Raw genomic sequence first — 42,171 nt, 5'->3', positions numbered from 1 at the left:
CTATTAAAAAAAGGTCAACCAGTAAAAACTGGCTAACCTTATAATACGAAAGCACCTGTTAGTGGAATAAAAAAAATAGGTTAATGCCAATAAATGTTGTTGTTAATTTTGCAAACAAAATAAATACCTTTTTTATCCTTTTTTTGACAAACCAATGGCCAACTGCTTTATTTTTATATAATCCTTTTTATCAACTAAACATTTTTTTTGAAGAAATATAATCCATTCTTCTCCCAGCCTCTCTAATTCAACTATTCTTCTTATTAACCCTTTCTGAAACAAATACATACCCATCGTCAATCTGATTCTGCTCAACATTTTTTAAATAACCTTTTAAATTTCTCAAGGAAGTTGTTCCCGCACATCTTAAGAAAATATGATTTATTGACTCGACGTGCTTCTTCAACTATCCTCCCCCTTTAGTCTTCAAGAGAATCAACAATACCCTTTACCAGATTGATTTTAATAAAAAGTAATAATTTTACACTTTTATACTGGAACATACGTTCTATTTATGTTATTCTTATAAAAACAAATAAAAAAATCAAATCGCTGCAAAAGATTTGACCGTAATTATAATTAAAGGTCGGTTGTATCCGCGGGCCTTACACGGTTGTACCGCTGAGCCGAGCCATTTGCTAACGTTCAGGGTGCCGGTGATTAAGACAGCTCCGAACTTCAGCTAAAGCACCCGTTCGTTCATTAAGAACCGGTAATTTATAACAATTACAGCTATTAATCAATCATTACTCCCCATCCATCTGTTTGCCCGCCATAAGGTTTACTTAGTCCATTTAGTCGTTTTTGTATGGATATCCACGCTCCTCTTAATATCAAAACATATGTCAACTGGTGCTTTAATAAATTGTTGATACTCAATAACAGGCATTTCCCAATCTCCTTATATAAGCACTTTCTAACCATCATTATAGCTCGTTATAGCAAATATTACCTAGCCCTTATTCCATTATCCCGCCCTGTTTGTTCCATAAGAAAAAGCTGCCTTAAGACAGCTTTTCGAATAAATCTTTCGTCCATCCTCACTTTTTCAAAACGGGGATCCATATTTCACTTCTAAATGTTGGTGAGGTTATATCTTTATTTTCGTTCCAAAGGATTTCCGGTCCTTCCCTTTGTTCATAGTTAGAGGATGGAAACCATTCGGAATAAATACGTCCCCATACATTTTGCAATGTTTCAGGAAAGGGACCTACCGCTTCGAATACTGCCCATGTAGATGCATCAACTTCAAGCTGTGTTAAGTTATCTGGACATTCCCTCGTTGTCGCTGCGCCGATATAATGGTCAAGCTCCCCTTTTTCCTCCAACCGGCCTTCGGAAAAATTCGCAGATGCACTAAGCAGCCCCAATGGCTCGACATTCGATAGGTTTTTAAGTTCATTTATCGTTTTCTCGTCTAAACTTTTCCACATAGATGCAATCTCTGGATTAACCCCGTTAAAAATGATTGGTACTCTTTTTTTAATTCCAATAATGTGAAATGCCTCTTTTTCTTCAATTCGATAGTTCATTTCACTGCCTCCTTTGATGGATAATTGGAAGGACATCGGTGGATAGGCTTTAAGTGAATGGCCGTTACTTCTCGCTTCTGATGGTGTGATACCATGCAAATGTTGAAACGCTCTTGCAAAAGAGTCAGGTGAGCTGTACCCGTACTTTATCGCTATATCAATGACCTTTATGTTGTTACCCTTTAGCTCAAACGCTGCAAGTGTAAGTCGTCTTCGGCGGATATACTCGGATAGTGAAATACCTGCAAGGAAGGAAAACATCCTTTTAAAATGATATTCCGAGCAATAAGCTAGCCTTGCAACTTCTTTAAAGTCAATTTCGTTCGTAAGATTTTCTTCAATGAATTTAATGGCACCATTCATATTTTTTAGCAAATCCATTCAATGACCTCCTTATATCAAAAGAATAGCAGGAATTTAAACGAATCATCCGACATTCTGTGCACGATTATGCAGGGTCTAATCCCTTTCGCACCCGTTAATGAAAATATGCTTATTGTTAAAATGGAGATTTACGGACTTTTTGCATAAATAGCTCTGGATTATCGATCTGATTAAAACCGAATTTTTTATATAATGAATGTGCATCATTAGTTGCTAGCATAAACCTGCGAACCCCTTCCAGTTCAGAATGGTTGGTGATGACATCCATTAACCATTTTGATAATCCTAATTTACGATAGTCAGGTAATATAAACACATCGCAAAGGTATGCATGTGTTGCTAAATCTGTTATTACCCTTGCAAATCCAACTTGTTCACTACCTTCATTACCTAATTCACCTTTATAAACCCCAAAACATAAGGTCGTATTTTCAATTGACTTTATTACTGTTTCCTTTGGTATTCCCTTTGACCAGTAAGCTTCTTGATTCAAAAAATTATGTATTAAATCTACATCCAAATACTTTTTATTAGTAGAAATCGCAAAACCTTTAATATTCATTTTTACATCCCCCTAAAACTTTTTTAATTTTCTGTAATTATATCAAACCACTGATTTTAATCTTTTGAACTAGCTTGCCACGTTAGTCTAAATGATTATAAGCTGTCTTAAATATAACTTGACCTTCAGCTGACGCCCAGTTAATTAAGTAAGTGTGTAAGGGATTCTTGGAAGAATTTTAATTACAACAAGTATATCTAAGTAATTCTGAACAAATATTATACATGTTGCAATTCTAAGGAGGTGGCTAAAATGAACGCACAACGAGCAGAAGAAATTGCTTCTTCACCAAATATGGTTAATGTAACCTATAATGAGGAAAGTATCTACATTGAGCATGTGGATGAACAAAATGGAATAGCTACAATCCATCCCCTTGATGATCCAAATAAAAAACAAAGTGTTTCTGTAACCAGCTTACAGGAACAGTAATTCCCTCGATTCAATAATAAACCTCCACTTTCGGGTGGTGGTTTATTGTTCGATTAAGTTCATTGAACAAGCACCACCTCTTCCATAGCACAGATCCATCTAGAAGCGTAACAAAAAAAGCCAACATCAATTGTTGACTTGAATTACTAATTAAGTTAACAACCTGCCATTTCAAAAAAACGAATTCCTATCGCAAAGCAATCTTTTACTAACAGAGATAAAACTTTTAATAGTATTACTTATATATTTCATTTTCCAATATAATCACTTTTTCCCCATTCGCTGCTTTCCCTATTTGTTTCGTATTTTCGACCAACCGAAAAATATTATCACAGCATTGTTTGGCACCTATAAGCAATAATGGTACACCTATAAAATCAATTTTTAATGCTCTTGATAAATATCCCCCTATAGACATAGCAATAGGTACAGTTGGGGATGTATTGGAGAATACTATTTTTTCGTTAAAATGAAATTTTTCTTCTAGTAGTAAAGTCAATTCTTTTAATGCTGGAACCACAAGTTTGTCTCTTTTATGTCCAATTGTATAAACTGAGTTGCCCTCTTCATCGGTCCCGCGAAAAATTAGCTTTCCAGCATCTTCTTTCGTAAATTTATTAAAATATTTTACATTTAATATTTCTTCCGAAGTTAATTTTCTTTCCGATTGAGGTAATTGTTTTAAATGATATGCGGCAGCCAAAGATGTGGTATGTGTGCCCCCATAATCATTATAGATATACATCATGAAATCATCCCTAATAGTTTTATTTAACACTATTATGGTCATATACTCCATTTCCAATTCGGTTGCGGTATCTTTATAAGAATATTCCTGTCCTGGGATTATAGAGGCCTAAATCATAAAAATAAGAGTACACCTATTTGTCATGAATGATAAGTGCACTCTATTATTGTTTTAATTATTTATAAGCTCCCCTTTAGTTTCCGGGGTATGTATAAGCAACAACGCCTCTGATTCCATGCGGAGATTTTTTTAGTAAAAATGACGAAGCCTCTCTATCCTTGAGATGAGACATAAAATTTAGTAGCTCATCATCGATTGCTTCTTTTTTAATCGAGGCAGGCAATACTGTGTTCCTGACATCAGCGACCGTTTTAAGGTCAAAGGATTCTATTGCTTCCCCTTCTTGGTTCATGATTGAGAGAATTCCATCATTACTCGTTTTTAGACTAGGTTCATCACTAATTAAATGAGTATAGTATAAGTCTTCGTTCAGCATGTAGGAATAAGAGTAGTCCGCTGAATAAAGTTTGCTTTTTTTATCAATTTTGCCTGATTTAAAGTTTTCAAAGCCATAGTTGAATAAATGCTCAGTATCAGAGTAGGCAACCTTGTCTGAAGGAGCTTTCAGAGTGACGGCAATCAAGTCCTGTTCTCCCCTAGTGGCAGTAGAAATCAGGGTGTAACCGGATTTACTGACGAAACCGGTTTTCCCGCCGGTTATTCCCTTATAGGGAAGTTCGCCTTTTAACATTTTATGATGGGTAACTAGAGTTGTGTCCCATGTTTCCACTTCCCATGGTAACTCCTTCTTTCCAAAATACTCACGGAAAGTTTCATTTTTCATTGCATATTGGGTAATTTTCGCAAGGTCACTGGCTGTCGTTACATGGTCTTTGTCAAATAATCCATGGGGGTTCGTAAAATGAGTATCGGTGACGTTTACTTCTTTTCTTAAAAACTCATTCAAATCTTCCATGAACAGTTTTTCACTACCAGACATATGCTCGGCAATTGCGATGGCTGCATCATTTCCGGAGTTGATTAGCATTCCTGCAATTAATTTGGAAAGCTCTATTTCCTCCCCAGGTTCAATAAATACCGAAGAACCATCTGCCTCCGCTGCTTTTTTGCTTATCGTCACCAGTTCGTCCTGATCCCCGTGTTCTATAGCATATATAGCAGTGGCAACTTTCGTTAGACTGGCTGGATACATACTTTTATCCATATTTTTTTCGTATAATACATTCCCACTTTTCGCATCAATAATGATCCCTGCTTCACTATTGAGAGGTAAGTCAGATTCTGCACTTACAGTCGTAGAGGCGAAGGGGATTAAAGCCAAGATGAAGATGAAGAAAAACTTTTTCATATGCCTCTCCTTTAATGATAGTAAAATTCTATATAGTCATAATAAAATAAATCTGAAAGTTAAAAGATGTTTTATTGAAAGTGAAATACAAAAGTAATTCCCCTTTAATAATTTTGGAAACATTTCGGTTAATGGCCTTCATTTTCTTTCCTGAAATAACTTTATAAGGGTCGTAACCCTTTTAGTGGAGCATCCATTTAATCACCCTTTTAATAGATTTTTTTGTAGAACATCAAATATCTTGGTAATTTCTTTTCATGAAAAAAACCCTTCAAACTGAAGGGTTCAGACTTTAGACAAACTCTAACAAAACGAGTTTGACTGCAGTTTTTTTAATTAAAAAGCGTTCCAGATGATTTCAGAAATCCGCTCCCTTTCCGCCGACTGTCTGCCAAGCCTCCTCGCCTCAAGCGGCTGCGGTGTCTCGGCTAGCCAGTAATTCGGCAGGAGTGTCGCAAATTTCTTCAATCCAATAAGGATTACAGTAAAAAAACATTAAGGATAATCTAGTCTTATTTTTAGGTAAAACCCCTTTTGTCTACTAACTCAACCCTTCAAACTGAAGGGTTATTTACTTTATAGGTGTTAAGATTCTGTTATGTTTTCATTTTCATTCCTAATAACATACATTCCACTTTTACAATCGGCTTTCTTGATAATATAAATATAATAGTTACAGATATGACTAATAAAACATAATATTGGCCACTTTCTTTGATCCAATCATAAATAAATGAGTTATAAACATATTCCAGAATAAACATATGAAAAAGATAAATAACTAATGTAATGGATCCTAATTCAGTAAAAAATGTATGCTTTTTAGGAACAATACAAAGAAAACAATAAGTTGCCGCTCCCATGATTAAATAAACGATCAACTTATATATAAAACCGAGGGCAATGGAACCTTCCATTAATTCCTTATAACCTAAACGACCATAAAACCATTCCCTCCAAGTAATTTCACCATAGAAGTAAATACCGGTAAAGATTAACCCTAGTACAACCCAGCCGATTAGGGCATTACTTTTCTTTTTAACCCATTCAAAATGATCTTTTTCTAAAAAATGTCCAATTAAAAAGAAAGGAAAGAAAAAGAACGTTCTCGACAAACTTAACCATTCATTAACTTCACCCATGTAACCAATTATTAGAGATACAATTATCGAAAAAATGATTCCATATTTCCTGGAGGAAAATATAAATAATAATATATTCCAACAGAATAAGCTTATTAAGAACCATAAGGCCCACCTTGGAGTCAAAATGGTGAATTCAATTGGTTCATCAAATAACTTCTGATAATAGAAGGTATAAATCACCTGGAATAGTATATAGGGAATTAATATTTTCTTTATTAGCACCCAGAGGTCCTTTTTACTTTTTATCTTTCTTGAAAAATAGCCGGATACTAAAATAAAAGCTGGCATATGGAATGAAAAAACAAACAAATAAATAGTTAAAATCCATTCGTTTTCTTCTACCATTCGAGCTAATGTGTGTCCCAAAACCACTAGTACGATTAAAACAGCTTTCGCATTATCAAAATAAGGATCACGTTTCATTAAATCCTACCTCCTCTAAAGAAACTGCTCGTTATATCTCCTAATCCTTAATTATGCTTTGAATTTAAAAAACCGGCTTTCCTCTAAAAAAGGATTGCCGGCTTTTTTACTAAAGGAAATTCATTGGAGTATCTACCATATCATAGCTTGTTTACAGTATAGTTAATGGAAAATAACAGTTTGATAACAGAGACTTAAACCAGGGGTCTAACCGCCAATCGCGGCCTTCTTATGGCACACGCACCAGTTTAGTGACTTGCCGAAACGAACAATCACTTCCAAAATTTCGTAACTCCAAGCAGTTCCATACGTTTTCGCCTTACCAAAACGGGTAGTGTATTATAGAAGCATGAGTATGATAAACGTCTCTCTATAGGAGGAATGTTCATGAATCCGGTCATTTTATTTGATGGTGAATGCAACTTTTGCGATTCGAGTGTCCAGTTCATCATAAAGCGGGACCCGCAGGGGCTTTTTCATTACGCTTCACTTCAAAGTGAGGCGGGACAAGAGTTGCTGAAGAAGTATGATGTTCCTGCAGATATAGATAGCATGGTGCTGATCGAAAGGGATAAGGCCTACTATAAATCGTCTGCAGCCTTGAGGATTTGCCGCCGCTTACAAGGGGCCTGGAAATTACTTTACGGTTTCATCATCGTTCCAAGCTTCATCCGGAACTTCGTTTATGATTTCATTGCCAGGAATCGTTACAAATGGTTCGGAAAGAAAGAAGAAAGCTGTATGCTGCCGTCGCCAAGTGTTCGAAAGCGATTTTTATAAAAAAGACCTCATCAACAAGCAAAAAGGACTTCAAGTATTCGAGGTCCTTTTTGTTTATTATATTAGAAATGGTCTAAAAAAGGACGATCGGCAATCATTGCTTTTCGTCCTTTCATTGTGTAAATGTGGAGTATCTCCATAAATGGTTGGCCGTTGGATGCGCCATCATTTCGAGCCCTTTGTTTTCCGCTAGGTGCAAGGGTTCCCAGTTCTGTTCATCTGCCTCCTTTAGGTAGACTTCGTGATGCGGTGCCTGATCATGATACCCGGCTATATTGATTTCGCCATTTCGGTAAAAGGTCCCGATCACTTTATAATCAACGGCAGGAGAAATGATGATTGGGTTGCCTACAGAGTGTGTCAGCTGAATCGTTGTTTTCTCATGATTTGATAATACATGCTTCACTACAATGTCTACATCTGAGGCCACTCCTGCTTCGAGGAAATCCCCATCATGATTGTAGGCCTCGCTTTTCCCGACTGCTTTGGTAAATCCAATCTCGGCTTCACTTTCCTTTTCGTGAATGTACACATCGACCCTAGTCCTGTATCGGGGTGATCCAGGATCAAACCCGCGGTTGTCTCCTTTAAAATAGGGAACCTTTGAGGCAAGATTGGGGTTTTTTAGCCACTCTTCCGGTAGAAAGGTGGAATAGCGCAGCTGCCAATTTCTTTTCTTTTTACCTTCCACATCGTTTTCAACTGACTGCAAAAGCTGTTTTACAGGTCCTATCTTTTTCGTATTCGTTATTTCCTCGATCGCTGCCTGTGCTTGGGATGATCCTTTTTTTACGGCTCCGACAATACTCGCTACAAGGGATTTCACGGCATAGGACTCCTGCTCTGAACGCGGAAGGGGCCGCTTTGCTTTAATGGTATATGTGTATTCCTGATCCTCACTAATACTCCGATCACTGAAGGAACATCCTCCCACTTTCCCAATATCCACGCCGTTTCGGTAAACCCGATACTCTTTTATTCCCTTGATGGGCTCCCATTCCAGGCTGGCTTGGCCTTTTGCGACAATCGTGGTGAATACCAAATCCAAAAGGATATTATCCTCTTTTTTATTCTCGGCGGTCGTTGATGTCTGTATTTTCATCCTGTTCACTGACTGTTCCTTTTCATTCAAGCTATCTATCGAGTACGTATAGATGGTTCCTGGAGTCAGTCCCCGATCTGCCATCCTTGGCTCCGGGCCGCTGTAAATCAGATCTTTCCCCCTAAATACCCGATAGAAACCACCTTCATCAGGCCAAATAAGCTTAATGAAATCTTCTTTCCGTTCGATCTTACACATCATTGAAGCCGTTTTGAATACCGCTTGATGCTTCCTCTTATTCGAAATGAGATAAGCGATGCCCGCAAGACCAAGAGCAAGCAATGAATGCCGTGCAGTGAATGTAACTCCGCCTACTTTTAAACGGGGAAATGAATAATGGACGATCAACTTCTTCATCACCTCTTTCTTTTCTAGGTGTTATTTCTTTACCCACTTTAATTTCCAAGCACACTTTGTAATGTGCTGTGAAGGTTATTTCCATTGGGATGGCATAAAAAAACCGAGGGAATGTTTACTTCCCTCGGTCATTTATGAGTTTCCTGGATTATATTTTAACGGCGGCTTTTTTCCCCGCCTTTGCGCCCTGCTTCTTCACGGCTCATTTTTCAATCATCGGACCCATCACGTTGATCGGCTCGAGCCTCTCCGCCTTTTTTGCCAATTTCCTGATAGAATTCCTTATCATGATTTTCGGAAGTGGCCTCTCCGCCTTTTTGACCAATCTCTTGGAAAAATTCCTTATCATGATTTTCGGATGTTGCTTCTCCGCCTTTTTGGCCAATCTCTTGATAGAATTCCTTATCATGATTTTCGGATGTTGCTTCTCCGCCTTTTTTGCCAATTTCCTGATAGATTTCCTTATCATGATTTTTAGCTGTTGTTTCTCCACCTTTACGGCCTGCTTCTTCACGACTCATTTTATCATTGTTGTTAGTCATTAAAATTCCTCCTTATTGTTTGGATTTTTGATGAACTAGCTACAGTTTTATGTATACCCGATGGTTGTGATATAAAACTAGAATCCATTAAAACTTTTCCATTAAAAAGGAAAAGCATCATGAATGATATCACTCATGATGCTTCCCGCTTATCCTTAACCTGACTTGGGAATCCCTTCTCGCAGGCGATTTGGCAGCTCCACAAGGGTTTCATTCAAAGTATCCAATTTCGTTTCAATCCTATGAAGCAAATAAAGGGTAACAATGATCGGGAACCCAATATCACTGACAAATGGCAGGATTTGATCCACTTTTATTCACCTCACTTCCAGGGTGTCCAACAAGATGACCTTCCCGTCCGTCAGATAAGTTCCACTTCCTCGACATTCCGCTCGACAAGGCGTGCCGCCTTCAAATCGACGAAATCCCCGGAAGATGTAACGAACACGTTCCCCGCAATGATTTTTTCCATTGCCAGTTTAACCGTATTTACCTCGACCGGCTCCTTCGGATTATCAACGGAAACCGTCGCTGACTTTCCTTCCTCCGTAACGAAAATCAATTCCAGTACTTTAGCCATTTCAAATCACCTCCCCCTCGTACGACATCTCTCCAAAACCGTTTAGCCAATCAATGAATACGTATCCACCCGGGTCACTTCACCCATTGGATAATTCTGCACACTTGCGATTGCAACAGCTGTCGAAAACAACTGATCCGCCGTCGCCTCGACCTTGATGTTCGAAAATGCCCTCCGCTTGAAAATGAGAGACCCTTTTTCATTTAACCCCGTCTCAAAATCGATCCGCAACGTACTTAATACTGGAATCTGACTTGCCATATCACTCACCCCCTTTCACACTCTATATAAACTTTTTCAGGGTGAAAGTAGCATGGCCTTGAAATTTTTCAAGGAAACGAATAAAAAGCTCCCCATCATTTGGGCAGCTCTATAAACTATTTTTCAGGAAAATCCTTTAAATCAATATCCACATTCTTACCGAAATTTTAATTCCTTCTGGCCATTATCTATTGTCTTCTTCTCTCACTAAAAAATCTTTCTCAATTATTGGCGGTTTTTCTACAAAATTAATTCTTCTCATTATTTGTTGTATTACTCTCGGAAAAAAGTAAGCTCCAAAGAAAGCACAGATAAAAGCCTGTGACCAAGTTTTTAACCATGTAGATAAGAATATATGATCATAACCACTATTTATTGAGACTAATATAAATGAAATAAAAATGGACATACTAAAAGCCATAATAAATGCATAAATAATATTTCTGTATTTAACGTTAATACTCATTATTTTTCTACTTCAACTCCTGACCTAATAATAACTATATTTTATTTCTTCCATTTACATTAGTAAAACCAATTTTTATAATAGTTTTATTAGAATTACTAATGCAAGGAGGTTAGTGGGGTTGAATACGTATTATGCTTTTATCAAAACCATAGAAACAGGCAGCTTCACAAAAGCTGCTGAAGAACTTGGCTATACTCAGTCCGCCATTAGCCAAATGGTGCATTCATTAGAGGAAGAACTCTCCACCACTCTTATTTTACGTTCCCGAAAGGGCGTTACACTGACACCAGATGGCGAGGAATTTTTGCCATATATCAGGAAGGTTTGTAATTCACATAGGGAACTGACTGAAAAGCATAAAGAGATGGAGGGACTGCAAAGCGGCTTTATTCGAATTGGCACCTTTTCCAGTGTTACATGTCATTGGATACCGGGATTGATCAAAGATTTCAAGGAACTTTACCCAACTGTTCATTTCGAATTACATCAAGGAAATTATACGGAAATCTCGAATTGGATTAAAGAAGGAAGCGTAGACTTTGGCTTTGTGAATTCAAATGTTTCGGATCTAACTACGATACCCTTGCAGGAAGATGAAATGCTGGCTGTAATGCCAGTAAACCATCCTTTAGCATCATCCACAAAAGTATCATTGAAACAGTTGCTGAAAGATCCTTATATTCTGTTGGATGAGGGAGTTATAAATGAACCATTAATAGGTTTTAAACAGTACAATTTTGAACCTGATACACAATACCGAGTATTTGATCCCTATGCGATTATGTCCATGATTGAACAAGAGCTTGGCATTTCGATTTTACCGAAACTTCTCTTAAATAAATGTCCCTATAATATTGTTACGAAAGCTATCTCTCCTTCTATTATTCGAACAATTACTTTGGCGTATAAGGATAAAAGGGTGTTGCCAATAGCAAGCAGGTATTTTATTGACTTTATTATTGAAAGGTATAGGGAAGCTTAAAATAATACCAATTCATTGTTGCAGCAATTCTTGAGACCCGTTGCTTGTTTCATAAAATAAATCCAAATACCGTTTTTGCCATTCAGCTTATTTTCCCTTTGAATTATTTTTTTATAACTGACATTTTTGATGGGAAGATAAATTGCATTTGGCTTTAAATGGCACGTCATGTTCGCCTTTTCTGGGAAATAATAATCACGAAAGGATGTGGATGTTGATGTCATTAGAATGGTTTGACAGAGTTAGCGGGGAATTGCAGGATCATCTTCAATCAATTTGTGAGAAATACGACCGTAATGGCAGTATGATCGTGGAGCGCGGGTCGAAGCATCCACGGATCGAGTTTTATACAGAGCTTGATGACAATGAGAGGGATTATTTTTCTACGCTGTTTTTTGATCCGTATAATGAAGAATTTTATATGGAATCGTTTGAGCCGGATTTAGGTCAGATCAGTAAGGTCATCCTTGCAGACATTGAAGATATCGTCGATGCTGTCCACGAGAGCTTCCATAACTATTTGGAAGAGGATGATGCCGATTACGAATATGCTATGGATATGGATGATGAAAATGATGATTTGTATGATCCAGACGGCGAAGAATCCGATATATACGAAATCGATGTAGATTGGGAAACGCCTGAAGTGACCGCCTATATTCAGGATAATGAAGTGGAGGTCACCTATCAATTCGGTATCGTTCAGGAAACAGGTGATGGTGTGCTGAAACGGATCAACCGGATTCGGACAGCGGATGATGACCTGATAAAGGATGAAACGAATTTCATTTTCAGCAAGGAAGAAGCAAGTACGATCATCGCCATGATCGCCAGTCATATGGATTCACTTAGTGAAATGGAATAAAAAAACCAACAAAACCTTGTCCATGATCATCATGGACAAGGTTTTATCATATAATAATCAGTTCATATACCTCTGATAATTGCGTGACCCGTTCCGTATCACTCGCTTCCTTTGCATGCTTGATTTCCTGAGGAAGAATATGGTTAAGGAGGCTGGCTTCTTTACCGGATAGCTTATTGACGAGTTCTTCTTCAGAATGAAAATGTCCGCATTTAATTTTATTATAAATTTCCTGCGCTGCAGGATATTGGTCCGTATAGTTAGATAATATCTCACGTAAGTAACCAATCGTACGATCCATCAAACCATCCCTTTCGAATGTTAGATTTTTGCTTACATGTTATACCTTCCCCCATTTTTTGATGATAAATTCCTAAAAAAAAGATATCCAAGTCAATGGATACCTCTAATCAGTCTTCCTCCCAAAACAAATCATCCAATGTACGTGATAATGCTTTACAAATACCGACACACAAACTTAATGAGGGATTATACTTTCCGGCTTCAATCAATCCTATCGTTTGCCTGGAAACGCCAACAATTTTGGCCAGTTCATCTTGTGACAGGTCCTTTTCTACTCTCGCAAGCTTCAGTTTTATATTTTTCAAGGGAAGGCACCTACAATTTCTTATTATCTTCGCTATTTTTCATTCCGATTTTCTTCGCCAGCAAGTATATACCACCAAAAAACAAAAGTAAAATCGGCAAATAGATCATAACGGATACAAACGATACCAATACAAAATACCATACGCCCTGGGAACTGCCATCCGCATAGGATACAGCACTATTCACCCCCATGATTATAGCGATGATAAGTGCTAAAGCAACCGAACCAAGAATCGTCTTCCTGCTCATCGGTGTTTTGCTTGTACGGTCATGTATTTCCACTTCATCCCAGAATACACCTAAGAAAATGGAACGAGCTAAGTAATACAGTCCTCCTGCAACAATGATCACGAATTCCAGATATAGCTCCCCGCTGCCTGCACCATATTTATATAGTTTGAAAAGTACACTCACCAGGCAAATGGCCAAGATGACGTGATACATTTCTTTATAAATTTTATTTCTTACATGCTCAACCCGCTCATCCGTGATCTTTTTCGTTCGTCTAAATAAATCCATCATCGATCGACCTCCATTTAATTCCATTACTTACTCTTATTATATGATTTATTTTACTTTTTGCAACATATATATTACATTTTATAATTTATAAATGGCAATACGCATAATAAAAGGTATCCACACGTCAAGTATGGATACCTTTTTAAGATTTTACTCGTAAGTTTTGGGGATTTACTCGTGAATTTCAAGCATTTACTCGTGAGTTTTGGGGTTTTACTCGTGAATTTCAAGGTTTTACTCGTGAATTCATCATTATAAATATCCCTTCAATACTTATTTAACAGCAAATACAAAAACTCCATTTTTTAAAAATGGAGTTACTCTCTTTTTATCTACATATGAATTTTAAGCCTATCATCATGCTTTTCAATTACCCTTCATTAAGATGATAGCAAAGTTGAACAACGCCAGAGGAAAATCTTTTTGTATCAACCAGTTTTAGATTCAATCTCTCCTTCATGTCAATAAACAAAGGTTTTCCTTCCCCTAAAACAACAGGGTGAACAGATAACCTAAATTCATCAACCAGCCCAAATCTTATAAAAGTTGTAATAAGACTTGCCCCGCCATAAAGCCAGATGTCTTTACCAGGCTTTTTCTTTAATTTATTTACTTCTTCAACAATATTATCATTTATGATTGTTACTTTATCATCAGTGCTTTTTTTTGTTTTGGAAAACATGAATTTTTCTTTGCCATGAACTAAATTCCACATTTCTTTTTCAGTATCAGATACCTCATTTTCTGGAGTATATTGTCCCCATAAATCATAGCTTTTTCTCCCATAAAAAATAGTATCAATTTGATTTAAGAAATCAATGAACCCCATTTCAGAGTCCATAATGCACCAGTCCACTTCCCCTTTCGGCCCTTCAATAAATCCATCTAAAGTAACTGCTAAATCTAAAACTATTCTTCTTGGTCTTTCGTTAATGGCCATACTTTTAGCTCCTTTGTCTTATAGAATTTCCCTTGTTATAACATCATAAGGTTTCGACCGCTCAGCGAGACACTTGCCCTTGACCGATGCCGGACATATACCTGCTGCTTTTAAGCTTCATACAAAAGTTTCTTCCGTTTCGCTTACATGTAGTTTTATATTACAGCTTCTATCATAGTATTAAAAGATTGTATTAAAAACTAAGGAGACTCGCGATGAAAGCAATGGTAAGCACAAAATACGGTTCACCCGATGTACTGGAACTCCAAGAGGTGGCAAAACCAACGCCCAAGGACAACGAAATCCTGGTAAAGGTCCACGCGGCAACAGTGGCTTCAGGAGACATAAGAGTCCGGAGTTTCAATAGCCCCCTCTTATTATGGCTGCCGATGCGAATCTTCCTGGGGCTTAGAAAACCGCGAAAATCAATACTCGGAGTGGAGCTGGCCGGGGAAATAGAGGAAACGGGCAGGGATGTGAAAAAATTCAAAAAAGGCGACCAGATTTTTGCTATGACTGGAATGAATTTTGGAGCTCATGCCGAATACACATGCTTACCTGAAGACGGCCAAATAGCTATAAAGCCTGCCAATGTGACCTATGAGGAAGCCGCCGCCATTTCTTTTGGGGGAACGACAGCCCTGCATTTTTTCAGAAAAGCCAATATCCAGGACGGGCAAAAAGTCCTCATCTACGGAGCATCCGGTTCAGTAGGCACTTCAGCCGTACAGCTAGCCAAATACTTTGGAACAGAAGTTACCGGAGTATGCAGTGCCGCTAATTTTGAATTGGTGAAATCATTGGGAGCAGATGAGGTAATTGATTATACGGAGGAGGATTTCACGGAAAGACAAGAGCGATATGACATCATCTTTGATGCAGTCGGGAAAAGCTCGAAAGCCACTTGCAAGAAAGCACTGACCCCGAACGGGCGATACGTGTCCGTCGAAGGACAAGGAATAGCTAAGGTACTTACGGAAGACTTATTACTTCTCAAGAAGCTTATCGAAACTGAAAAAATAAAATCGGTCATAGATAAATGCTACCCGCTGGAACAGATTCCCGAGGCTCATAGATATGTAGAACAAGGACATAAAAAGGGAAATGTAGTCATAACTGTTCCTCGATAAACCCTGACATAATATTAAACAGGTATTAACTAGCCTCATGAACATGAAAAATCCCCCCTTGGACATTTGGATCTGAAGGGGTATTCTTTTTTTCTAACAAATGTTCCAGTTTGATTTCAGAAACCCGCTCCCTTTCCGCCGACTGTCTGCCAAGCCTCATCAAAGCAAGCGTCTGTGGGGTCTCCGCTAGCCAGTTATTCGGCAGGAGTGTCGCAAATTTCTTCCATCCAATGAGGGGGTTATAAAAAAACTATTAAGAAAACCATAGTCTTGTAATCATGAATCCGGATGAGCCATTTCGACCCCCTCCAGACTATAGCCAAATTAGAATAAAAGTAGTTTGCCTATAGTTTTTTTATTTGAAAAACGCTCCAGTTGATTGGAGCGGGTGTTCGAGACTCCTGCGGGAAAAGCGTGTCCAAGGGAGACCCCACAGGCGACCGCCCGCGGAAAGCGAGTGCCTTACGTTCCAATCAACGTTTTTAACGAACCGCTCCTCTTAAATCCGAACATTAAATTATATTTATAATTTAATGTTCACTTTTTTGTTGATTATCTATCATTTGTTTGTTATATTAGAAAAGTAATAATCGTAATTTACTCGTATATGCTCGGAAATATGGTCTGAGCGTTTCTACCTGGTTCCCAGTGAAAGAACTAGACTACGAGTTAAAGTATTCGGCTGCCCGCTTTCTTGAGCAGCTAATGATTTAGCATTATAATCATTTTGCTTAATCACCTTTACTTTGACTATCGTAGGTCTAGAAGGCAGTAATCATTCTGCCGTTCTGGACCTTTTTCTTTGACCGCAACTGCGAGTGTATCAAACAATCGAATAAATATGTTTTAAGGAGAAATTATATGAGAAAAAACATGTTCAAAAAGTACACTATATTAGGAATCACTACATTACTTTTCGTGTCGGTGATTGCAGCATGCAGTTCTGCTTCCAAAAATGAAACGGTCGAAAAAAAGACTCAAAGGCCTATCATGATTCAAGGTCCAATGCCAATCGAAGCTGAAAATTTCGCGAAAAGGTTAAAAAATGTTAAAGAAGAAAAATCAGGAGATTTTGTATTTTACATTGGAACTTTAGACAATTATCCTGTAATCGTTGCAAAAACAGGTAAAGGGATGGAAAACACAGCTGCCGCTACAGCATTGGCCATTGAAAAATATAACCCTATTGCCATCATCAATCAAGGAACATCAGGCGGACATGATCCAAGCCTAAACGTTTTTGATATTGTTTTAGGAAAAAGAACGGTAAACCTAGGTTCATTAAAAACAGCAGATAAAACTGAAAACCAAGGAATTGATCCAACCATTTGGAAACCGATGGACCTAATGGCTTCTGAAGGAAGTGCAGGAGAAGATCCTAACGCTGAAAAACCACGCTTCTACGAGGGAGATAAGGATTTACTCGCAGCTGCTCATGCAGTTAAAGATACTTACACAAAAGGTAAAGTTGTCGATGGTACTATCGGTTCTGCAGACGTTTGGAATAATGAAGTGGATCGGATTAAGTGGTTCCATACGAAATATGGTACATCTGTTGAAGAAATGGAAGGAGCTGCGGCAGCACAAATCGCCAAAGCTTACGATGTTCCCTTCTTAGGTATACGAGTACTATCCAATAATAAAACGAACGGCGGTAAATATAACCCTAATACAGCAGCAGCCAATCAAGAATATGTTTATGAAGTAGTCAAAAAATATATCTCTACGATGCCAAGCAAATAAGGCAGGGCCCGGGCATATAAAAGAATGAGAATCTTTTTGGTCAACTATCCCTATAATGAAATAAGAAGAGCACATATTATATACGATAATATGTGCTCTTCTTTTATTCGCGGAAGACTGTGCCCGATTCTTCCTCCTTACAAAATAATAAGCTGAGGTTATTCAACGTGTAAAGTCTAGCGGTAAAAATGAATAAATCACTGTAGTTATTTTCAACGTACTCTTCAATGATGCCCATCCCTTTCCTGAATCTATCAACTAATAAATGCGTGTAGTTTTCATCCCAGGTAAACCTGTTGATTCGTTTAAGTTCATCTGCCAATACTTGAAACTTAAACTCCTCAACAAGAAGCTTCAATTGATACAATTTATCTCTATTTAAACAAAAGCAATTGTTTTCATTTTCATGATTTTCCCGGACGAATGTAATGAAACCATTTATATTATCAGCCAGCATATTCGCTATTTGCATCTCGAAGTTCATTTCTAACATCTCCTCAATGTCTAAAAATCTATATGAAGAGTGTATGTTTTGAAATGATATTTTAACACCAGCAATTCTTTTTTAGAGATAGATTTCCTTATTTCGCCTGCGCATTTCCTTCTATGATAGATTTACACAAAAAAAATTGCCCCCTTTCTTTCCAAGGGGACAATCTCACTTTTTCGTTATCACATCGAATCCAGAACCAAAGAGATAAGCAGGCCGGCTGCGGTGAATATCCCCGTCATCGGTCCTCCGTCTTCATATGCTTCAGGCATCATCGTCGAGGCAATCATGGCGATGATTCCGCCGCCTGCAAATGCTGCCATCGCTGCCAGGACATAGTCGGGGGCATGATCGAGGAATAGAAAGCCCGACATCGAGGATAGTGCTGAAATGAGCAATACGGAAAACCACATCAGCATGATTTTCTTCTTCGAATAATCACTTTTGAGCATACCAGTTGTACTTGAGAGCCCCTCCGGAATATTACTGATGAAGATGGCAATGACCAATAACCAGCTTACAGAACCACCGCTTATTAAGCTTGCGCCAATCATGATCGACTCCGGTATGGAATCCATCACCGTCCCGATGAAAATGGCTAGGCCCGCTTCCTTCGAAGAGCTATTATTGGACCGTTTCCTTTTATCCGCACCTTTTTTGGAAATAAGAAAATCCAAGGCGGTAAATACGGCGGCCCCTGTTATGAATCCGATCGCCGTCGCCCAGATTCCTCCATCACTCACCGAATCAGCAATCAGCTCATATGCCGCTGCACCAATCAATACACCCGTACCAAAAGCCATAATATAGCCAATGATGTTTTTCTTTATCGGAATGAAGATGGCAGCTAATGCGCCAAGCAGGACAGCAGAACCCGAAACCCCTCCCCAAAAGACCGCATTCCACATAGAATTCCCCCATTTCCTTTTTATAGGATAGTGTACCCGGGTAGATGTTGGGGTAAACAAGGGGCCGCTTTTTGCAAATTCCAGCAAAAAAAAGCAGTTATATTCGCTGCCATAGTTTTTGTGTATAGAATAGTAGAGTCGTCATGATTATCCGAGCCTTCGCTGCCTTATATGACTGATATTTGCGGTTTTCCTTCTTCTCTTTCACTAACCTTTTCAATTTTATCGACAAACATTTGAAAAACCTTTCTCTTTTCTTCCAGCTCTTTTATTGATTCTTTCAATTCGTTCAATTTTTGTTCAAAAGGTTTATGATAGAGCTCACGGATGTTTCGAATAATTTCATCATTTATAGTGGATTGTACAACTTGTTTGGTAATATTGAATTTATAGGAATAAACCTGAAGATCACGCTTTACTTCTTCATACTCTTTTTCTATCCCATTTAACACATCACTGATTTCTTCATTCCATTCTACTAAAGCCTTTTTCACATGTTCCTCCACCTTTATTCCCCCTCTTTAACTAACAAAAAATCCATCTTGATAAAAACTTATTTTATCAAAAGTTCATTTCGGTTTCTTTTCGGCTAAGTTACTTAACATATTAGTTTCATTAAAAACAGATAACAGCGAGTTACGAAACACTTTTGAAAAATCACATAGAATGAAACATGACAACTATAACCTATGGAGGTGTTCAGACTGATTCATACAGTTAAACCAGGTGAAACACTGACACAGATATCCAGGGACTACCGGAAACCGCTATCGGCAATCATCAATGCTAACCCGACCATCAATCCAAATGTCATTTATCCTGGTCAACCCATCATGATCCCTGGTTTTCCCCCTCCTGATACCATTCCATTTCAGATCGATGTGTCCGTTAACAATCGTAATCTGAAGCTGCTAAAAAATGGAGTACTGCAAAAACAATATCCGATTGCTGTTGGAAGAATGCTTTTCGGTACACCAGTAGGACAATTCATCATCATTAATAAATCCCCAAACCCCGGAGGCCCATTCGGTACAATGTGGATGAGTTTATCAAAAGAACACTATGGCATTCATGGAACGAATGATCCCAGCTCGATCGGTAAAGCCGTCTCAAAAGGCTGTATTCGCATGCATAATCGGGACGTGGAGGAATTATCAAGGATCGTTCCAATCGGGACACCGGTTACTATTCATCCTTAATGTGTTTAGGGAAACCTGGACACTTTTTTTAGTCTTTGGATTCCCTTATCTATAATCTGGACCGATTGTTGAAGATTTTGAAGTAGCATGTTTAGTTAAATTCCCAATGCATATTTCCTTCGCGTTGCCTACTACTTAGACTACACAGCATTCCCTTGGTATTGAGCAGATAATAAATAATTTGCAGATTATACTTCGATATTTTCATCATGGTAGTTATTACTGATTTAGTAATACACGATAAAAAAACCTTATCTAAATTAGATAAGGTTTTTTTGTGAATATTTAGACAGTAGTATAAGCTTTACTCGAAATCTTTAAACCAAGTGATTCTAGGTCATTATTTATATGTTGTTTAGAGAGTTTTGAGGTACCTGGAACCCAGTCAGCTTTAGACTCTAAAGCGTCTAAACCATGGTTAATCACCTTTAAAGATAGTTCATTGTCCGAACTTACCTTTTTTAATTTTCGTTTACCCACTTGTCCTTCAATGGCTGGCTTTAACATTTGTTCCATAATACTCAACCCCTTCCACATCAAATTAGAGTTTGCAAAATCTCCTCGATAAGCATATTTATTCGGTAATATTATCTTACCACCAAAATATTGGTAATTCAAATTTATTCTGTAATCTTCTACTAAACATTCCTTCAGGTAATAAACTTTATCCTTTGGTAATAAAGTTTCAAAATTCGGAATTCTATAAGATAAATTTTCTAAATAGCCAGATTCCAGAAACCATATATATTGGTTTCTAATAAATTCGTTCTCTGTTTTACCCATGATATTAAGGTGATCATACATTCTCCACTGTAGTATATGACCGTATTCATGCATAAGTGTTTGAGCACACCTTTCATTAGGTACTAATAGCTTATAACCTTCGACCACAGTGTTATGAAACTCAGTATCTAATAAACCGCTAATTAACAATTTTTCAACCTGTATTCGGAAGATTTCTTTTTCAACTTCTATAGTTTGAGGTGTATTCTCAGGCAAAAGAACTATCCATTCCTCATCAGAATGTTTTGGTCTTACCATTAAGGCAGTAGTATTTAGCCCATCAAACTTATCATTCTTAAACCTAAAAAAAAGATTGAATATTTTTGCTTCTCTAACTCTAGCGCCTTTTTCACTAGCTTTCTTTATTCCTCCATTAATTTCAAAGGTAGGTCTTCTAACCAAATTTGTGGTGTAATACTGAGTATCTTCATCTGTCAATTCTATTAACATATTAGTAGTCTTAATGATATTCTTAGCAAGAGCTTTATCTGTTTCAATTTCGCCAAGTTCTATCTCTTCCAGGTCAATTTCAACCTCTTCCAAACCGAGATTCATCTCATCAAAATTATAATCATCGCTTACTATATGAGCTTTTAACTTTACTATGTTCATACCCTTTTTCCCCTTAAAATAATCTTTCGGAAAGCATACATTTTTTAATAGTGAGCTTAATAAATTTAATACATTAAAGGATAGAAACTGAAGGATTCTTTTGAGTACACATAAAAAAATCTATATAATTCCCTATTTCCTTACTAAGCTTGATGTTTTTCTCTCTTCAAGTTACTTATCTTCTTACTTCTTTCTCTTTTTGGACAATGATCACATAGAAACCCATATGTATATTTTCACTCAAGGTATTGCGGCAACTTACTTAATAATCCTTGACTACTTCTCAAGGAAGTCGATTCTTTTGTAAGCTACCTTAATAATATCTTCTTTACTTATCTTGTTTTTAACTCAAAATTAAAATGGTTCTTAATATGAATTTAATAGAGTAGTTGCGATGGATAGCGAAAAACCTTCTTCCCCTCCTGAACGTCCAGCATGACATATACTCATTTAATCCATGGAATAATTTTACTTAACTAGATTTTAGCATATTTCCCATCATAATTTTTAAAGATTTTAAAATAAAGGATGTAACGTTATGAAAGAGGTTAATAATAAAGTTATCCAATTTAGGGATGAAAAAAAGGTACCAAGAGTAGGTGGCAACTAAAGGATGTTGGTGAGTTTATACCCAGGTTCTCAAAGTTTATAAATTTTAAATTGCCCCCTTAAACTAGATTGTTTTTGTAATATTAGGAAACATCATTTGTTGAAAACAAAGCACAAAATTTCCTAATAAAAACTCTGCCTTTCTTTTAAATAGTTCTTTATTACTCAAAAAAAAGGCAGGGATCTCCCCTGCCATTTCTATCAATTCATATTTATCGGCCAATAATAAAACACTAGTGTTACCATGATGATCATGACGCCGCTGATCATTAAATAGGTTGGGTATCTGCGGGTGATGTTCATTTCTTTTTGCTCGTCTATTTCAATTGGGGTTTGAAGGATATTGGCTTGAAACTCCCTTTCTTCGTTGGTGATCGTTCCATACTTGGAGCCAATGATAAGTGCGCCTATGCTTAAGATTAAACCGATGATTACAGGATTGAGATAAACGGGAAGGCTAATTCCGAACATGCCGAGGCTTTCTCCGAGAATCACTCCAACGAAGCCGAATACGATACTCCAAAAGGCTCCTTCTTTCGTTACCTTCTTTGAAAATACGCTTGATATGGCAATCGGTCCCCATGATGCCGCAAATAATGTTGCCGCAAAGTAGCCGATCCACATGACAGCAGGCGGCTGGAACAATCCAATCAATAGAATGATCAAGCTGATCACAACCATGGAAATGCGGCTGGCCCGTAATAGATGGTGATCTGTGTATTCCTTTTTCCGTGATTGTTCCATGATATCCCTTGTAATACTGCTTCCTATTATTTGAAGGAAGCTCGAACAGGATGATAATGCCGCAGCCATGATGCCGCTAACGATGATGACTCCAAGCCATGTCGGGACAATATTCATCGCTGCCCAAATGAATACCTTTTCCGTCGGTGCGATATCCGCTTTAATGGTGGTGATTGTCGATATGCTGATATGGAGAAACAAATAGACGGTCAAAATGGATATGGTTGCCCATACGCCGGCCCGGATGGCTACGTGTTCATTCCTAGCCATCAAGTATCGGCTGCTTTGCCATGGACTCACAGCAATGACAATGCCCCAGACCAAGCCCATGATGACTGCCCAAGCCAATGCTTCCCAAGGAGTGCCCATCGTTGCGGCAGGTCCGGTAATGCCATGCCAGCTTAATAAATCAGGCCGTTCAGCCAGGTTTGCCGCTTTCGTTACGGCATCAGGAAACCCGCCTGCAGATTTGATAATATAAGGAAAGCTCAGATACGTTGCGATTGAGAATAAAAAGAACATCACCGTATCGTTCACCATGACCCCCTTCGCTCCTGAGAGAATGGTAAAGGATGAATACACTACCCACATGATTACCAGAGCCATTGGATAGGAAACACCGGAAACCTCGGCCAATAAAACCGCTGCCCCTTGGGTAACGGCAACTAAGTATGCTGCTATACCGAGAATCGTCGTGATGGCAGCCGCCAGTCTTACCTTCTTTGAATGAAAGCGGTTACCAAAAAATTCAGGAACCGTCAATGATTTGCTTCTTCTTAAATATCTGCCAAACAGGAACACCCCGAAAATATAGCCGCTTGCATTAAAAATAACGAGGATCAGCAGCAGGATCGGATACCCTTCATAAGAAAATCCCGCTTCCCCCATGAACGATACGGTACTTAAGAAAGAGGCAACAAGCGTCCCCGTTATCATCAATGTGTTTCCGCTTCGTCCAGAAACATAATACTCCTCTGAGCTTTTCACTTTCCTGAATAAAAAGATGCCGATCGAGACATAAACACAAAAAGATATGATAATACCAAGCAGAAAGGCCACTTACATCCCCACCTTTTCAATCGGATCTTTTGCTTTTATTTCTTCTTGACTTCTTTTCATTTTCACTAGGAACACCTTCGTGATCCACCCCATGACAATTAAGGAACCCCCATAGCTTAAAGAGAAAATCAACTCACCCATTTCTTGACCCCCTTATCAAAATAGAAATAATCAATAGTTCAATATGCAATATCCATACCAAGTTTTTGAATATTCAGATTTTATGGAGGTTAATTTATTATTAATCGTCATGATAGCTAAATTGGTATTTACCCAGTTTGCGCATGATCGTCGTTTGGCTGACCTCCAGGGCCTTGGCCATTTTTCTGGTTGATTTATAGGTGGAAAGGGCCTGGGACAATAATTGCTTTTCCGTTTCCTCTAACGCTTTTTTTAAGGGAATGATTCCTGTTAAATTGACTAGCGCCGTATCTTTGTAGGTTAAATCGGAAGGCAAATCCTCTATCGTTACGATAGGTTTTCTAGCCGTCACGACAATTTGTTCAATTACATTTTCCAATTCCCGAACATTACCCGGGTAATCCTGCAGCTGAAGAATTAACTTGGAATGATCATCGATCGTGATTGATTGACCGTATTTTTCATTGAATTTCTTCAGAAAATAATCGGTTAATAATATAATATCTTCCTTTCGCTCCCGCAGCTGCGGTATTTCCATTGGAACGACATGCAACCGATAATATAGATCTTCGCGAAACTGATTATTCTTGATCATTTGCTTCAAGTCTTTATTCGTAGCGGAGATAATGCGAATATTCACCTTTTTCTCCTTCGTTCCTCCCACCTTCATGAATGTTCTCTCCTGGACCAGATGCAGGATTTTCACCTGAATGTCGAGCGGCATTTCCCCGATTTCATCAAGAAACAACGTGCCGCCATCAGCACTTTCAACAAGCCCTTGTTTCCCGTGCTTATTGGCTCCCGTGAATGCACCGCTTTCGTAACCGAACAGCTCGGACTCAATTAAAGCGGATGGAATCGCGCCGCAATTCACTTGAATGAATTTCTTATCCTTTCTATTGCTGAGATCATGAATGACCCTTGCTAAAACCCCTTTTCCGACTCCGGTTTCTCCATGGATAAAGATCGATGAATCCATCGGGGCGACTTTTTCAGCTAATTCCAAAACCTTTATCATCTTATCGGAATTTGTAATGAAATTATTGAACGAAACGGTTCTCGAATTCTCATGCTGGGCCCGCTGATTCCTAAGATTCACTCTGTTCAATTTACTCTTCATCTCAACCAATTCCGTAATATCCCTGGAATTCGAAACAATTCTATATAAGTTCCCCTCCTCATCAAAAATCGGCTTCGCGGTGCAGAATACAGTCAACCCATGCGGATAGGTTTGTTCCGCTGAATGGATCGCTTTCGTTTTCATCGTTTGTAATGTAACCGAATTGTTGATCAGCCCCTTTTCAACTAACTCATTAATGTTCTTATTAATAAAGGCTTCCGGCGGCAGCCCTGTAAGCTTCTTACACGCTTCACTCACGAATAACGTGTTCCCGTTGGCATCCGTCACGAAAATTTCATCATAACTGGAATCCAGGATTTGTGTCAGCTCTTTGACCTTCTTTCTTGTCACCTCCAGCTCTTCGTGCAGTGATTCATTTAGACTTATTAAGCTCTTAATCTTCTTTTTAAGCAGAATTTCCCTGACTTCATAAATCGGATAGCATCTATATTGGTTATCATTATGTTGAATCACAAAATCATAGGTGCTCATATCCTCTTCACTTAGCCTATCTAAATTCTCCATAACGACAAACGATGTATTAAGATAAGCCGTGATTTCCTGATTTTGACCACCGCTATCCAATCTCTTCAAAAAGAAGCCTTCATCTAATATACCGAGGATCTCCAGGTGATTTTTCATGACAATAAAAGGCGAAGAATTAATTTTCAGTAAGGATTTCACATCCAAAATAGAAATATCGGAAAATACAATTAGTGATTCTTTTTTTACTTCCATCACATCACCCCATAATTTGATTGCGAACCGTTTTTGTTACACTTTTTGGTGCGGCAAAGAAATAAGCGTCCCTCTCATTAGCAACGAATGTCCATCTATCAACCAATCTAATGCCGAACCTATTATGAATCACCACTTTTCAAAAAAGGTTCAGTTATCTATATATAAAATACTCGATTCATGGCCCATACCCTCTTTATAAAAGTAAAAAACGATTATGAATCTACATTCCCCGAACGGCATGATTATTGCATATTGAACCTGTATAGGGATAGGTAGAGGGCGATTGGTGCCCTCTATACTCTCATTCTATCTAAAATTAGGGAGTGGTCATGATCATGGCTCAATTCAAGAATCTGTTTACCCATTTAACGATCGGTTCAACTGAATTAAAAAACCGGATCTTAAGTACAGCACATCAAACAAATCATGTCACGGACGGAATCCCCACTTCGGATATGGTCGCTTATCATGAAGCCCGCGCTAAAGGGGGCGTCGGATTGATCATCCTTGAAGCGGCATCCGTACATCCATCGGGCATGCTAACGTCCAAAACAATTGCAGGATATGACCAAAGAATTGTCGATGCCTACAAAGAGATTTCCGAAACGCTCCATAAGTATGGAACGAAGGTTTTCTCGCAGCTATTTCATGGCGGAAGGGAAGTCGTATCGAGCGACTACCGAAATGCGGCATGGGCGCCATCAGCCGTTCCCAGCCTGCGCTTCGGCGTCATGCCAAAGCCAATGAGCCTAGAAGATATTGAAGGAGTGATAGAAGGGTTCGCCCATTCAGCACAGCTGGCAAAGGAAGGAGGACTTGATGGTGTCGAAATTTGCTGTTCACACGGATATCTTCCTGCCCAGTTTTGGTCGGTGCATACAAATAAACGCACCGATCTCTATGGCGGATCATTCGAAAATCGGATGCGATTCATAGTGGAAATTTTGGAGAAAGTATGGGAAAGAGTCGGAGAAGACTTTACCGTCGGCATTCGCATGAGTTCAGATGAACTGACGATGGACGGGACCACGATGAAGGATTCCGTGCAAATCGTCGAATATCTCGCAGAAAAAGTCCGATTGGATTTCATCAATGTCACAGCCGGAGATTCAAGCACCTTCGAGGGATCAACACATATCGTGCCGCCATCACCGATAAAGCACGCTTACTTATCTCCACATGGATTCAAAATCAGGATGGCAGGAGCCGTACCGGTCTTTGTAGGCAATCGAATCGTCGACCCCGTTGAAGCGGAACAGATCGTATCAACCGGAAAAGCCGATGTCGTCGGAATGACCAGGGCCTTAATCGTCGATCCTGACATGCCCAACAAAGCAAAAAACGGCGACCTGCAGGCAATCGATGCATGCATAGGCTGTTTACAAGCCTGTATCGGTCACTATCATAAAGGACTGCCGATTGGCTGTGTCCAAAACCCAACAACAGGTAAAGAAGCATGGATTTTACCAGAATTAAAGAAAACAAGAAACAAACAAAATGTCCTGGTGATCGGCGCCGGACCTGGCGGATTACAAGCAGCCATAACTGCGGACCACCTAGGTCATTCCGTTACACTGATCGATCAAAGCAAATCAATCGGCGGCCTGCTCCGCACCATGCGAAAAGCACCAATGCGGCATGAACTCGCTGAATCGATGCTCGATAACTACTCCCGGAAATTAATGAGAAGCAATATAAATGTACAATTAGGAAAAATCGCAACCGCCCAAGAAATATCCGAAGCTAACCCGGACGCCATCATCTGTGCAACAGGCTCACGGCCCTATACACCAGCCATCGAAGGAATCGATGACCCACGGATCATCATGAGTGATGACCTCTTCAGCTCAACAAAAAAAGTTGGGGAAAACGTACTCGTATTCGACTTCGGCGGTGACTGGCCCGGCATGGAAGCCGCCATCTATCTAGCCGAAAAAGGACATGGAGTCACACTCATTTCATCACGACTGCACATCGGTGAAACCGTTCACCAATATCTCAGGAATGAATACCTAAAAAAACTATATAACCTAAACGTCACACTCCTTCCCCACTACGATATCGGGGCAATCAAAGAAGATCACGTCATCATCCGGAATCTATTCACCCAACAAAAACAAGAACTAACCAATTGGGACTCCATCGTCCTCTCCCTTGGCCGCATTCCCAACACAGAACTATTCGAAGAAATGAAAGGCCATGCTCCCGTAGTGAAACAGATTGGGGATTGCCTGGGACCGCGTACCATTGAGGAAGCGACGCATGAAGGGATGATGAGTGTGATAAGTTTATAAAAAGAGAAGAGACATTCCAAAAGGAATGTCTCTTTTTCTTATAATATATGTTAGGCACGACCCTATTTTATTCTTACCATTTTTTAAAATTGAGCACTTTCCAAAAAAATATTAACCAAAGTATAATACAAAAAACTAACACGTATATATGAAAAATATCAAAGTTAAGAAAGATGTAAGCAATACTAAACAGGATAGGTAAAAGCAAACTTACAAGTATAGTAGATTTTTTAACAATTTTATATTGTAGATAGCAAATTCCTATCATTATAATAATAAGTAAATAAAACATAATATCAATCCCTAATAAAATTTTTTACTCCATAACTTTTGCTTTATCGAGAGCTTTTTTAGCATCAATTATGTCATAGGTACAAAATAATTTTTTCATTTTTACTCTCCTTATCCATAATAGGTAAATTTTATATAACAAGGATAATTATATCATATTACCTATTTATCACCTAACAAAATCATGATAAAATACCTATTTGGGATAAACTAGAAGAAAACCATACTCGATAACTACTCCCGGAAATTAATGAGAAGCAAGGTGAAACTGCAATTAGGCAAAACGGCCACCGTCCAAGAAATATCCGAATGGAAACCAGGCGCCATTATCTGTGCAACCGGCTCACGGCCCTATACACCAGCCATCGAAGGAATGGATGACCCACGGATCATCATGAGTGATGACCTATACAGCTCAACTAAAAAAGTCGGGGACAATGTACTCGTATTCGACTTTGACGGCGACTGGCCCGGCATGGAAGCAGCCATCTATCTAGCCGAAAAAGGTCACCAAGTCACACTCATATCATCACGACTGCACATCGGTGAAACCGTCCACCAATATCTCAGGAATGAAAACCTAAAAAAACTATACAACCTGAACGTCAAACTCCTTCCCCATTACGATATCGGGGCAATCAAAGAAAATCACGTCATTATTCGGAATCTATTCACCCAACAAAAAGAAGAACTAACAAACTGGGACTCCATCGTCCTCTCCCTTGGCCGCATTCCCAACACAGAACTATTCGAAGAAATGAAAGGCCATGCGCCTATTGTGAAACAGATTGGGGATTGCTTGGGACCGCGTACCATTGAGGAAGCAACGCATGAGGGGATGATGAGTGTGATTAGTTTATGAAGAGAGAAGAGACATCCCGGGTGGGATGTCTCTTTTTTTGAGGATATAGGTTAGGCATTATGGGCTCATTGGTTTTAATCATCTTGACCAATAACAATCTGTAATTTATTACACCCCTCGATCATGATATTATTTAATCATAGCAAACCTATAGGAGGATAACATGAAAAAGCAAGTTAAAGTAGTTGCAGCCATTATTGAAAATGACAAAGATGAAATACTATGTGCGTTACGCTCTCCAGATATGAGCATCCCGAACATGTGGGAATTCCCAGGTGGAAAAGTAGAAAAGGGTGAAGATATTTTTACTGCTTTAAAAAGAGAGATTGATGAAGAGTTACAATGCAAGGTTGAAACAGAGACATCAGTCTTTAATGATACTACGCATGAATATGAAACCTTTATTATTAATTTATTGTCTATAAAATGCAGAATCATTGAAGGTACACCCACAGCCAATGAACATTCTAAACTGATATGGTTAAGGCGTGAGAATCTAAGCTCACTAAAATGGGCTCCTGCTGACATTCCAGCTGTGGAGCAATTGATCAATGAAAAAAATAGTCTTCTCAAATGAGAAGACTATACTCTTTTAGTGAACTCAGTATATAAACTAGCCGGAACTTCATTCTCTAATTCCATTGTAACGGTAATTGGCTTTTCCCCTTCATATTCCACCGTGTTACCCTTCCCGATATAAACATAAGGTTCTGTCTTTCCATCTATTTCTTTATACTTTCTAATAAATAAATGTAAATGTATCCCTCTATCCTGGTTGAATACAATATTCTTTCCTCTCTCAGAACTTGGGGCTGTACTATTCGGAGTCTGCCATTGAAAAATGCGTTCGTTAATAAATTCATCGTGGTAATTAATGCTCTCTTTAATATCTTCTTCCTTGTGTAAATCAATAAATAAGAAATAGTCATTTCCATTCGAAAGTAAACCAGAACCCCTAAAAGCACTGTGGCTTTTGCGATAATTGGATAGTAATGCAGCATCACCCATTTGATATTGCTCATACAGCTTCAAATGTGGCACACCATAGTAGTCTTCTTTAAATTCCTTTTCATATCTAAAGATTCCATAAATAATAAGATCTTCGATATACGTTCTATATTCTTCATTCTGTAGAACCTTTTGATAAGAAGAAGTCTTAGATAAATGACCATCTTCAAGAGTAAATAACTTAAAGTTCCTCTTTTTCTGACCAGGATCATAAAAATCCTGATTTAGACACTGAAAGGCATGCAATACGCTATCTTCATCTACCTCTTTAACTAACTTCAATATCTCACGTTTTGCGGTTTCTAAAGAAATCTCATCATGGTCCAATAGATATTTAGCAATAGCAAACTCATACACTCGCTTTAAAGGTAACTTACTCGATAATTCCCTTATTACTCCTTCAAAAGCTTCGTCTAGTAATAGCCTTTTCAAGGAATCTTCTTTTTCTACCTTAGCTACAAATTGTAAATATGTTTTATCGCGATTAATAAACTTAATCGGATCTGGAGCTCCATCAAATTTCATATAATCCATTAATAATAAAGGAATTTTACCTTGATTCATTTTCTTAAATTCAAAATACTCTTCCTTCAAATACTTCAAAGAATTAAAGTTTTCCTTATCAATCTGTGCCAATATCCGTTCTTCAGAGATTTTATCCATTTGAATATGTGTACAACCTGGAATATTTGCAAAGCCAGTTGCAATAGCAACCTTCAAGCTTTCTTTATCATAATAACGGCTTCCATTTAATGCGATGGCAATTAAGAACGTTTTACTATGATTCCCGATAAAATCAAGGACGGTTAGGAAAGTCTTGTCTTTATGTTTACGAAGTCCTCGTCCTAGCTGTTGAATAAAAACAATCGGAGAATTAGTAGGTCTTAACATTAATACGGTATTTACAGAAGGAATATCAACACCTTCATTAAAAATATCAACGGTGAAAATAAATTCTAAATCATCATGATCATCTTCTAATCTATTTATATAATACGCTCTCTGCTCGACTGAGTCATTTCCAGATAAACAGATACTCTGAATACCCCTACTATTAAATTCTTGTGCCATATATTGTGAATGTTCAACGGTTACGCAAAAACCTATACCTTTTCTTTTTTCACCGTCATGGCCATAGAAATTCATATTCTTAATAATAAAGTCGACTCTCTCGTTAACCTTTAATCTCTTCGTTATCTCCGCTACATCGTCAATATCAACATCACTTAAATCAATTCCCTCAATGTCGGTAATACCAAAATAATGAAAGGGAATAACCAGTTCATCCTCTAAAGCCTCATGTAAACGAACTTCTAATGCAACATTATTATCAAATAGGTCAAAGACATTTTGTTGGTCGCTTCTCTCTGGAGTAGCTGTCATCCCTAATGTGAATTGTGGGTCGAAATATTCTAGCACTGCTTGATAGCTTGGGCTTGTCGCGTGGTGAGCCTCGTCAAAAATAATATAATCAAATTCGTCTCGTTTAAATTCCTCGTAACATTTAGACAAAGTTTGTATGGTAGAGAATATATAATCAGCATTTTTTTGCTTTTGATTCCCAGTTAGTAATCCAAATGTCAGTTTTTCATTAGGAAGGAGCTTTTCAAAAGTCTCTTTTGCTTTTTTTAATATTTCTTCTCTATGTACAATGAACAGTAATCTTTTAGGCTTGAATCCCTTTACATCAAAAGCAGACATATACGTTTTACCCGTACCTGTTGCTGCTATAACTAAGGCCTTCTTTTCCCCAAACGATCTAATTCTTTCAAGGTTTTCAACCGCACGTTTTTGCATGTTATTAGGAATGATATATTCAGAGCTTTCATAAATAAATTGCTGCGTATTCGTATAGCCCTTTAATTTACTCAAAAACTCTTCATACTTACTAATGAAATTGTCATCCGCTACAACACTACTATTCCATAATCCATCATATTCCTTTAATACATCTTTAAGAAATTGAGCATCCTCTTTAGCAATAATCTCAACATTCCACTCAATATTACTCTTAAGGGCACTTTGAGTAATATTAGAAGAACCAATAATCACCTTATAACTATCCTTAAATTCAAAAATATACGCTTTCGTATGAAAACCAATCGCCTTATCCGTTTCAAAAATCTTCAAATGGATATTACTAAACTCATTTATTTTCTTTAAAGCCTTCGCTTCAGTAAAATTCAGATAAGTAGAAGTAATAATCTTCCCCTTTACTCCCCTTTTTTCCGCGTTCTTAAAGGTATCCAACAACAACTGAAGACCACTATAATTAATAAAAGCGACGCTGAAATAAAACTTTTCACACTCATTTATAGAAGAAATTAATTCATTTAATAAATTACCCTTGTCTGAATTGACAATTAGCTTTTTCTCGATGTCCATGATTTGCTCCTGACTGTGGTTATATGAAGATACATGTTTTACTTGTTGAAAACTAATGTTTAGATAATGGTAACATAGAATTCCATAAAAATAGCTAACCAGTAGGGTCAGCTTCATAATCAATTTATTCGAAATCATAACTTGCTCATTTAATGGTAGAGTCTTTTATCTGTAGCTCTATATTCCACTTTATAAATTTGACTTTCCCCTTAGGAATAGGATAAAGATGGTCATACATAGTTTCTGTAATCCCTAATAATTCAGTTCTAGTATTAATAATGTCTAATAAATTCGAGAAAAAATAACTTGCAGATAAATCCTAAATAGAATAACAACTAAATTTCTCTTCATCATCCCACTTTTTTTTAAACACTCCATCATTAGAAACAATATGATTGATGCCATTTTTTTTGATAATGCATCAAATAAAGATCCTATAAATTCACCATTTCGTGGTTTTTTTAATATTTTTGATAAATGATTTTGATTATTTTTAGATTCACCAAAAATAAATAACCCATTTTTACTTAATAAAGTTTTGAATAGCACCTAATAAATTTAAACCGAAACTAGCTAACGGTTCATATTTCATAAACAGTTTATATATCATACTCAATTCTTCTTTTTCAATAATTTGGTTACTTTTAACCTTTTCTAAAAAAAGTTCTATTGCTTCTATATCTTCAATGTTAACAATATGATCTTCGGATAGATAGTTTTCAATCTCAATTATCTCATTGTTAATCACATTGGTGCTGTAATCTAGACTAATACGTCCATTACCATATTGGTTAATAATCACGTTATTGTAATTAACGGTTGATTGAGCTAATAATGGCTTTCCATAATATCTAATTTCTTTTTCAAAAAATACATCATTCGATGAATTGTATATAAAACCACCATGTGTAATTTGGTAATTAAAGCCTTCAACTTCAACTATGCTATGACTGGTTAAAAATCTTTTTTAGCTGTTCTTTTTTATTTAATTCCCATATGTAATATTTAAATACAAAAAAAACCTTATCATTTCATCAGGATACACAAAATAAGGAAAATCTTCATAATTTTTTTGGGCATCTATAAAATATAGAGCTACTAATAATATAAGTATAAATAAAATTACAAGTATTATTTCCATATTTCCTCCACTTTTGTAATAGTTGTTTTCTAATTTCATATTATAATAACTATCAGAAAATAACGATATATTTAAATGTGTTTTGATAAAGATAAAGCTTTTCTCATTATACTTATGATAAGGTTCACCTTAACCTTAACCTTAACCTTAAATAGGGTAAATTAGATATAAATAAAAAGAAGAAGGAAGGCTTCTTTCTTCTTCTTTTAAAATTAAGAATATCGATTTACCGCTAGGTAATGACTTATCACCGTGACTTATTCTACCATTACTTTTTCAATGGCTGCTTTTGGTTCGTCCGCTACGTTTACTTTAAGACCTTTTGCATTACCTTATTTCCAGCTTCATTTACCTACCGGTTCCCTTTAAATGTAACTACCCCTACAATAGACCATCTATTACCTTTTTTAATTCTTCATATGTACTTGGTTGAGCTATTTTTTTGAGTGAATTTAAAGATATTGTTTTTTGATGGGGAAAATGTATATCTAAGTCTTTAGTTAATGCAACGTAAAATTCCCATTGTGTCATATTTAATGGTTCAATTAATTCTAAGTTTTTCTCTTTTAGTAAACAAAAGACATATATATCTGCATTTCGTTTTACGGTCGGGCTATATTTATTTGTTTCATAATCATATTCTTTTTTTGCCCCAATACTAAAACTGATGTTTGAATATTTTTCTTTATGCCATGCTTGTATATACGCAGAGGATTTCACCTCGATTTTCATGCCTTTATAAACTAAATCATATGCGTCCCATTCAACTCGTAATTGATTTAAACAGCCAAGAGCAGTTCCAATTAAAAACTCGGCAAAAATTCCCCTTAGATTGTTTGTTAAAATTTTTGAAAATCCCCATTGCCAGAAATCTAACATAGTTTGGTCTGTTCCTAATATTGGGGTTTCTGATTTAAGAGGTATATCATCATTCATTTATAACCACATCCTTTTATGCAAACTTTCGAAACTACGTTTTCTTTTATATTTTAACTTCCCAATTAATTTCCACATAAACCTAAAAGGCATGTCACATTTGTAATTGCTTCTAGTTTTCTATTTTAAAAATCTTCTTCCCATGCTTCTTTTGCATCCAATAGCCTTTGTGATAAAAACTCATAAAAGTTCTTTGCTGTATTGTAGTCATCAAGTCCCCCTTGTCTATTCCACGCTATTACTGGGCACTCATTATTTTCCATTTTGCTTGTATATAGACAATAAACATATTCTCCAGCATTTTCAATAACTACTAAATCCTTATCCAATCCTAACACTCTATAACTCTTCGTATTAACAACAACTGGAGCTCTATTTGACTTAGCCACTCCTAAAATATCAACACCAAATGACCCACCAGAACCATAGGTCGTTAAAAACCACTTATAACTTTCTGGTAATTCCACCCCTAACTCATTTTGAACTACATTGATTTGACTTACATCTACTCCACCAGTAAAGTCATCTGATTCCTTATGTTCATTAATAAAATTTGTTATTACCTCTTTATTCATTCAGTAATCCCCCTTCAAACAATAGTTGGTGTTTAGATTGTAAGGCAAAAGATTAGGAATTGAGACTAATTCTTTTGCCTAGCTGTTTTGTTCCTTTTTTGCGGTAAGATAAGGGTGCACGATAAATCTAAATGAACAAAAATACAGATAGTTCCTTTGATCTTCGAAAGGCTCTATCCACTTCTTCTGATATAAAAACATTTCTTACTTTATAGCAAATCATGATAAATAACTATTACCCTCAGCTTTTACCAATCTTCTTCATCTTCATCCCAATCTTCTTTTACCAATTCAAGGCGTTCGATTAAATAGTCTAAAAAATTATCGGCAAGCGTTCGACCATAGCCTTCCTGATTATCCCACGTAATAACTAGGCATTCTCCATCTTTCATTTTATTAGTATCGAGGCAATAGGCAAATTCATCAATATCTTCTATAACCAGAAGTCCATCGATTAAACCATAATACTTTTGATGATCTTTGGTAGCAGTTACTACTGATGCACCTACAAAGTCATAACCAATTATATCAATACCAAAACTTCCCCCTGAGCCATAGTTTTTTAAAAACCATTTGTAGCTCTCCGGAAGTGGGACTTGTAATTTATTTTCTGTTTCTTTAACTTTGTCTTCACTTACCCCACCTGTAAAATCATCATCTTTGCCATATTTCTTAATGAATTCCTGTAGACCTGAATAATTCAACGAAATCACCTTTTAATCCTTAGTTTCGTAACGCACGGACAAGTATGAAGAATACACTAAGGGAATAATCAAATTAGAAGCATGAATTCCAATTTTCATTTTTCTTGAATCTTTCTGGAATTTTACTTTTCCATATTAACATGAGTTCCTTAAATTCTTCAGTCTCCATTTCGTTTTCATAAGGCTCTTCATATGTATAAAAGTGTTCAAGGACTGTCATATCTTTTTTTATTAGCACACTTGTTGCATTAAGTTGAATCTCAAAATCCTGATATAAACCATTTAAGACATTTTCAACTAGCGTAATATACTCTTCTGCTTCTTCCTCTGTAGGGATGTCTTCAATAAAATCAGCGAATAATTTTATTTCATCCGATAATTTTATTCTCAATGTCCCAACATGGTCTCTAAAAAAATCGTATGAATATTTCATACTCAACCTCCATCGTAGTCCCATTGAATTTCAAAAGAGCTATCAGCCGTTCCAAAAAATCCTTATAGCATTATCAATTCATATAAATCCAGCTTTCACCAATCCTCTTCGTCTTCATCCCAGTTTTCTTTTGCCTCCTCAAGACTTTCGATCAAATAGTCTAGAAAATTGTCAGCTGCGGTAAAACCATATCCTTCTTGGTTATCCCAAAGAATCACTGGGCATTCTCCATTTTGCATTTTATTAGTATCGAGACAGTAAGCAAATTCATCAACACTTTCTATTACAACTATCCCGTCAATTAATTTATAATACTTCTGATAATCTTTAGTGGCATCTACTACTGCAGGACCTGTTAAACCATACCCAATTATTTCTACACCAAAAATGCCACCATAACCATAGTTTCTTAAAAACCATTTATAGCTATCCGGAAGTGGGACTTGTAGTTTAATTTCGGTTTCTTTAACTTTTTCATCACTTACTCCACCTGTAAAATAAGCTTCTTGACGATTTGTTTTAATAAATTCTTGTAACTTAGAATACTTCAACTAATTCACCTTCTAGTCTTTAGTTCCGTATTGCTTTCCTCTCCAATACTTTGAAATCCTTGATTAAATAAGATGGATTATTCTTCAACGTCTTCATGTAATTTTTCTAAAAATTCATTAATATCATTCGCTAGAAAATACATATTGCTCATATCATCAGGATTTTCAGGTTCTTGCTCATGATTCCAAAAATAAATATTATCCATATAAGGTACTTTAGTGGCTAAGCATATAGCATTACCAGCAGGATCATCTGCTATTGGAATAAATCCATCTGGAAGTCTAAACTCATATATGTCTATAACCTCTTCCAAGTTATCATACATGTCACCTATCCCATTAAATACATTCAAAACACTTTTTCCCTGCTCTTCAGATATATCAAATAAATTTGGCTCGGGGGTTCCCCCATTCCATTTAAGTAAAAACCCCTTATACTTTTCCGTTAATTTCACATTATTTTCTGTTTCAAATTGCTCTATCACTTCTAGAGAAAGTTTATTATGCGAGTTTTTAATTCTAACCATTTTAAAATCCTCCTCTTATCTATTTTCCATTAATGGTTTATCTTTGGAATATCTCTGGAATTTTATCTCGCCATACTAAAAGTAATTCTATAAATTGCTTTGTTTCTATCGTATTTTCTTGAGGTTCTTCAATTCTAAAAAAGTTTTCAACAATTGTTACATCTTTTTTTATGAGTACACTTGTAGCATTTAATTCAATTTCAAAGTCATCAAATGTCCCTTTTAAAACCTTTTCGATATATTCTATATATTCATCGACTTGGTCTACTGTTGCAATATTTTCAATGAAATCTGTGAAAAGACAAATTTCTTCCGGCAAAATTATTCCTAAATCACCAAATGGATCTTTCTTAAACTCGTATGAATATTTCATATGATTTGATCCCCTTTTTGATTTTCTAACAACTTAACGATTTCCTCTTGCCCTTGTTCCCTTGCAAAAATTAATGCGTCCATATCTTTCATAGATTCACCACTATATTTAACCTCTGTATCTATGCCACTTTCAATTAATAGTTTTGCAATATTAACATGCCCATTACTAATTGCTCCAAACAATGGGTTTCTTTCTGGTTCGCTTACGTCCATATCAGCCCTACAAGATAATAAATATCTTACTATATCAATATGCCCTGCAGAAGCAGCTTCGTTCAATGCTCCACCACCGTATACTCCACCTAGCACATTAATATTTGAACCAAGTTCTATTAGTTTTTTAACTATATTTAACTCCCCTCTAGAAGCTGCGACATGAAGCCACGTACCAAACGGAGTCATCATATTTAAATGTTCAGCATTAGAGCCGATTAATTCAACTACTTTTTCTATATTGCCTTTTTTTATAGCCGAACGAACTTCTTTTGCAACTTGTTTATTATCCATCCCTTAACTATTTCCTCCTTTTCAGTTCACTTTTCTATTCTTTTACATCCATTCTTTGCTTTAAATATTCAGCAATTTCTATTTGTCCTCTTTCAATGGCAGATGTATAAGCATCCATATCTTTCTTGTTGTCACCAGAGTATTTTATAAATATATCTATATTATTCTCAACTAACAATTTAACAATCTCAAAATGACCACCATATATTGCTGCAAACAAAGGATTTCTATCTGGTTCACTAGTATCAATCTCAACATTCTGGTTAATGAGATATTCGGCAATATCTAAATGCCCTTTTGTAGCTGCTCTTTCAAGGGCATTTGTAGAAAAAGTTCCTCCCTGTGCATTAGTACTTATCCCGGCATTCATAAGATATTGTATTATTTCTAAACGCCCATAAGCTGCTGCTATATGTAACCATGTACCAAAGGGTGTCATCCATGTTAACATTTCTGGTTCTTTCTCAAGTAAATCTTTTACCGTATCCAATTGGCCACTTTTTATGGCACCTCTAATGTCTTTCGCAATTTGAGTTTTATCCATTTTAGTTTCTCCTTTATTTACAAGGTTTCTAGTACTTTAAAATATCACCAAAGATCTGCACCTGCCTTTGTTCCTTTCTTTCGGCATTTTTAGGGGATATGGGCGCACATAAAGATTTAATATTTTTCTTTAAAAATATAAAGTACCCATTTCAAAAAAATTTATATACTAAATAGAATTACAACCTAAATGTCTATCTCATCTATAACTTTAGGTGTAACTTTAAACTCTATATAATACATAAAAAAACCTCGAAAAGCTTAAGCCAATCAAGGTTTTTTATCTAAATTACAAGTATTCTACTGCACCTAAAAACTCTAAATTACTTTTATTAATTGCGGTTTTCTTTTTAATACCCTCATATTTAAAGTTGTATAGAAGAATTACAACATTATACTCACTTGGCAACTGCGCGCCACACAACGTAGAAAATTCAGGAATAATGTCATCATCGTAAGAGAACCCTTCTAATAATCGACTAAGCGAGTTATCAGCTTCATCATAAAAATCTGCTTCTCTAACAGCGTCGTCATATCTTTCGATGCCAAAGCTTCGAGCAAACATTGATGGAATAAAATCCCCATCCTCTGTATAAGAAATTTCAAGTAAATTGTCTAATTCCTCTGATGTGTTAATATTCCCTACCCAAAATGATACAAATCCTTCTTTTTGCATAAGCTACCTCCTATTTGGTTTCAATCCACCTAAGTGATAGACATTGACATTCAGTAGTAGAGTTATTTCTATTCTTTAAATTATAAACGGTTCACTGGGAAGCCCTACAAAAAAAGGAACCTTGAAAGGCATTTTGCCAATCAAGGATAAGTTTCAATATTTATTACTCCATCATATCAAAAAAGTATTCATTGTCTTCATCAACTTTTTTTATAAAACTCTCTAATGAATCAGCTATTTTATTGTCAAAGAAGTGTACAGAGGTCCTTTGAGTATCATTTAAATCAAGTGTTAAATATACACCCTCGTTTACTTCATAAAAAACAAGTTTGTCTGCTTCTTCATAAATCCCCTCTAAGTCAGGGTCATACTCATAGATACCTTCCCTTAGTGTAATATCTGCAATAGTATCAGGATCCATTAATCTACTTATTGAATTCTCATTATTGCCTTTAAAAAAACCATAACCAACTTCTAAGTATAACTCCCTTAGTTCAGGGGGAAATTTAAATCCCAGTCTTTCCTCTGCTTTTATAAGGTCATTTTCTTTTAATGGAAAAAACTTATGATTACTATTTTTAATATAATCAAATTTAGCCACCATCAATTACCTCCTTGGAAACAATTTATTTGATGGAGATCCTTTACCATGAATGCCTGCCTGATGTTCATCAGGAAATTTGGCAGGATGTATATTCCACCATTCATGTGGACCACCAAAATTATTTTCTATAATATGATGCGCATCATAAGGTTGCGCGATATCTCTCGCGACTCTACCGTTCTTATCATAAACTTCTTCTGTATAACGGGGCCATTTTTGTCCTGTTTTTCCTTCCCATTCACTTATTAGTTTGTCTTTTACACTGTTAAACTTGTTTCTATGTTTCATAGTCTCAACTGGTGTCATTTTTTCAAATTTATGATTCCTTAAAGCTTCCTTTATTTGTTGTGTTTGTGCTTTATGAATCTTTAATCCCGTTATTGTCTCGACATTTCTAATATAATCTTTAGCTAAATCGTAATCAATTTTACCCGTACCCCTACCACTAACTTCCGACTCCACTTTCGCCATCGAAATTAATTGTTCTTTTAATCCAACACCATTAACCACATTATAAGGTACTGCCCCTGCCAACGACAGTTGGTTTTTAGGATTGTATGGCAATAGGTTAGCGATAGTGGCCAGTTCTTTTGCCTTTGTTGCACCGTTTACTGCAGCGGCCTTGGTAGTGGCTACCCCAGTCTTCGTTATGGCTCCTGCGCCTTTTGTTCCTACTACTGACGTTACGACTGTTCCAAGAGCATATGATACCCAGTGAGCCCGCGAATAGGCATCGCCATTTACCATATCTCTTTCATATGAATCCGAGATGGACTTGGAAATATATTTATAGGTTTTTATCGGGTGCATGATTGAATTTGCTACACCTTCAACCGTTTCCCCAGGATCTGTGACAAAATCCCAAACTCCCGTCACAAAGTCTTTACCAACATCATAAAGTCCTACGCCAATTCCTTTTGCAATGTCTGCCGTTTGCTTAGAGGATTCTAATTGTAGGACATATTGCTGCTGGGTGGGCGCTAATTTTTCATACCCGATCTGCTTGGCTATTTTGAGGAACTCATCTGGATCTGTTACATGATCGAGTTGTGCCTTTAATTCTTTGATCCGGCGATTCTCCGCTTCCTCTTTCTTAACCTTAAGATATTCCGCGGTTTCTTTTTTCCTTACTTCTAGGTTTTTATAGGCTTCACTATTTTTATAAGCTGCTGCATTAAAATAGAGAGGGGATACTACTCCTCCCCTTGTACTGGATACTTTCAATTGCTCCATGAGTGCCGTCACTGCCGCTTGGTCTGCTTCGGATTTAGCATATTCAGCCGTCCACTTATGATCAATCTCGTTTACTTTGTCTATCGTTTGGTTCCGTTTCCTTTCAGCTTTCTCCATATTTTCAAAGAACGCTTCATCAGAGAAAGGCTCTAACTGAATGATATCATCAATTCCGGAGAATATTTTTTTCAGATCATTTTTTTGGGCTGTGACCAATTCTTTGGAATTCCGGCTGGCGTTCTCCAGCTCTTCCTCTAAAAAAGGAACCGTAACCACGGTTTCACTAAGATTAGCTTCGATAGTATCTCCTTGAATTCCACTTAAAAAGGCAACATGCCGATTGATCAGACGCAGCCAAGAATCCACAACATCAATCTGCGCTTTGTAAAATCCTTTAATGGCCTCTGCGCCTTGACCCTGCAGCTCATCGTCCAAATTGACGATACTCTCAAATCCTTTTTTTAATTCCGTGAGCTGTTCTTTTAGGTCATTATATTGCCCGACACGCGTTTGCATGGCAGAAACTAGTGTTTGAGATTCGTAAATCATAGACATTATTGAAAGTCCTTTCAACTTCTTTTCTTATAACTTGATTTCATTTGTATGTAATAATTTTATTTACTGTAAAATTATGGACTGATTA

General features: G+C 37.0%; 46 protein-coding genes, 1 pseudogene and 1 riboswitch. Of the genes and pseudogenes, 10 read left to right on the top strand and 37 right to left on the bottom strand.

The window, feature by feature from the left end; genetic code table 11:
• Positions 1-132: 132 nt before the first annotated feature.
• The 3 genes from FNK51_RS26940 to FNK51_RS10255 form a co-directional block, all read right to left on the bottom strand.
• Positions 133-300 (bottom strand): hypothetical protein, encoded by a 168-nt coding sequence (locus FNK51_RS26940; protein ID WP_220126983.1) that lies wholly within the window; start codon positions 298-300, stop codon positions 133-135.
• Between the two features lie 740 nt (positions 301-1,040).
• A complete protein-coding gene (locus FNK51_RS10260) occupies positions 1,041-1,913 on the bottom strand; it encodes an AraC family transcriptional regulator (RefSeq protein WP_141993248.1) in 873 nt (290 codons plus the stop codon).
• Between the two features lie 118 nt (positions 1,914-2,031).
• The gene (locus FNK51_RS10255; protein WP_141993247.1) at positions 2,032-2,478 is read right to left on the bottom strand and encodes a GNAT family N-acetyltransferase; all 447 of its coding nucleotides are present in this window, start codon (positions 2,476-2,478) and stop codon (positions 2,032-2,034) included.
• A 252-nt stretch (positions 2,479-2,730) separates the two neighbouring features.
• On the opposite strand from FNK51_RS10255, the gene FNK51_RS10250 reads away from it, so the two are divergent.
• The gene (locus tag FNK51_RS10250) at positions 2,731-2,910 is read left to right on the top strand and encodes a small acid-soluble spore protein H (RefSeq protein ID WP_098372488.1); all 180 of its coding nucleotides are present in this window, start codon (positions 2,731-2,733) and stop codon (positions 2,908-2,910) included.
• A gap of 235 nt (positions 2,911-3,145) precedes the next feature.
• Here the strand turns inward: FNK51_RS10250 and FNK51_RS10245 are convergent, their stop codons facing one another.
• From FNK51_RS10245 to FNK51_RS10235, 3 genes are all read right to left on the bottom strand, one after another.
• Positions 3,146-3,658 carry a DUF3189 family protein gene (locus tag FNK51_RS10245; RefSeq protein ID WP_098372629.1) on the bottom strand — a complete coding sequence of 171 codons (513 nt, stop codon included), beginning with the start codon at positions 3,656-3,658 and terminating at the stop codon, positions 3,146-3,148.
• A 193-nt stretch (positions 3,659-3,851) separates the two neighbouring features.
• Positions 3,852-5,027 (bottom strand): D-alanyl-D-alanine carboxypeptidase family protein, encoded by a 1,176-nt coding sequence (locus FNK51_RS10240; RefSeq protein WP_141993246.1) that lies wholly within the window; start codon positions 5,025-5,027, stop codon positions 3,852-3,854.
• Between the two features lie 596 nt (positions 5,028-5,623).
• Positions 5,624-6,595: an acyltransferase family protein gene (locus FNK51_RS10235; protein WP_141993245.1), complete on the bottom strand. Its 972-nt coding sequence runs from the start codon at positions 6,593-6,595 to the stop codon at positions 5,624-5,626.
• Between the two features lie 387 nt (positions 6,596-6,982).
• On the opposite strand from FNK51_RS10235, the gene FNK51_RS10230 reads away from it, so the two are divergent.
• Positions 6,983-7,375: a thiol-disulfide oxidoreductase DCC family protein gene (locus FNK51_RS10230; protein WP_137020835.1), complete on the top strand. Its 393-nt coding sequence runs from the start codon at positions 6,983-6,985 to the stop codon at positions 7,373-7,375.
• A 112-nt stretch (positions 7,376-7,487) separates the two neighbouring features.
• On the opposite strand, the gene FNK51_RS10225 is transcribed toward FNK51_RS10230, so the two are convergent.
• The 6 genes from FNK51_RS10225 to FNK51_RS10200 all read right to left on the bottom strand — a co-directional run bounded on the left by FNK51_RS10225 (position 7,488) and on the right by FNK51_RS10200 (position 10,683).
• Positions 7,488-8,834 carry a DUF3238 domain-containing protein gene (locus FNK51_RS10225; RefSeq protein ID WP_141993244.1) on the bottom strand — a complete coding sequence of 449 codons (1,347 nt, stop codon included), beginning with the start codon at positions 8,832-8,834 and terminating at the stop codon, positions 7,488-7,490.
• A 209-nt stretch (positions 8,835-9,043) separates the two neighbouring features.
• Complete coding sequence (locus tag FNK51_RS10220; protein WP_141993243.1) at positions 9,044-9,376, bottom strand: KGG domain-containing protein; 333 nt, start codon at positions 9,374-9,376, stop codon at positions 9,044-9,046.
• 155 nt (positions 9,377-9,531) lie between these two features.
• Complete coding sequence (locus FNK51_RS10215) at positions 9,532-9,687, bottom strand: YvrJ family protein (RefSeq protein ID WP_064465749.1); 156 nt, start codon at positions 9,685-9,687, stop codon at positions 9,532-9,534.
• A 50-nt stretch (positions 9,688-9,737) separates the two neighbouring features.
• The gene (locus FNK51_RS10210) at positions 9,738-9,956 is read right to left on the bottom strand and encodes a DUF2922 domain-containing protein (RefSeq protein ID WP_141993242.1); all 219 of its coding nucleotides are present in this window, start codon (positions 9,954-9,956) and stop codon (positions 9,738-9,740) included.
• A gap of 42 nt (positions 9,957-9,998) precedes the next feature.
• Positions 9,999-10,217, bottom strand: coding sequence for a DUF1659 domain-containing protein (locus FNK51_RS10205; RefSeq protein ID WP_141993241.1), 219 nt, complete (start codon positions 10,215-10,217; stop codon positions 9,999-10,001).
• 184 nt (positions 10,218-10,401) lie between these two features.
• Positions 10,402-10,683 (bottom strand): DUF2798 domain-containing protein, encoded by a 282-nt coding sequence (locus tag FNK51_RS10200; protein WP_141993240.1) that lies wholly within the window; start codon positions 10,681-10,683, stop codon positions 10,402-10,404.
• A gap of 121 nt (positions 10,684-10,804) precedes the next feature.
• Here FNK51_RS10200 and FNK51_RS10195 point away from each other — a divergent pair, with 121 nt between their 5' ends.
• The gene (locus tag FNK51_RS10195; protein ID WP_141993239.1) at positions 10,805-11,668 is read left to right on the top strand and encodes a LysR family transcriptional regulator; all 864 of its coding nucleotides are present in this window, start codon (positions 10,805-10,807) and stop codon (positions 11,666-11,668) included.
• Between the two features lie 217 nt (positions 11,669-11,885).
• A complete protein-coding gene (locus FNK51_RS10190) occupies positions 11,886-12,533 on the top strand; it encodes a hypothetical protein (RefSeq protein WP_098372498.1) in 648 nt (215 codons plus the stop codon).
• 46 nt (positions 12,534-12,579) lie between these two features.
• Here the strand turns inward: FNK51_RS10190 and FNK51_RS10185 are convergent, their stop codons facing one another.
• From FNK51_RS10185 to FNK51_RS10170, 4 genes are all read right to left on the bottom strand, one after another.
• Entirely contained in the window at positions 12,580-12,834 is a 255-nt protein-coding gene (locus FNK51_RS10185; protein ID WP_141993238.1) for a sigma-G-dependent sporulation-specific acid-soluble spore protein CsgA, read from the bottom strand.
• Between the two features lie 109 nt (positions 12,835-12,943).
• Positions 12,944-13,141 carry a helix-turn-helix transcriptional regulator gene (locus FNK51_RS10180; RefSeq protein ID WP_098372500.1) on the bottom strand — a complete coding sequence of 66 codons (198 nt, stop codon included), beginning with the start codon at positions 13,139-13,141 and terminating at the stop codon, positions 12,944-12,946.
• Positions 13,142-13,151: 10 nt separating this feature from the next.
• Positions 13,152-13,664: a DUF6773 family protein gene (locus FNK51_RS10175; RefSeq protein WP_098372501.1), complete on the bottom strand. Its 513-nt coding sequence runs from the start codon at positions 13,662-13,664 to the stop codon at positions 13,152-13,154.
• A 370-nt stretch (positions 13,665-14,034) separates the two neighbouring features.
• Complete coding sequence (locus FNK51_RS10170) at positions 14,035-14,604, bottom strand: dihydrofolate reductase family protein (RefSeq protein ID WP_098372502.1); 570 nt, start codon at positions 14,602-14,604, stop codon at positions 14,035-14,037.
• A 215-nt stretch (positions 14,605-14,819) separates the two neighbouring features.
• On the opposite strand from FNK51_RS10170, the gene FNK51_RS10165 reads away from it, so the two are divergent.
• Positions 14,820-15,734 (top strand): NAD(P)-dependent alcohol dehydrogenase, encoded by a 915-nt coding sequence (locus FNK51_RS10165; protein WP_141993237.1) that lies wholly within the window; start codon positions 14,820-14,822, stop codon positions 15,732-15,734.
• 581 nt (positions 15,735-16,315) lie between these two features.
• Positions 16,316-16,419, top strand: a riboswitch (purine riboswitch).
• A 176-nt stretch (positions 16,420-16,595) separates the two neighbouring features.
• Positions 16,596-17,477, top strand: coding sequence for a 5'-methylthioadenosine/S-adenosylhomocysteine nucleosidase (locus FNK51_RS10160; RefSeq protein ID WP_141993236.1), 882 nt, complete (start codon positions 16,596-16,598; stop codon positions 17,475-17,477).
• A gap of 103 nt (positions 17,478-17,580) precedes the next feature.
• Here the strand turns inward: FNK51_RS10160 and FNK51_RS10155 are convergent, their stop codons facing one another.
• The 3 genes from FNK51_RS10155 to FNK51_RS10145 form a co-directional block, all read right to left on the bottom strand.
• Positions 17,581-17,961: a hypothetical protein gene (locus tag FNK51_RS10155; RefSeq protein ID WP_098370113.1), complete on the bottom strand. Its 381-nt coding sequence runs from the start codon at positions 17,959-17,961 to the stop codon at positions 17,581-17,583.
• Between the two features lie 188 nt (positions 17,962-18,149).
• Positions 18,150-18,875, bottom strand: a complete 726-nt coding sequence (locus FNK51_RS10150) for a ZIP family metal transporter (RefSeq protein WP_141993235.1) — start codon at positions 18,873-18,875, stop codon at positions 18,150-18,152.
• 167 nt (positions 18,876-19,042) lie between these two features.
• Complete coding sequence (locus FNK51_RS10145) at positions 19,043-19,381, bottom strand: hypothetical protein (RefSeq protein WP_057276953.1); 339 nt, start codon at positions 19,379-19,381, stop codon at positions 19,043-19,045.
• A gap of 198 nt (positions 19,382-19,579) precedes the next feature.
• On the opposite strand from FNK51_RS10145, the gene FNK51_RS10140 reads away from it, so the two are divergent.
• A complete protein-coding gene (locus FNK51_RS10140) occupies positions 19,580-20,074 on the top strand; it encodes a L,D-transpeptidase family protein (RefSeq protein ID WP_141993253.1) in 495 nt (164 codons plus the stop codon).
• A 285-nt stretch (positions 20,075-20,359) separates the two neighbouring features.
• Here the strand turns inward: FNK51_RS10140 and FNK51_RS10135 are convergent, their stop codons facing one another.
• The 4 genes from FNK51_RS10135 to FNK51_RS10125 all read right to left on the bottom strand — a co-directional run bounded on the left by FNK51_RS10135 (position 20,360) and on the right by FNK51_RS10125 (position 25,880).
• Entirely contained in the window at positions 20,360-21,469 is a 1,110-nt protein-coding gene (locus tag FNK51_RS10135) for a hypothetical protein (protein ID WP_141993234.1), read from the bottom strand.
• Positions 21,470-22,279: 810 nt separating this feature from the next.
• Positions 22,280-23,881 (bottom strand): sodium:solute symporter family protein, encoded by a 1,602-nt coding sequence (locus FNK51_RS10130; RefSeq protein ID WP_141993233.1) that lies wholly within the window; start codon positions 23,879-23,881, stop codon positions 22,280-22,282.
• Positions 23,882-24,022: a hypothetical protein gene (locus FNK51_RS26535; RefSeq protein WP_181762236.1), complete on the bottom strand. Its 141-nt coding sequence runs from the start codon at positions 24,020-24,022 to the stop codon at positions 23,882-23,884.
• Positions 24,023-24,122: 100 nt separating this feature from the next.
• A complete protein-coding gene (locus FNK51_RS10125) occupies positions 24,123-25,880 on the bottom strand; it encodes a sigma-54 interaction domain-containing protein (protein WP_141993232.1) in 1,758 nt (585 codons plus the stop codon).
• A 338-nt stretch (positions 25,881-26,218) separates the two neighbouring features.
• On the opposite strand from FNK51_RS10125, the gene FNK51_RS10120 reads away from it, so the two are divergent.
• The 3 genes from FNK51_RS10120 (at position 26,219) to FNK51_RS10110 (ending at position 29,907) form a co-directional block, all read left to right on the top strand.
• Positions 26,219-28,177: an oxidoreductase gene (locus FNK51_RS10120; RefSeq protein ID WP_181762235.1), complete on the top strand. Its 1,959-nt coding sequence runs from the start codon at positions 26,219-26,221 to the stop codon at positions 28,175-28,177.
• Between the two features lie 553 nt (positions 28,178-28,730).
• The gene (locus FNK51_RS10115; protein ID WP_181762234.1) at positions 28,731-29,330 is read left to right on the top strand and encodes an FAD-dependent oxidoreductase; all 600 of its coding nucleotides are present in this window, start codon (positions 28,731-28,733) and stop codon (positions 29,328-29,330) included.
• 163 nt (positions 29,331-29,493) lie between these two features.
• Positions 29,494-29,907, top strand: a complete 414-nt coding sequence (locus FNK51_RS10110) for a (deoxy)nucleoside triphosphate pyrophosphohydrolase (RefSeq protein WP_133350234.1) — start codon at positions 29,494-29,496, stop codon at positions 29,905-29,907.
• A 5-nt stretch (positions 29,908-29,912) separates the two neighbouring features.
• Here FNK51_RS10110 and FNK51_RS10105 read toward each other — a convergent pair whose 3' ends face one another.
• From FNK51_RS10105 to FNK51_RS10040, 14 genes and pseudogenes are all read right to left on the bottom strand, one after another.
• Positions 29,913-32,723, bottom strand: a complete 2,811-nt coding sequence (locus tag FNK51_RS10105; RefSeq protein ID WP_141993229.1) for a DEAD/DEAH box helicase — start codon at positions 32,721-32,723, stop codon at positions 29,913-29,915.
• 523 nt (positions 32,724-33,246) lie between these two features.
• Complete coding sequence (locus FNK51_RS26935; protein WP_141993228.1) at positions 33,247-33,525, bottom strand: hypothetical protein; 279 nt, start codon at positions 33,523-33,525, stop codon at positions 33,247-33,249.
• 720 nt (positions 33,526-34,245) lie between these two features.
• On the bottom strand, positions 34,246-34,800 hold the full coding sequence (locus tag FNK51_RS10095; protein ID WP_141993227.1) for a hypothetical protein: 555 nt from the start codon (positions 34,798-34,800) through the stop codon (positions 34,246-34,248).
• Positions 34,801-34,925: 125 nt separating this feature from the next.
• The gene (locus FNK51_RS10090) at positions 34,926-35,375 is read right to left on the bottom strand and encodes an SMI1/KNR4 family protein (protein WP_141993226.1); all 450 of its coding nucleotides are present in this window, start codon (positions 35,373-35,375) and stop codon (positions 34,926-34,928) included.
• A 248-nt stretch (positions 35,376-35,623) separates the two neighbouring features.
• The gene (locus tag FNK51_RS10085) at positions 35,624-36,079 is read right to left on the bottom strand and encodes an SMI1/KNR4 family protein (RefSeq protein WP_141993225.1); all 456 of its coding nucleotides are present in this window, start codon (positions 36,077-36,079) and stop codon (positions 35,624-35,626) included.
• A 73-nt stretch (positions 36,080-36,152) separates the two neighbouring features.
• Positions 36,153-36,512 (bottom strand): tRNA-Val4, encoded by a 360-nt coding sequence (locus tag FNK51_RS10080; protein WP_141993224.1) that lies wholly within the window; start codon positions 36,510-36,512, stop codon positions 36,153-36,155.
• 95 nt (positions 36,513-36,607) lie between these two features.
• Positions 36,608-37,063, bottom strand: a complete 456-nt coding sequence (locus FNK51_RS10075; RefSeq protein WP_141993223.1) for an SMI1/KNR4 family protein — start codon at positions 37,061-37,063, stop codon at positions 36,608-36,610.
• A 77-nt stretch (positions 37,064-37,140) separates the two neighbouring features.
• Positions 37,141-37,590 carry an SMI1/KNR4 family protein gene (locus FNK51_RS10070; RefSeq protein ID WP_141993222.1) on the bottom strand — a complete coding sequence of 150 codons (450 nt, stop codon included), beginning with the start codon at positions 37,588-37,590 and terminating at the stop codon, positions 37,141-37,143.
• Between the two features lie 37 nt (positions 37,591-37,627).
• Positions 37,628-37,963, bottom strand: a complete 336-nt coding sequence (locus tag FNK51_RS10065; RefSeq protein ID WP_141993221.1) for a tRNA-Val4 — start codon at positions 37,961-37,963, stop codon at positions 37,628-37,630.
• Between the two features lie 14 nt (positions 37,964-37,977).
• Positions 37,978-38,472, bottom strand: a pseudogene (locus tag FNK51_RS10060) (ankyrin repeat domain-containing protein); the annotation flags it as partial.
• A gap of 34 nt (positions 38,473-38,506) precedes the next feature.
• On the bottom strand, positions 38,507-39,016 hold the full coding sequence (locus FNK51_RS10055) for an ankyrin repeat domain-containing protein (RefSeq protein WP_141993220.1): 510 nt from the start codon (positions 39,014-39,016) through the stop codon (positions 38,507-38,509).
• Between the two features lie 288 nt (positions 39,017-39,304).
• On the bottom strand, positions 39,305-39,691 hold the full coding sequence (locus FNK51_RS10050) for an immunity 22 family protein (RefSeq protein ID WP_141993219.1): 387 nt from the start codon (positions 39,689-39,691) through the stop codon (positions 39,305-39,307).
• 163 nt (positions 39,692-39,854) lie between these two features.
• On the bottom strand, positions 39,855-40,292 hold the full coding sequence (locus FNK51_RS10045; protein ID WP_141993218.1) for an SMI1/KNR4 family protein: 438 nt from the start codon (positions 40,290-40,292) through the stop codon (positions 39,855-39,857).
• Positions 40,293-40,298: 6 nt separating this feature from the next.
• On the bottom strand, positions 40,299-42,083 hold the full coding sequence (locus FNK51_RS10040) for a ribonuclease YeeF family protein (RefSeq protein ID WP_141993217.1): 1,785 nt from the start codon (positions 42,081-42,083) through the stop codon (positions 40,299-40,301).
• Positions 42,084-42,171 lie beyond the last annotated feature (88 nt).

Origin of the sequence: Bacillus sp. B4EP4a (assembly GCF_006680105.1) — a bacterium.
GTDB classification, from domain to species: Bacteria; Bacillota; Bacilli; order Bacillales; family DSM-1321; genus Peribacillus; species Peribacillus simplex_E.
Note: the sequence above shows the minus strand (reverse complement) of the source record. Positions and strands in the feature narration are given on the sequence as shown.

Excerpts from the sequence above, each read along its gene's own strand:
- FNK51_RS10260 (WP_141993248.1), bottom strand. The coding sequence starts at position 1,913 with ATGGATTTGCTAAAAAATATGAATGGTGCCATTAAATTCATTGAAGAA.
- FNK51_RS10255 (WP_141993247.1), bottom strand. The coding sequence starts at position 2,478 with ATGAATATTAAAGGTTTTGCGATTTCTACTAATAAAAAGTATTTGGAT.
- FNK51_RS10250 (WP_098372488.1), top strand. The coding sequence starts at position 2,731 with ATGAACGCACAACGAGCAGAAGAAATTGCTTCTTCACCAAATATGGTT.
- FNK51_RS10245 (WP_098372629.1), bottom strand. The coding sequence starts at position 3,658 with ATGATGTATATCTATAATGATTATGGGGGCACACATACCACATCTTTG.
- FNK51_RS10240 (WP_141993246.1), bottom strand. The coding sequence starts at position 5,027 with ATGAAAAAGTTTTTCTTCATCTTCATCTTGGCTTTAATCCCCTTCGCC.
- FNK51_RS10235 (WP_141993245.1), bottom strand. The coding sequence starts at position 6,595 with ATGAAACGTGATCCTTATTTTGATAATGCGAAAGCTGTTTTAATCGTA.
- FNK51_RS10230 (WP_137020835.1), top strand. The coding sequence starts at position 6,983 with ATGAATCCGGTCATTTTATTTGATGGTGAATGCAACTTTTGCGATTCG.
- FNK51_RS10225 (WP_141993244.1), bottom strand. The coding sequence starts at position 8,834 with ATGAAGAAGTTGATCGTCCATTATTCATTTCCCCGTTTAAAAGTAGGC.
- FNK51_RS10220 (WP_141993243.1), bottom strand. The coding sequence starts at position 9,376 with ATGACTAACAACAATGATAAAATGAGTCGTGAAGAAGCAGGCCGTAAA.
- FNK51_RS10210 (WP_141993242.1), bottom strand. The coding sequence starts at position 9,956 with ATGGCTAAAGTACTGGAATTGATTTTCGTTACGGAGGAAGGAAAGTCA.
- FNK51_RS10205 (WP_141993241.1), bottom strand. The coding sequence starts at position 10,217 with ATGGCAAGTCAGATTCCAGTATTAAGTACGTTGCGGATCGATTTTGAG.
- FNK51_RS10200 (WP_141993240.1), bottom strand. The coding sequence starts at position 10,683 with ATGAGTATTAACGTTAAATACAGAAATATTATTTATGCATTTATTATG.
- FNK51_RS10190 (WP_098372498.1), top strand. The coding sequence starts at position 11,886 with ATGTCATTAGAATGGTTTGACAGAGTTAGCGGGGAATTGCAGGATCAT.
- FNK51_RS10185 (WP_141993238.1), bottom strand. The coding sequence starts at position 12,834 with ATGGATCGTACGATTGGTTACTTACGTGAGATATTATCTAACTATACG.
- FNK51_RS10175 (WP_098372501.1), bottom strand. The coding sequence starts at position 13,664 with ATGATGGATTTATTTAGACGAACGAAAAAGATCACGGATGAGCGGGTT.
- FNK51_RS10170 (WP_098372502.1), bottom strand. The coding sequence starts at position 14,604 with ATGGCCATTAACGAAAGACCAAGAAGAATAGTTTTAGATTTAGCAGTT.
- FNK51_RS10165 (WP_141993237.1), top strand. The coding sequence starts at position 14,820 with ATGAAAGCAATGGTAAGCACAAAATACGGTTCACCCGATGTACTGGAA.
- FNK51_RS10160 (WP_141993236.1), top strand. The coding sequence starts at position 16,596 with ATGAGAAAAAACATGTTCAAAAAGTACACTATATTAGGAATCACTACA.
- FNK51_RS10155 (WP_098370113.1), bottom strand. The coding sequence starts at position 17,961 with ATGAACTTCGAGATGCAAATAGCGAATATGCTGGCTGATAATATAAAT.
- FNK51_RS10150 (WP_141993235.1), bottom strand. The coding sequence starts at position 18,875 with ATGTGGAATGCGGTCTTTTGGGGAGGGGTTTCGGGTTCTGCTGTCCTG.
- FNK51_RS10135 (WP_141993234.1), bottom strand. The coding sequence starts at position 21,469 with ATGAACATAGTAAAGTTAAAAGCTCATATAGTAAGCGATGATTATAAT.
- FNK51_RS26535 (WP_181762236.1), bottom strand. The coding sequence starts at position 24,022 with ATGGGTGAGTTGATTTTCTCTTTAAGCTATGGGGGTTCCTTAATTGTC.
- FNK51_RS10125 (WP_141993232.1), bottom strand. The coding sequence starts at position 25,880 with ATGGAAGTAAAAAAAGAATCACTAATTGTATTTTCCGATATTTCTATT.
- FNK51_RS10120 (WP_181762235.1), top strand. The coding sequence starts at position 26,219 with ATGGCTCAATTCAAGAATCTGTTTACCCATTTAACGATCGGTTCAACT.
- FNK51_RS10110 (WP_133350234.1), top strand. The coding sequence starts at position 29,494 with ATGAAAAAGCAAGTTAAAGTAGTTGCAGCCATTATTGAAAATGACAAA.
- FNK51_RS10105 (WP_141993229.1), bottom strand. The coding sequence starts at position 32,723 with ATGGACATCGAGAAAAAGCTAATTGTCAATTCAGACAAGGGTAATTTA.
- FNK51_RS10095 (WP_141993227.1), bottom strand. The coding sequence starts at position 34,800 with ATGAATGATGATATACCTCTTAAATCAGAAACCCCAATATTAGGAACA.
- FNK51_RS10090 (WP_141993226.1), bottom strand. The coding sequence starts at position 35,375 with ATGAATAAAGAGGTAATAACAAATTTTATTAATGAACATAAGGAATCA.
- FNK51_RS10080 (WP_141993224.1), bottom strand. The coding sequence starts at position 36,512 with ATGAAATATTCATACGATTTTTTTAGAGACCATGTTGGGACATTGAGA.
- FNK51_RS10070 (WP_141993222.1), bottom strand. The coding sequence starts at position 37,590 with ATGGTTAGAATTAAAAACTCGCATAATAAACTTTCTCTAGAAGTGATA.
- FNK51_RS10065 (WP_141993221.1), bottom strand. The coding sequence starts at position 37,963 with ATGAAATATTCATACGAGTTTAAGAAAGATCCATTTGGTGATTTAGGA.
- FNK51_RS10055 (WP_141993220.1), bottom strand. The coding sequence starts at position 39,016 with ATGGATAAAACTCAAATTGCGAAAGACATTAGAGGTGCCATAAAAAGT.
- FNK51_RS10050 (WP_141993219.1), bottom strand. The coding sequence starts at position 39,691 with ATGCAAAAAGAAGGATTTGTATCATTTTGGGTAGGGAATATTAACACA.
- FNK51_RS10040 (WP_141993217.1), bottom strand. The coding sequence starts at position 42,083 with ATGTCTATGATTTACGAATCTCAAACACTAGTTTCTGCCATGCAAACG.